This window comes from Streptomyces chattanoogensis, assembly GCF_001294335.1.
Lineage (GTDB): Bacteria > Actinomycetota > Actinomycetes > Streptomycetales > Streptomycetaceae > Streptomyces > Streptomyces chattanoogensis.
The window spans coordinates 1-57,671 of the sequence record NZ_LGKG01000147.1; the positions used below are offsets into that span (position 1 = coordinate 1).

Sequence of the window (57,671 nt, forward strand, 5' to 3'; positions counted from 1 at the left end):
GGCGGGTCGCCGAGGGGCTGTCGTACGAGGCGCCGCAGATCCCGCTGGTCTCGAACGTGACCGGGGAGGTCGCCGCCGAGGGGCTGGTGTGCTCGCCCGGCTACTGGGTCCGCCATGTGCGCGAGACCGTGCGCTTCGCCGACGGTGTCCGGGCCCTGGCCGCCGAAGGGGCGTCCGTCTTCCTGGAGTTGGGCCCGGACGGTGTGCTGACGGCGATGGCCCAGCACACCCTGGACGAGACGGCGGTGGCGGTCCCCGTATTGCGCAAGGACCGGCCCGAGGAGACCGCGCTGCTGACCGCCCTCGCCCACTCTTGCGGACTCCGGCGAGGTGGTGCTGACGGGCAGGCTGTCGCTGCAGGCATACCCGTGGCTGACCGACCACACCATGGGCGGCAGCGTCCTCTTCCCGGCCACCGGCTTTCTGGAGCTGGCGATGCGCGCCGCCGACCAGGTCGGCTGCGACCGGGTCGACGAGTTCGTCCTGATGACCCCGCTGGTGCTCGCGGAGGAGAGCGGTACGCAGGTCCAGGTGCTGGTCGGGCCCGCCGACGAGAAGGGGAGCCGCTCCGTCTCGGTGTACTCGCGCCCGGACGGTGACTTCGACCAGCCGTGGGTGCAGCACGCGGGCGGCACGCTGACCAGCGGTGAACGGCTCGTGGACTTCGGTTCCACGGTCTGGCCGCCGCAGGGCGCGGTGGCCGTCGACCTGGAGGGCTTCTACGACACGACTGGCTACGGCCCCGCGTTCCAGGGCCTGCGCTCGGTGTGGCAGGGCGAGGACGGTGCCTACGTGGAGGTGGCGCTGCCGGACCAGGTCGCCGACGATGCCGGGGCCTTCGGGCTCCACCCGGTGCTCCTGGACGCGGTGCTCCAGTCACGCCGGATGGCCGGGATCGGCGCTGCGGGGGACAAGCTCCTGCCCTTCGCCTGGCGGGGCGTTTCGCTGCACGCGGGCGGCGCCTCGGTCCTGCGGGCCCGGGTGATCAAGACCGGCGAGGACACGGTGTCCATCGTTGCCGTCGACGTCGAAGGTGCCCCCGTCCTGTCCGTTGAGGAACTCGTCCTGCGAGCCCAACTGACCGATGCAGAAACACCGTTGACGGCGCGGCGCGGCGCGGAGCGCGACGCACTGTTGTCGTTGGAGTGGGTGTCTGGTCCTGAGGTGCGGTCTGCCGAGGTGCGGTGTGTGTCCTTGGGCGTGGATGAGCTGGGCCTGGGCGCGTCGGTCGCCTCTTTGGCGGAGCTTTCCGGCGATGAGGATTTCGTGGTGGTTCCCGTGTCCGGTGTGGGTGGCGATGTGCCGTTTGCCGCCCATGAGTTGACGGCCCGGGTTCTCGGTCTGCTTCAGGAGTGGGCCGGCCGGGAGGGTTCCGGCGCTTCGCGTCTGGTGTTTGTCACCCGTAACGCAGTCTCCGCCGATGCGGGGGAGTCGGTGGCGGACCTGGCCGGTGCGGCGGTGTGGGGTCTGGTGCGTTCGGCGCAGTCGGAGAGCCCCGGGCGGTTCGCGCTGGTGGACCTGGAGGCCGGTTCCGGGGATCTGGTGGAGGTGCTTGCGGGTCTGCCGGGTCTGTTGGCTGCTGGGGATGCGCAGTTCGTGGTGCGCGAGGGTGTTGTGCGGGTGGGGCGGCTGGCGGAGCTGGGTGGTGAGGGTGCGGGGGTGTCGTCGCGGGCGTGGGATGCGGACGGCACGGTGCTGATCACTGGTGGTACCGGAGGCTTGGGGCGTGAGCTGGCCCGGCATCTGGTGGCGGAGCGCGGTGTGCGGCATCTGCTGCTGGTCAGCCGGAGCGGACCCGAGGCGCCGGGCGTCTCCGGACTGAGCGACGAACTGGCCGCCCACGGCGCGCAGATCACCGTGCGTGCCTGTGACGTGGCCGACCGGAAGGCGGTGGACGCTCTCGTCGCCGCCGTACCGGCCGAACACCCGTTGACCGCCGTGATCCACACGGCCGGTGTTCTCGATGACGGGCTGGTCACCTCGCTGACGCCGGAGCGGCTGTCGGTCGTACTGCGCCCGAAGGCGGATGCCGCCTGGCATCTGCACGAGGCCACCAAGAACCTCGACCTGGCCGCCTTCGTGCTGTACTCGTCCATCTCCGGGGTGCTTGGCTCTCTGGGACAGGGCAACTACGCCGCAGGCAACGTCTTCCTCGATGCGCTGGCCGGGCACCGGGTGGGCCTGGGGCTGCCCGCGCAGTCCCTGGCCTGGGGCGCCTGGACCCAGGACGGCGGCATGACCGCCAACCTCTCCGACACGGATATGCAGCGGATGGCCTCGTACGGGACCGCACCGCTGAGCCCCGAGCGCGGCCTGGCTCTCTTCGACGCCGCTACCGCCAGCAGCGCGGCCCACCTCGTCGCGGTCGGCCGCGTCTCCGGACCGGTGCGGGCCCAGGGCCCCGTCCCGTCGATGCTGCGCGGCCTGGTCAAGGGCGCCCGCCGTACAGCCGTGAACACGACAGGAGAGACGGCCGTACTGCTCGCCGACCGACTGCGAGCAGCGCGCCCCGAGGAGCGCACGCAGCTGATGACCGACGTCGTACGGACCGAGGCCGCCGCCGTCCTCGGACACGCCTCAGCCAAGAACGTCGACGCCCGCAGGGAGTTCTATGAGCTGGGCTTCGACTCCCTGACCTCCGTCGAACTGCGCAACCGGCTCTCCACCCTCACCGGACTGCACCTCTCGGCAACCGTGGTCTTCGACAGCAAGACCCCCACCGACCTCGCAGCCCGGCTCCACGCCGACCTGGCCGCCCAGTCGGCCCTGGACGGCTCCGCGTCGCAAGCGGGCTTCCTCCCGGCCGCCGCACCCGAGACCGACTCGCTCGAGCGGATGTTCCTCGATGCCTTGGAAAGCGGCAGGATCCCGGAGGCCCAGCGCATGCTCTCCGCCCTCGGCGCCCTCCGCCCGAGCTTCGAGAACACCGCCGAACTGGAGGATCTGCCGCTCCCGGCCACCCTGGCCGAGGGCCCCGGCACGCCGCGGCTGATCTGTGTCAGCACTCCCACCGCCAACGGCGGCGTACACGAATACGCCAGGCTCGCCGCATCCTTCCGGGGCGAGCGCCACGTCAGTGCGCTGCCGCTGGTCGGCTTTGCCGCGGGGGAGCGGCTACCGGCCACCCCCGAGACCGCGGTGCGGGTCGTCGCGGAGAGCACGCTTCGCGCGAGCGACGGCAACCCCTTCGTCCTGGTCGGGCACTCGTCCGCCGGCGCCTTCGCCTACCTGGCGGCGGCCCTGCTGGAGAACACCTGGGGCATCAGGCCCGAGGCCGTGGTGCTGCTGGACACCCTCAGCCTCCGGCACGAGCAGAACGAGACGATCGACTACGCGGGCCTGATGCGACGCCACTTCATGGTCGACGAGGTCTCGCCGGTACGGATGACGAACTCCAGGCTGTCGGCGATGGCGCGCTGGATGGGCATGCTGAACCAGCTCGAAGTGCGGCACACGACCGTTCCCGTGCTGATCATCCGTGCCACCAAGGAGACCTTCGGCATCGGGACCGACTCGGGAGTGTACGGCGAGGACCACGGCAGCCCGGTCGACGTCCGTAGCGTGGACGCGGACCACTTCTCGATGGTCCGCGACGATGCCCCGGAGACCGCGCGGATCGTCAAGGAATGGCTCGACTCCCTCAGCAACACATCACAACGGCAAACGAGGGACCAAGGAGCGGAGTAACCGAGTAACCGAGTAACAACGGCACAGCGGCAGAACGCCACGGCGGGCGGCCACCAGGCCGCCCGCCCGGACGTATCCGGGACGCGGTCGCACGCGAGACGGCCGGCTGCCTGAGCAGCCGGCCGTCTACCGGGTACTGGAGAATGTCACCACCCGTGCGGGTGTACCCGGGGGCTCTCAGGCCAGGGCCGGGAGCGCGAGAAGCAGGCTGGCGGCGGTCTCCCGCCCGCCCGCCGAGCGCATCAGGGCGGCCCGCCGCTCCGACTTCTCGTGGAAGGACGGGGTGCCCAGGACCCTCGTGAGCTTGTCGACGATGTCGTTGACGTTGAAGTTCTGCGGCTGGTCGAGGGTCAGGCTGATGCCGAAGTCCTGGCCGCGGACGGCCTGGTCGTAGCAGTCCACCCACAGCGGTCGCACCACGAGCGGCTTGCCGAAGTACATGCCCTCGTTGTAGCCGTTGCCGCCGCCGTGGGTGAAGAACACCTTGACATGCGGATGAGCCAGCACGTCCATCTGCGAAGGAACCCAGCTCTCGACACGCAGGTTGCCCGGCAGCGACGCCATGGGCGGCAGCAGATGCTGCTGTTCCGAGGGCAGCTTCCACAGCACCTGGTGTCGGCCCTCCAGCCGCCGGGCCACCTCCACCATGGAGCCGACCTGCTCCCGCGTCAGCCGGGTGATCGTCCCGAGCCCCACGTAGACCACGGAGGACTGGGCGTCCAGCCACCGCGAGAGGTCCTGGTCGTCCGGCGCCTCAGGCAGCGGCGGCACCATGGCACCCACCAGCCGCATCTTCTCCGGGATGTCGAAGGGGTAGTCCAGCTCGGCGATGGAGTTGCACAGCACCAGCTCGGCGTGCTCGATCCGGGCCATGAAACTGGCCTTCGGCAGCCCGAGTTCCTTGCGCCGCCGGTTGTCCTCCGCGAGGACCCTGCCCAGTCGGGGGTTGAGGAACATCGCGAAGGTCCGCAGCTTGAACAGCTCGTTGCGGACGCGCTGCGTGAGCGTCATCCGCCGCGACAACCCCGTGTGCGGGACGGGGAAGCCCCGCGGGGTGTAGCTCTTCGCGAAGTGCGTATGCGCCGTCAGCACATTGCTCGGCAGGAACGGCACGCTCAGCACGTACGGGATCTTCCGGGCGATGGCCACGTCGACCGCGAAGCTGCTGATGCAGTCGATGACCATCAGCGCCGGCCGGACCTCGTCGACGACAGCCTGGAGACGGCGGAACTTCTCCGCCTGGATGCCGGGCCTGTAGGTGTGCCTGACCACCGCGCGGTGAGCCTTGAAGCGCGAAGGCTGCGTTACCTCGCGGTAGATCTCATCGCTCCACGTCACGGCCGACATTTCGGAGTCGACTTCGCCCAGGGAGGCGAACTCCACAGGGGAGCCCTCTGCGATCCGCTTCACATCGTTGCGGCGCGGCTCGTCGGTGGCGAACCAGAGGTCCTCCACGCCCTGGCGAGAGAGTTCGCCCGCCAGCACGAGCAGCGGATTGAGCAGGCCGCTCTCCGGAAGGCTGACGAAGAGGATCGGCCGTCGGGCGGATTCCATGGATTCCCTTTCACCGGTGGCAGGCTGGGCTCGGCGAGCACGCCTGTGTGCGGGGTGATTGGTCGCACCTACCTTTGATGTCACGCCGGGCGTCGGGAAATCCTTAGACTTGGCCCCGGACCGGACGAGCCAACTGACGAGGCAGGGCATGGGCCCACCACGCTCATCGGCCGGAGTCGGGCCCGTCCCGTCCTGGGTCCCAGCCTGCGAGCGCCTCGTCGGCACCGTGGCCCAGCAGTTCGTGGAGCAGCGCGGTCGCGGGCAGTGCCGGGTGGAGGTACACGCGCTCGCGGCGTTGTTCGACGGCGGACAGCAGCATCCGGAAGGTGTTCCTCGCCTCCTCGATCCGCCCGCCGTGATGTTGCGCCTGACCCAACAGGCCCAGGTGGAGCGGGTGGCGTATGTACGTCCTGGACTGGCTCAATTCGGCCAGCGAGGTGTGCATGAGGGCGAGGCCATCGTCGTGATCTCCTGCATGCACCAGGCCCCACCCTTTGACGACGCCCAGCATTGCCCTCCAGTAGAGAAGTCCATGGTCGCCCGCAACGCGGACGCCCTGGTCGCTCGAGGCGAGTGCGGTGCGGGTGTCCCCCTCCCAAGCCGCCACGACCCCGTCCACGTACAGCGCGAAGGAGCGGTCGGACGGCCTGCTCTCGTACTCGGTGAGGGTCAACAGCTCACGTCGGCGCGCGTCGGCGGTCTGCCGGTGCCCAAGGAGCCAGTGGGTGAAGGTGTCGTAGGAGCGGCAGGAGACGCGCGGGTCGTGCTGGAAGGTACGCGCCAGCGCATGACCCTCGTTGGCGAAACGATCTGCCATGCCGACGCCGCGCTCCAGTTCGGCGAGCGCCTGCGGCAGCATTCCGCGCACATGCAGCACGATGCCTTCGCCGTACGCCGCACCGAGCGCCGCCACGGGCTCCCCGGTCTGCTGCGAGATGTCCCGCAGCAGTCCCGACAACTGCCGTGAGGTGTCGTAGCGGCCGGTGACCAGGTGTGCCGCGCACAGCGCCCAGAGCACCGACGGGTCCTCGGGGGCATGAGTGACCGTGCTGAGGGCGCGACCGCGCATCAATGCCGCCTCGGCCTCGGGGTGGCCGTAGCCGCGAGTGGTGGCGAGTACCTGGCCGAGTTGAATGTGCAGCCTCTGTTCCAGGCTCACCGTGGCGGAATCGTCCGGCGGCAGGAAGCCGACCAGGTGTACTGCGCGGCGTAGCCAGATCTCCACCTGCTCGTACGCCATGGACTGCTCGGCGTGTTCCACGGCGAGCAGCAGCCGAGGCAGCACCTCCACGGCGGGCAGTGCACTCTTGGCGTGCCAGCTGTGATGTGCCACCCGCTCGATCTCCTCGTCCCCCACGTACCCGCGCCTGCGTGCGCACAGTGCGTCGGCGACCCTGGCGTGCAGGCGGTGACGGTCCTCACGGGGGAGCTCGTCAACGAGCGCCTCCTGGACCAGGGCGTGAGCGAAGTGCAGCTGCCCCGGATGGTGCGGGTCCTCACCGAGCAGGCCGGCACGGATGGCCGACTCAAGACCCGCGATGACCGGTTCGTCGCCCGCGGCGATCCGGCGCAACAGATCGGTGTCCACCTCGGCGCCGATGATGGCGCACAGTCGAAGCACCCGCAGGACCGGCTCGGGCAGCGCGGCGAACCGCTGGTGCAGCGCCTCGCGCACGCCGGTGGGAATGTGAGCCAGCAGCGCGTCCACCGCATCCGGGCGATGGAGCTTCCGCGCATCGCCCACAAGGGAGAGAAGCTGCATCACAAAGTACGGATTGCCTGCGCTGCGGCGGTGCAGCACCTCGACAACCCTCGGGTCCACACCAGCTCCTGCATGTGCCTCGACGAGGGCGCCGACGGCTTGCAGGGAGAGCCCGCCGAGCCGCAGCGTCTCGGTCCTGGGGCCACGGAGTACGCAGGAGACCATCCGGCGCAGCTCTGCGTCCGACTCGGCCTCGAACTTCCGGACCGTGAGCACGATGCCGAGCGGATGGCCCTGGCAGCGGGTGCTCAGCAGCCTGAGCAGGTCGAGGGAGGCGGTGTCCGCCCATTGCAGATCCTCGAGGAGCAGCACGAGCGGGTGTTGCCCGGCGAGGGTGAGTAACACCTCGCAGACCGCGTCGTGGGCGAGGAAGCGGGCCTGGGACCAGTCGGAGGCCCATTGCGGGCCTCCGGTCCGGGCCGCCGACCGCTCGGGCATCAGTGGGGCGAGCAGGGCGCCGTACGGTTCCGTCGCCTTGCGGAAGGCGTCCGGCCGGGTGGCGGACAGCCGCCGCAGGATCTGGGTCCAGAGCCAGTAGGCGGGGACGCCTTCGCCGGGGAAGCAGTGGCTCCAGATCACCTCCAGCCTGGGGCCCTTCTCCTGCGCGTCCATGCTCTCCAGACGTGCCGCAAGTTCCAGCAGCAGGCGGGTCTTTCCGACGCCTGCCGGGCCGAGGACGCCGGCCACATGGCCGTGGCCCACGACCGCGCTCGCGGCGGCGGTCGTCAGGCGGTCGAGGTCCTGGCCGCGGCCGATGAACGGCGAAGGGACAGCCGTCCACCCCGACTCGAACTCCGGGGATGCGCCGGCCGCCGTGGCGGCTGCCGACTCGTGTTCCGGCCCGGGCACGGGCTGCCACCGGGCTGTCCCCGCTTGCGTGCCGGCGGCATCCGTCCGCGCGCCCGGCGGCACATCGGTTCGCGCCTCCGGGCGCGCCTCGGTCCCCGTGGTCCCCTCCCGTTCGACGGCCGCCCCGGAGTCATCCGTCCCGTTGGCGTCGTTGGTTGCCACCGCCCGGCCGTGCCCCTGGGGCGTGACGGCCGTCCTCCCCGCCCCGGAACCCCCGAAGCCCTCGGGGTTCTGTTCTCCGTCGTCTCCGGTCTCGTTCCTCACGACCGGGACATGTGACGCTCCGGTGGACTCCGGTGGTGTGGGAGGCAGCTTCTTCGAGGGGGCGCTCGCTTCCGGCTCCTGGCGCAGGATCGCGTTTCTGACCCGGCGTAGTTCCGCTGCGGTGTCCAGTCCGAACTGCTCGACCAGATGACTACGCGTCCGCTCGTACACCTCAAGCGCCTCGGCCTGCCGCCCGAGCCGGGACAGCGCCGTCATGAGGTGGCCGACCAGCCGCTCCCGCGTGGGATGACGGCGCGCCTCCCCGTCCAGATCGGCGGCGACCTCTTCGGCCGCGCCGAGAGCCAGCCGCGCCTCCGCGCAGGACTCCACGGCGGTGAGCCGGAGCTGTTCGAGTCGGGTGCACTCGCCACTGAGCGGCAGATTGCCGTCGAACTCCGCGTAGGGCGAGCCGCGCCACAGCCCCAAAGCCTCCGTGAGCAGGGCCTGCGCGGTACGCGGATCGTGCTGCTCCAGCAGCCGCCGTCCGTCGGTGACCAGACGCTCGAACCGGCAGGCATCGACCTGTTCGGGATCGAGATCGAGGACGTAACCGCGCGTCCGATGACGCAGCACCGAAAGTTGGCCCGTTCCCGCCACTGTATGCAGGGCCCGGCGCAGATGAGAAACATGGCTTTGGAGCGTGGCGACGGCGTGTTGGGGTGCCCCGTCACCCCACAGTTCCTCGATGAGCACTTCGGTGGGCACCACGCGGCCAAGGCGGATGAGCAGCAGGGCGAGCAGTGTTCGCCGGCGTGGCGGGCCGAGCGGCAGGTCATGACCGTTGCGTCGCGCCGACATGGGCCCCAGAACGTTCAGGAAGAGCTCAGCCCCGCCGGTCGTCGTGGGTGACACGTTTGCGGTCGGAGGTGCGTGCATGACGGTCCCCATGGCTCTCGCGGATATGGCTGACGGACGATTTCGAGCTGACTGTTCTCCTACCGTCCTCTGCGGATCTTGACATAGAGAAAGCACCTTCCAGGGTGGATGCCCATCGATTGGCAAGAAAGCGGCAGGTGTTCGGCAAGGATTTCGACAAGGGGTCCGGAAAACGATGGCAGGCGATGGCAAGGGGCCGCCAGTGGCACGACCAGGACCCCGCAAGGGCGATGACGCACAATGTTCAACATCTGGAGATACCGCTGGTCCCAGGGTCGATGACGCCCCTGATGACGGCCTTCACCGCCGCTCGCCAGCCTCCGAATAGATTTCGCCCTCAAGTTCTCTGACAGGGAGCCCTCTCTTGCTGAGTCCAGCACCTGCAGTTCCGGGCCTTTGCATGGCGAGCCTTGATAAAACGTTGACCATCCAGCAGGCGAACCAGGAGTTCTTCCGGCAGTTCAACGGCTCGTCCGAGGACCTATGCGGCCGCAATTTCCGTGACGTGGTGCACCCGAGCGTGCAGCAGCCGTTAGTGCGCCAATTCTCCAATTTACTGGAAGGGAAGCATCAGCGATTCGTCACGCCCGTCATTGCCGTGGGGCCCGGCGAGGGGTCCGCCTTCACCGTTCCCCTCACCGCGGTCGCGGTGCGCGGCGGCCTGCCCGACACGACCGCGATCCTGGTCATGATGCCCTCGGCCGGGGAAGCCGAGGGGGCGCAGGTCGTGACCAAACGCAAGAAGATCCTCTCCGCGATGGACGCGCGCATCCTCGAAGGCATCGCCGCCGGCGTTTCCACCGTCCCCCTGGCAGCCAGGCTCTACCTCAGCCGGCAGGGCGTCGAGTACCACGTGACCTGCCTGCTGCGGAAGCTGAAGGTGCCCAACCGCGCCGCGCTGGTCTCCCGCGCATACTCCATGGGCGTGCTCAAGGTCGGCACCTGGCCGCCGGAAGTCGTGGACGACTTCGTGAAGTGAGCGGCCTGGGGCCCGCGCGGTCCGTCGCGAGCGGGCATCCGCTCGCGACGGTGACTGGGGCGGCGTTCGCCCATCGGCGGTCGAAGCGCCGACTGGCCCAGGCGTGCACGCGTTGGCGCGGCACTTGGGGCTCGTCGATCCCTGGATGCCTGCTCTCGTCCGGGTGCCTGGGCGGGACGTGCGAAAGCCGGCCGCCTCGTAAGGGCGTTGGGGTGGTGTGGTTCGATCCCTTGGGTCACTTCCCGGAACGAAGGCGAGCAGCAATGACCGGCTATCTGCGCACCAAGGAGTTCCACGGCCGGCCCTTGCAGGCGTTCGATCCGGACGGTGGTGCAAGGGCCGTCCGGCAGGGACCGGCCTGGAGTCTGAGCGCGCCGGTCTCGGGACCGCCCGAGTTCCCCGAGGTCTTCGAGCGCTTTGTGCAGTCGGTGGACACCACCCAAGTCACCACTCTGGTAGTGGGTTTCACAGGCTTCGACGGCCCGGACGCCGCCACCTCCCTGCTTGCGGCCGCCGAGCGCTTCCCGCAGTTGCGGGCGTTGTATCTCGGCGACGAGGAGGACTTCCCCTGCATCTGGCAGACCGACCTCACACCCGTCCTTGAGCGCTTCCCGCTGTTGGAGAGACTGGACGTCCGGGGCAAGCAGGGATGGGAGCTGCAACCCTTCCGTCATGCCGCACTGAAAACCCTGCGGTTCGAGTCCTGCGGCCTGCCGTCCGGCGTCCTGCAGGCGGTCGCGGCCAGCGACCTTCCCGGGCTGGGACACCTGGACCTATGGCTCGGCGTCGATGACGACGGGCTCGAAGTGGCCGACGTCTTCGATCTGACGCCCCTCCTGAGCGGAGAGCGGCTGCCTTCGCTGCGATCCCTGGGCCTGGAGAACAGCTCGATCCAGGACGAGATGGCAGAGGCGGCATCGACCGCTCCTGTGGTGGCGCGCCTCCGGTCCCTGAGCCTGGCCCTGGGCGCGCTGAGCGACCGGGGCGCGGAAAGCCTGCTCTGCGGACAGCCGCTGACCCATCTGCAGCGTCTGGACCTCCACCACCACTATCTGTCCGACGGCATGATGGAGCGACTGCGGGCCGCATACCCGGATACCGACGTCGACCTCGGCGAGGCGCAGGGCGAATATCACGGTCCCTTCGACGATGAGGCCTATCTCTGGGTCGCCGACGGACGGGACTTCTGAGCGGGCGGGACGGCAAGCCGGCTCCTACCGGCGCGACAGCGAAGCGACGACCGTCGTGAGGAGGGTGACGCCCGCGAACGCCACACCCAGCGGGGTGCCCAGGGACGGGTGACGCCACGTCACGTACACGAGGATGCCCGCACCCATCAGCCCCAGCAGTGCCAGGACGAGCATCAGCAGCGACCAGACGGTACGCGCCGGCACGGTGTCTTGCGGCTGAGGGGTGCCCTCGTCCGGAATTCTCGTGGGCATGACCACTCCTGTCTTGGGGGTGCCGGAGGCACGGGGTGGATGACTGGACGGAGACCGTGGGGCCGGTGGGGAGTCGGCCACTCAGGGCCGCGGCGTCTCCTACCACTCCAAGTCCCGCCGTCCCCACGGGAATTTTCCTTTCCGGGCCGTGAAAAATCCGCGGTCCGTTCCGCGTCCATAGAGGGAGCCCGGGGCGTTGAAGGCAGCACCCGGACAGCGGAGAGGCACCACACATGAGGCACCTCGCAGACGGCGGCGACGACTCCCCGGAGTTGTCCCGCAAGCTGTCGAAGGAACGCGAGGCGGCGCTGAAGGAGGCGCTGAGCAGCGTTGTGCCGCGGCTGATCTCCTCGGTCACGCGGGTCACGCACGACTACCACCTGGCCGAGGACATCACCCAGGAGGTATGCATCGCCGTCTTCCAGGAGTTCCGTAAGGGAACGAAGTTCAACAAGCCGGTCATCGTGTTCGCCACCGCGGTGGCCCGCAACAAGCTCCGCGACTACTGGCGCAAGAGCTCCTCGGGCGAACGCCCCTACGACGAACCTCCCGAGCACGCCAGGCAGTTCAGCTCCAGTCCGGTCGCCGGCCTGGAGTACCTCGAGCTGCTCGAATCGGTGAAGGCGGCCATCGCCAACGAACGGCAGGCGGCCGTCTGGGAGCTCACACACATCTGGGGCCTCATGGGCCTCGAGATCGCCGAGCTGCTGGAGATCTCGTCGGCAACGGTCAGCCGTGAGCTGGCCGCGGCCGAGAAGAAGGCCAAGCTCTGCCAGGACGACGAGGAGGCGGAGCCGGCATAGGCGGAATCCGGGCTCCCGGCGGCCGCACACGGTGGCCGCCGTGCCCCGGCTCCGCCCCGGGGTGCCGGGTTGGATCCCGCCCGGTGGCCACGGCCGGTCCACTCACTGGCCGTGGCCGCAGGGTGGAATCCACCACACCAGTAGATCTGAAGGGGAATTACATGAGTGATCGACAGTCCTCTCCACACGAGAGGATGCTCGCCTACCTCCGGGCGGGGGACCGGCTCGTGCCTGGGGGGACGCGCACGGCCCAGGACTGGGACTCGCTGTACCGGGTGATCGCGGAAGCAGCCGACCCCCTCTGCGCAGAGCCCCCCGAAACGCCTGACCTCTCGTCGGAGGCCTGGTACCAGAATGCACTCGACACCGGGATGGAACGATCCGTGGTCAGGTGGGGCAAGTGACCCCAGAGGGAAGACCACACTCACGCGCCGGCCGGATCGGGATGGCCCGCCGCCCGGTCGCAGCCATCGCGGCCCTCGTGTGCGCCGTTGCTCACCGCAGGTGGGGACGGACGACGTATGTGACGGCGTTCCTGCGGACTCTCAATCCTGCCTGGTGCAGGTTCCTGGTAGCAGTGGGACGAGAGTCCGCCTAGAGGGCGAAGGACCGGTCGGTGTGGCCATACAGGGGGAGGGCCACACCGACCGGCCCCGCCATTGCCTGGACCGCTCCGGTGTCCCGTGACCGGGCGTATGGATGTCGGCCGATGTGAGCTACGGCGGCCGTCAAGCGTCCGTTTGGCGAGCGACATCCGCCTGGGCCAACCACGCGTACCCGTACGCGGCGTGCCACCACTTCGCGAGAAACGTGCCGGCCCAGCTGGACGGCAAAAAGGCAAAGGCAAGGAGATGCCTCTCCTCGCCACTCTTAACGTATAGCGCACTGGGGGGCTTGCGGCAAGACCCGGGTGGTGACGCAAAATCGTCGGCCGAGGCCACAAGCTGCAGAAATGGGGCACGACGTGCGTGTGTTGTCGACGTATGGGGGACGCGGTGGCGTCGAACCAGTGGGGGGACCGGCAGTGCGGTCGCGAGCGCTCGGGGCGGTGGTGCGGGGGTGCGCGCCACCCGACTCGTCAGACGGAGCGCTGACAAGAGGTTCGGCAGAGCTGGAGGCTCCGGTGATGCGATCGGCCAGTGCAGGGCGACGGGACACGACTGCCTCGGAGGTAGCGCGATGATCGAGCAGTACGTGTGGGATCTTCACGAGGTTGACGAGACGCAGGTCGCGGTCGTCGGCGGCAAGGGCGCGCACCTGGGCGGGCTGTCGCGGATCGAAGGCATCCGCGTGCCGGCCGGCTTCTGCGTGACGACGGACGCCTTCCGGCGGATCATGGCGGAAGCACCGTCGATCGACGATCGGCTCGCTCAGCTGTCGCGTCTGAACCCGGACGACCGGGAGGCGATCCGCACGCTCAGCGCGCAGATCCGCCGGGCCATCGAAGGGATCGCCATCCCGGGCGATCTCGCGGCGGCGATCACCCGCGCGCTCGCCCGGCTCGGTGAGCACACCGCCTATGCCGTCCGATCCAGCGCGACGGCAGAGGACCTGCCCACGGCCTCCTTCGCCGGCCAGCAGGACACCTACCTGAACGTCGTGGGGCCGACGGCGATCCTCCAGCACGTCAGCCGGTGCTGGGCCTCGCTGTTCACCGAGCGGGCCGTGACCTACCGCCAGCGGAACGGCATCGACCACCGTACGGTCCATATGGCCGTGGTCGTGCAGCAGATGGTCTTCCCCCATGCGGCCGGCATCCTGTTCACGGCCGACCCCGTCACAGGCAACCGGAAGGTCGCCACCGTGGACGCCGGCTTCGGCCTCGGCGAGGCCCTGGTCTCCGGCCTGGTGAACCCGGACGTCTTCACGGTGCGGGACGGCGAAGTCGTCAGCAAGGCGATCGCCGCCAAAGAGCGTGCCGTTCAGGCCCTGTCGGCCGGCGGCACGCAGGAAGTGGCGATCGACGCGCAGCGGCAGGAGCAGCCGGCGCTGACGGATGCGCAGGTCGTGCAGCTCGTGCAGCTCGGGCGGCGGATCGAAGCGTACTTCGGCCGCCCGCAGGACATCGAATGGTGCCTGGTCGACGATGGCTTCCGGATCGTGCAGAGCCGGCCGATCACGACGCTGTTCCCCATCCCCGACATCGGCGATCAGGAAAATCACGTCTACCTCTCCGTCGGGCATCAGCAGATGATGACCGACCCCATGAAGCCCCTGGGCATCTCCATGTGGCAGCTGACGGCGATGGCGCCGATGCACGAGGCCGGCGGGAGGCTGTTCGTCGACGCCACCCGGGCCCTGGCCTCGCCCGCGGGTCGCGCCGGCTTCCTGGACCTTGTGGGGAGAGGCGATCCGCTGGTCAGGGACGCACTGGAGACCGTCCTCGACCGCGACGGTTTCGTTCCGTCGCTCCCGGACGCGGGTCCCGGCAGGCGGTCGGCCGGTGCGCCCGCCCCGATCGAGACCGATCCGGCCGTCGTCACCAAGCTGATCGAGCGCAGCCAGGCGTCCATCGCCGCCCTGGAGCGCGACATCCGGGCGAAGACCGGACCGGCGCTGTTCGACTTCCTGCTGGAGGCCTTCGAGGAACACAAGCGGGTCCTCAGTGACCCCTTGAGCATGCAGGCGATCATGGCGGGGATGGAGGCCACGTGGTGGCTCAACGACAAGCTGCAGGAGTGGTTGGGCGAGAAGAACGCGGCTGACACGCTCACCCTGTCCGCCCCCGACAACATCACGTCGGAGATGGGACTGGCGCTGCTCGACGTCGCGGACGTGATCCGCCCGCATCCGGAGCTGGTGGCGTTCCTGCAGAACGTCGACGTCGGGGACGAGGGCTTCCTGGACGGCATGGCGAAACTCGCGGGCGGGGCCGAAGCGCGCGACGCCATCGAGGCCTACCTCGACCGGTACGGCATGCGCTGCGTCGGCGAGATCGACATCACGAGGCCGCGTTGGCGCGAGCGCCCCACCACGCTCGTGCCCGTGATCCTCGACAACGTCAGGAACTTCGAGCCGGGTGCCGCCGAGCGGCGCTTCGAGCAGGGGCAACAGAAGGCGCAGGAGAAGGAACAGGAGGTGCTGTCACGCCTGCGGGCCCAGCCGGACGGGGACCGGAAAGCCGACGAGGCCAAGCGGATGATCGACCGGGTCCGGACCTTCATCGGGTACCGGGAGTACCCGAAGTACGGCATCATCAGCCGCTACTTCGTCTACAAGCGGGCCCTGCTGGAGGAGGCCGAGCGCCTCGTGCGGGCCAACGTGCTTCCTGAGAAGGAGGACGTCTTCTACCTCACGTTCCAGGAATTCCACGACGCCGTGCGCTCGCACCAGGTGGACGACCAGCTCATCCGGCAACGCAGGGAAGCCTTCCGGTCGTACCACGCGCTCACACCGCCCCGGGTGCTCACATCGGACGGTGAGGCACTCACAGGGGCGTACCGGCGCGACGACGTACCGGCCGGCGCCCTGACCGGCCTGCCGGTTTCCGCCGGGACCATCGAGGGAAGAGCCCGCGTCATCCTCGACATGGCGGAAGCCGATCTCGAAGCGGGCGATATTCTGGTCACGCCCTTCACGGACCCCAGCTGGTCGCCGCTGTTCGTCGGAATCGCGGGCCTGGTGACGGAGGTGGGCGGCCTGATGACCCATGGCGCAGTGATCGCCCGGGAGTACGGCTTGCCGGCCGTCGTGGGCGTGGAGCAGGCCACCCGGCTGATCCGGGACGGGCAGCGGATCCGTGTGCACGGAACCGACGGGTACGTCGAGATCCTGCCCTGATCGACCGGCACGCCACTGGGAGGTGTTGAGCGGGCGGGCACGCGCCCGGGCCAAGCCCGGCGACGGTCCGGTGCAGATCGTCCGGATGTTCACACTCGCCAAGGGCTCGGCGGTCAAGGCCCGTACCCAGGCGATCAACCAGCTCCAGGCCGTACTCTTCCCGCCGACCCGGTCCTGCGGGAGGAACTGGCCAGGCTGAACAACCCGGCCCTGATTCGCACCCGCGTGCGGATCAGGGCCGACGCCGCGCTGCACCGGCTCGTGCGGACCGCGAGGCCGCTTACCGGCCCACCGGCCTGCACATCAACGATTGCTCGCTGCCCGGGCAGATCCACACCGGCGCATCCGCGGTCCCAACGGTGGGGCTTGAGGTGCCCAAGACGTTGCTGCCGGCGGTGGGCTCACCGTCACCACCGAACACGGGGCGGAGTCAAGGTATTGCATGCGTCGTCGGAGCCTGGCAAGAAGGAAACGCGCGACGCCATCGGATCCGGGGCGGCTGGTCCGACTCCATGCGGGCCTTCCTCCGCCGGTACGCAGCAGCCCGGCGAAGGCGGCCCTGCGATGCTCTTGCTCGTCTGCCGTACGGCGCACCGAGACCGTGAGGAGGGGCAGACCGGCGCCCGAGTTCGGGATGCGGTCCGCTGCGCTCCGGCGCAGGCTGGAGGTATGACGGATGCCGCCTGTGATCGTGTATCCGTCATACAGCGGCGGCCGAGGAAGGTCGTGATCCGCAGGCAGGACGCCGGACGCCGGTCGCGCACGCGGCCCATGGTGATCTGATCAAGCTCCTACGCCGCGCCGGCCGCGATGTCGATCAAGGCGGCTCTCGACGACCGCGAGTTCATCGAGTGCGCGGCGGACCGGATGTGTGCACGGCACGAGGGCTGTCCGGTCCGGCGTGGACTCGTTCGTCCGGTCGTCGTCTTCCTTTTCCGGAGGTGGCCATGACTGGCAAGGTTCCCATGACTGGCACCACAGCGGTGCAGCACGCGCGGACCGCAACGCTTCCCAAAGAAGCCGAACTCGGCGATGTCTTTCGTATCGAGCACAGGAGCGGTGGTCCTCTTACTTGGGAGCCCTTCTGCACCATTTGGCTGTGCACCGGTCACGACCGCCTCACGTCCTTCGCCCAGTGGCAGCAGGTGCAGCTGGGCGAAGAGCAGCTCGGCGAGTAGACCGCGGGCCGTCGCACCCCTGCGACCTCGTCGCGTTTCTGGCAGCCGCCCTTCGAGCGTGGTGAGCCATCGGGCGACGACGGCGTCGATGAACTCGTCGGTCACGTCGCTGCGGTCGAGGAAGAGCCGAACGAGGACCGGCCCGTTGGGCCGGGGGTACTCGGCGTCGTAGAGCTGGATGCCTGAGGGCCGGCAGCGGTGTGTTGCGGGTTGTGAGGCGGTCCTGGCTGATGCGCACAAGGGCCTGGGCCCGGCCCAGCTGCCAGTGCCGGGACGCCTCGCGGGTGCCGGGGCCGTGGCCCAGAGAACCCCCATCATCACAGGTCACAAGGCACGTCTTCGTCGTCGAGGCACCAATAGGCGATCACCGGTCCGTGGGTCCAGCCTCAAAGGTTGGGCACATTTTGCACACATCCTCTCTACAAACTGGTCGCGGTGGTCTAGATTGACCGTGCTTCAGCTGGTCGGTCATGAGACGACCAATAACGATCTATAGGTCCGGCACTACGGAACGGTCAGCAGTCGCATCCCCAGCGCCGTGTGGGGGTGATCAATTCTTGGAGCCTCAGAGGGCCTTGAGTGCGGGGAGCACCCGAGGTTTCGACGGGTTTCCGTGTACCTCGAAGGTCTGGCATGCAGGTAAGTCCGCTGCCGCCAGGGTGGGTTGTTCAACTAGCGCTGAAATAGCCGCGATGTCATGCGCGGGGGGCTGAGGCCTCCCGAGGCGAAGAACAGCGCGGCGCGGGGGGCGGGGGCCTCCCGAGGGGTGGAACAGCGGGGGGCGGGGGCCTCCCGGGGGGAGGAACCGTGTTGAGCGAACACGTCGAACCCGCTGGCGACCTGGGGGGTTCCGTGCAGCAGGGGGAATTAGTCAGCCCTTTTCCATCGGCGCGCGGGCGTCTGGAGATCGGGGCGATCAGCCGGCCCGCGATCGACTGGGAGCAGCGGTACCGCCGTATCGTGATCACCAGCGACACCGTGGCCACCGCCTTTGTGGTGGCGGCGATCGGCGGCTTCTTCGGGGTCCGGGACGCGGCCAACTGGCACGAGAAGTGGAGAATTCTCGCCTTCGGCACCGAGCTTCTGGTGCTGGGAGCGCTTGCGGTGAGCCGGGCGTGGGCTCCGGCCGTGCTCGGCCAGGGCGCCGAGGAATTCCGCCGGCTCGGACGCTCACTGTGCACCGCGGCCGTCGTACTGGCGCTCGGCGGGATCGCCCTCACCTCGCGCAATATCAAGCTCTGGATCTTCGTCGCGATACCGGCGATCGCGATCGTCACCATGACCGAGCGGTATCTGCTGCGCCTCTGGCTGCACAGACAGCGGAAAGAAGGGCGGTGCCTGCGCCCGGTGCTCGCTGCCGGGAGCCTGGCCACCGTGCGCGACCTGATCACCCGGACCCGTAAGTTCCCGCACCTCGGCTGGCGGGTGGAGGCGGTGTGTACGGCGGACGGTCTCGGGCTCGACGGTGACCATCTGGACGGAGTGCCGGTCGTCGGCCGGCTGACGGATGTCGCCAACCACGTGCGCCGGGACGGCTACCGGGTCGTCGCGGTCACACCGCACCCGCACTGGTCACCGGACCGGTTGCAACGGCTGGCCTGGAACCTCGAAGGCAGCGACGCCGAGATGGTGGTGGCCCCCGTGCTCATGGAGGTGGCCGGCCCGCGGCTGCATGTCGACGCGGTGCTCGGGATCCCGTTGCTGAGGGTCAGCATGCCGATCTTCACCGGGGGCCGCCGGGCGGTCAAAGGGGTGGTCGACCGGGTGGGCGCAGCGATCCTGCTGATGCTGTTCGCGCCGCTGATGGTGTGTGTCGGGCTGCTCGTCCTGCTGGACAGTCGGGGCGGGGCGTTCTACCGCCAGCGCAGGGTCGGCAAGGACGGCCGCGAGTTCACCATTCTCAAGTTCCGCACCATGGTCGCCGGGGCCGACGGGGCACGTGCCGAGCTGGCCGATCGCAACGAGGGCGCCGGCCTGCTGTTCAAGCTCCGCCGGGATCCGCGGGTGACCCGGGTGGGAGGGGTGCTGCGCCGGTACTCGATCGACGAGCTCCCGCAGCTTTTCAACGTGCTCACCGGCTCGATGTCGCTCGTCGGACCGCGGCCTCCCCTACCGGAGGAGTGCGCCGCGTACGGCCCGGACATCCGGCGGCGGCTGCTCGTCAAGCCCGGCCTCACCGGTCTGTGGCAGATCAGCGGGCGCAGCGACCTGCCATGGGAGGAGGCGGTCCGGTTGGACCTGCGGTACGTGGAGGACTGGTCGCTCGCCCTGGACACGGTGATTTTGTGGAAGACGCTGCGTGCGGTGCTCCAGGGGCAGGGGGCGTACTGATGCGCGGGGGGCGTCGTCCGGTCGGCGTACGGACCGCAGGCCACAAGGGCCTGCCTGGGGTGAGGAACGGGTCATGAGAGTCAGCGTTTTCGGGCTCGGCTACGTGGGCTGCGTATCGGCCGCGTGCCTGGCCAGCATGGGGCACGAGGTCATCGGGGTGGACGTGAACCAGGTGAAGGTCGACCTGGTCAACGACGGCAAGGCGCCGGTGGTCGAGGAGCGGATCGGCGAGCTCATCGCCGAGGTCGTGCGGACCGGAGCGTTGCGCGCCACCCGCGACGTCCACGAGGCGATCACGGGCAGCGAGGTGTCGCTGGTCTGCGTGGGCACGCCGTCGGAGCCCAACGGCAGCCTGTGCACTACCTACTTGGAACGGGTCACCGAGCAGATCGGCGCCGCGCTGGCCGAGGGGGCCGAGCAGGGGGGCCGGCACACCGTCGTGTTCCGCAGCACCATGCTCCCGGGCACCTGCCTGAACCTGCTGGTACCGATCCTGGAGAAGAACGTCGGCGGCACGGCCGGGGTGGACATCGGGGTCGCGGTCAACCCGGAGTTCCTGCGCGAGGGCACGAGCGTGCGGGACTTCTTCGACCCGCCCAAGACCGTCATCGGCGAGCTCGACCCGGCAAGCGGCGATGTGGTGAGGGCGCTGTACGACGGCTTGCCCGGCGAGGTGTTCCGGGTGCCGGTCCCGACGGCCGAGGCAATCAAGTACGCGGACAACGCGTTCCACGGCCTCAAGATCGGCTTCGCGAACGAGCTGGGCGCGGTGTGCCAGGCACTCGGAGTGGACTCGCACCAGGTGATGGACGTGTTCCTGGCCGACCGCAAGCTGAACATCAGCCCCGCCTACCTGCGGCCCGGCTTCGCCTTCGGTGGCTCCTGCCTGCCCAAGGACCTGCGCAGCCTGGTCCACGCGGCGCGGCGGGCCGACATCTCGGTGCCCATCCTCGCCCACGTGCTGCCCTCCAACGCCGACCATCTGCAGCGCGCGGTGGGCCTGGTCGAGCGCACCGGCAAGCGCCGGGTGGGCCTGTTCGGGCTGTCCTTCAAACCCGGCACCGACGACCTCCGCGAGAGCCCGCTCGTCGAGCTGGCGGAGCGGCTCTTCGGCAAGGGTTACGACCTGCGGATCCACGACGCCAATGTGAGCCTCTCCCGGCTGATGGGCGCGAACCGCGAGTACATCGAGACCCGGCTGCCGCACCTCGCGCAGCTGCTTGCGGACTCCGTCGGCGAGGTGCTCGAGCACGCCGAGGTGTGCCTGGTCGGGACCAGGGATCCGGCCGTGCTGTCGGCGCTGCCCCATGGCGACGGCCCGGTGATTGTCGACCTCATCCACCTTCCCGACGCCGACGCGCGCCGGACCGAACCGGGGTACATGGGCCTTGCTTGGTGACACATCGTTTGGTGACACGGCCAGCGGCGACCGGCCGGACCGGCGCGCGCTGATCCTGGTGGAAAACCTGTCGGTGCCGTTCGACCGGCGGGTGTGGCAGGAGTGCACGACGCTGCGCGACGCGGGCTGGAAGGTGCACGTCATCTGTCCCCGGGGAAACAAGCGGGACACGGAGCCGGAGGCGGTGATCGACGGGGTGCAGATCCACCGCTACCCGTTGCGCGCGGCCACCGGAGGGCCGGCCGGCTATCTGCGGGAGTACGGATCGGCGTTGTGGCATACGGCCCGGCTGGCCCGCAAGGTCGGCCCGGTCGACGTGGTCCACGCCTGCAACCCACCCGACCTGCTGTTCCTGCCGGCACAGTGGCTGAAGCGGCGCGGCGCGCGATTCGTCTTCGACCAGCACGACCTGGTACCCGAGCTGTACCTCTCCCGGTTCGACCGCGGCGAGGATCTGCTCTACCGCGCCGTGTGCGCGCTGGAACGTCGGACCTACCGGGCCGCGGACGTCGTGCTCGCCACGAACGAGAGCTACAAGGACGTTGCGGTGCGTCGTGGCGGTCGACGCCCTGAGGACGTTTTCGTGGTCCGCAGCGCGCCCCAGGTCGACCGGTTCCAACCGGTGCCGCCCGAGCCCGAGTTGAAGCGCGGCAAGCCTCATCTGCTGTGCTACCTCGGTGTCATGGGCCCGCAGGACGGCGTCGACTATGCCTTGCGGGCCCTTGCGAAGCTGCGCGACGAGCTCCGGCGGACCGACTGGCATGCGGTGTTCGTCGGCGCCGGCGACGCCTTCGACGCGATGGTGGAGCTGTCCCGGCAGCTCGGGCTCTCCGAACAGGTGCAGTTCACCGGGCGCATTCCGGACGCCGACCTGGTGCGCTACCTGTCCACCGCGGACGTATGCCTTTCCCCCGACCCGCGCAATCCACTCAACGACGTGTCGACCATGAACAAGGTCCTGGAGTACATGGCGATGGGCCGGCCGATCGTCTCGTTCGACCTGAAGGAGGCGCGCGTCTCCGCCGGTGACGCCGCCGTCTACGCGCCCGCCAACGACGAGGCCGAATTCGCCGGACTCATCGCGCTGTTGCTGGACGATCCGGAGAAGCGGGCGCGGATGGGCAAGATCGGCCAGGAGCGGATCGACGGGCAGCTTTCCTGGCGGAACTCGCAAGCGTCGCTGCTCGCCGCCTACGCCGCTGCCTGCCGTGACCGCACTCCGGCGTCGGCGGGCGACCCGCTCCGGGCAGGGAAGAGGCCGCGCCGTTGAGCGATGACACGGTACGCCTGGTCACGATCGGGCGGATTCTCTGTCGGCGCTGGCGGCTTCTCGCCGTCGTCGCCGTGGTGGGCGCGCTCGTCGGCTACGGCGCCTCCCTGCTGTTCCCGCCGAGTTACACGACCTCGGCATCGGTACTGCTGGCGGGGCAGTGGGAGGAGCGCGAGCTGCTGACTCAGGCGGAAATCGCGGCCAGTTCGGCGGTGGTCGACCGCGCGGCTGCCACGCTCGGCTGGACCGGCGTCAGCGGCAGCGAGCTGCGGGATCGAGTGAGCGCACAGGCCGCCGACGGAAACATCATCAAGATCTCGGGTACGGCCGACACCCCGGAGCGCGCGCAGCGGCTCTCCGACCAGGTCGCCCGGCAATTCGTCGCCTTCGCCGCGCGGATCGCAGGCGACAGCACCGACCCCGAAGCGGCTACGGGGCCCGAGGCCCTGCGGCAGAAGGTGGCGCAGACCAACCGCCGCATCACCGACCTCGCCAATGCGGCCGATCCGGGGCAGACCGTGGAGAGCGTGCAGGCCCGCACCGAGCTCGAGCAGCTGCGTACCGCGCTGCAGGAGGCCATGAAGAAGCTGGACGAGGCCGACCTGGCGACCAACAAGGCCAACATGGTCGTCATGGGGCCGGCGGCCCGGCCGACCGGCGAGGCACCCCCGACGAGGATGCAGCTCACCGCCGCCGGGGCGCTGCTGTTCCTCCTGCTCGCGGTCATCGGCCATCTCGCCGCCGCACGGGTGAATCGCCGACTGCGCACCGAACCGGCGATCGCCGCGGCGCTGGGCTCGGCGCTGCTGGGTACCGTCGACGTGCCCGGTGAACGGCCCGGGCACCGGCAAAAAGGCCATGGCCCGCGGGCCTGGATCCGCCGGCTGCTGGGCGTCGACACCCGGTGGGACATACCGACCCCGCAGACGTCCGGCGACGAGGCCAGCAGGAGTATCCGCTACCGGCGGGTGTGCGCTCGCCTCCGGGACCAGCTGCCGGCCCCGCGGCGGCTGCTGGTTGTCGTACCGGACGGCGACGAGATCGCCCGCCGGGCCGCCGGGCAGCTCGTCGCCGAGGCCAAGAGCGATCCGCTGCTGCGAGTGGTGGGGGTTTCGGTGTCCCAGCCGATGGTGCCGGACCGCGACACCGAGTCCGGTGCCCTGGTCGTGCTCAGCGCGGGCAGCTGGACCGCAGGGGAGCTCGCCGGCATCGCCGAGGCGTGTGCGGACGGCAAGCACGAGGTCGTCGGCATCGTCGTCGCCGGCACGGTCCGGGCCCGTCCGACGCGGTCTGCCGGCCGTCCTCCGGAAGACGCCACTCTGGCGCTCGCGGTTCCCGGCCACGCGACGGGAGGTTCAGTGTGACGACGAGCGCTACGCAGCAGACACAGCAGTCGTCGGCCGCCGCTCCGCTGCTGGACCTGCAGGCGCTGGTGGTGGCGGTGCGCAGGCGTCGCCGCCTCTGGTGCTCCCTGGCGCTCCTGGGGCTGCTGGTCGGCGCGGCGGTGGCGGTCCTGCTGCCGGCGCCGCCGAGCGCGGTGACCAAGGTGCTGGTCGCGCACAAGGAGGACCAGCCCAACGACCCCGGAACGCTGATCCGCACCGACGCCGAGCTGCTGGGGACCACGCGGGTCGCCGGCAAGGCCCTGCAGATCCTCAAGTCGTCGGAAAGCCCGGAAGACTTCATGCGGGACTACCGGGGTACCGGCCTGACCAACAACCTGCTGCAGATCGATGTGACAGGTGACAGCGACGCGGAAGCGGTGAGCCGAGCCAAGGCGCTGGCCGATGCGTTCGTCGCCGACCATGTGAAGCGGATACGGGAGGCCGCGAACGCCGAGGCCACGACCCTGCTCGACCAGCGCGACCGACTGCGGGACGAACTCGCCCAGGTCAACACGGCGATCGGAGACCGAACGCCGGAGAGCGACCCGAAAGCGTCGGCGAGCATGGAGTCGCTCTTCGCCCGCCGGGCCGAGCTCAAATCGAAGATAGCCGATTTCGGCCAGCGCGCCGCGGAGGCGCGCATCGGCACCCCCCAGCTCATCGTCGGCACGCAGATCGTGGACGCCCCGCGCGCGGTGCAGCACTCCCTGCCGAAAGCCGCTGTCACCAACGCCGCGATCGGGCTCGTCCTCGGGCTGGTCCTCGGGCTCGCGTTGGCCGCGGTCGGCGCGGTGGTGGCGGACCGCCCCGTGCTGCGCCGGGAGATCGCGGCGAACCTGGGCGCCTCGGTCATCGCGGAGCTGCGCCGCGTGCCCCGCCGGCCGGCCAGGCCGTGGCAGCGCCGACGGACCCGGGCGGCACGCGAACGGCTCACCGCGACCCTGGCCCGCACCGTGCGCGGCGCCGCGGAACCGGTGTCGCTGCTGGAACTGGGCTGTGCGCGCAGCACGAGCGTGATCGCCCTGGACCTCGCCGGGGCACTGGCGGCGGAGGAGCCAGTGGTCATCGTCGACGGTCTGCCCGGCCCGCAGCTCGCCAACCGCCGCCAGAAGCCAGGAGACCCAACCGTGGTCAGCGGCGAGCGTGCCGCGGCCCTGTCGCATCAGGAGCGCCGGCTCGGCGTCGGCTCGGTCGCGCCCGGCACGGCATGGACCGACCTCCAGTACCTCGGCACTCAGACCGTGCTCGTCGTGCGTGCCGGGCACGGCAGCGCCGCATGGCTGCACACCGTGGCGCGGCAGCTCGCGGACCAGCGCATTCCGGTGATCGGTGTGGTGCTGATCGACCCCGATCCGCGTGACCGGACCGACGGCACCCTGTGGGACGGGCTGCACATCGCGCTGCGCGGCCAGAACGAGCGGCTGGCCCGACAGAACGGGACGGGCCGGCGGCGGACGGAGCGGCTGCCGATGTGGGCGAGTGGGGCCTCCCCTGCTCGAACGGAGTTGAGAGCCGGGGGAAGGGTCCCGGACAACGACCAGGAGGCGCGGTAGGACATGTGTGGCATCGCAGGCACGTACCGATGGCCGGACGGAAAGGTCGTGACCGACCGGCTCACCGATACCCTCGCCCACCGAGGTCCGGACGGGGCGGGCCGGTACAGCCACCCCGCAGGTGACGGCGAAGTGCACCTCGGGCACCGCCGGCTGGCCATCATCGACCTGTCCGGGACCGGCGCCCAGCCGATGGTCTCGGACGGCCTCGCCCTGACGTACAACGGCGAGCTGTACAACGCTCCCGAGCTGCGTGCCGAGCTGGCAGCCGCCGGGGTGCGCTTTCGCGGTACCTCCGACACCGAGGTGCTTCTCGAGGCGTGGCGGCGCTGGGGCACCGACTGCCTGCCCCGGCTGCGCGGCATGTTCGCGTTCGGGATCTTCGACGAGCGCACCGGTGAACTGGTGCTCGTCCGCGACCAGTTGGGCATCAAGCCGCTGTTCCTGATGCGGCGCGGCGAGGGCCTGGTGTTCGCCTCCGAGCTCAAGGCGCTCGCCGCCGCGACCGGCGGACCGCTGGAAGTGGACCAAGCGGCGCTGGTGGCCTCACTGCTGTACTACTGGGTGCCGGACTCGCGGTGCGCGTTCCGCGAAGCGGAGAAGCTGCCGCCGGGGAGCTGGCTGCGGATCCGGCCCGACGGCCGGGTGGAGCGCGGCCGGTACTGGCACCTGAAGGACGTCGCCGCCGAGGGCCGGGAGCGGGCCCGGAGCGGCGAACAGCCCGATCTGGCCGCCATCGTCGAGGAGTCCACCCGGCAGCACCTGCTCTCCGACGTACCCGTGGCGACCTTCCTCTCCGGCGGGCTCGACTCCAGCTACCTGACCGCGCTGGCGGCCCGCCACCAACCCGGGATCTCCGCCTACACGATCGGGTTCCGCGCCGAGGACGCCAAGTTCGAGGCGATGCCGGACGACCTGCGCTACGCCCGGCGGGTGGCCGAGCGGTTCGGCGTCGACCTGCACGAGATCGAGATCGCCCCGAACGTACTCGACCTGCTGCCGGAGATGACGTACCACCTGGACGAGCCGATCGGCGACCCCGCCGCGATCAACACCTTCCTGATCTGCTCGGCCGCCCGGGAGGCCGGGGTCAAGGTGATGCTCTCGGGGATGGGTGCCGACGAGCTGTTCGCCGGCTACCGCAAGCACCTGGCCAACCTGCTGGCGCTGCGCTACCAGCGCATCCCGCGGCCCCTGCGGCGCGGCCTGTCCGGGGTCGTGGACCGGCTTCCGGTCGCCACGTCCCGCCGGGGGTACAGATCGGTGCGCTTCGCGAAGCGGTTCCTCTCCTTCGCCGATCTGCCGGAGGAGACCGCGTTCCGGCGCAGCTACACCATGTACGACCGGAACGAGCTGCTCGCCCTGGTCGATCCGGACCTGGCGGGAACGGTCGAGGACGTGCTGACCGAGCATGCGGACATCTACCAGGACAACGACCTCGACGACTTCGTCAACCGCATGTGCCTGGGCGACGCCCGGATGTTCCTGCCGGGCCTGAACCTCACGTACACGGACCGCTCCAGCATGGCCGCGTCGACCGAGGTGCGGGTGCCGTACGTGGACGTCGAGGTGGTCAAGGCGGCGTTCGCCGTGCCAGGCAACCGCAAGATCGCCGGACGACAGGGCAAGGCCGTCCTCAAGGAGGCGGCCACCTCGATCCTGCCCCGCGAGATCGTGTACCGGCCCAAGGGCCTGTTCAGCGCCCCGCTGCGTGCCTGGATGAGCCGGGATCTGGCGCCGCTGGTGCGCGAGGTGGTGCACGACGGCGTGCTCGTCAACTCCGGGCTCCTGCGCCGCGATGCGCTGGCCCGCATGGTCGCCGAGGACGCCGCCGGGCAGCGGGACTTCTCCAAGCATCTGTGGCATGTGCTGACCCTCGAGTACTGGTATCGCGGCGCGACCTCCGGGTCCCGCCAGAACGCTCACTTGACGGCCTGGAAGACGGCTTAGAAACAAGGGGACTTCGGGTGAAACAGGTTGTGCAGAACTACAAGAGCGGCGAGCTGGCGGTGCTCGACGTGCCGGTGCCTGGGTGCAAGCCGGGCGGTGTGCTGGTCCGCAGTGCCTACTCGCTGATCTCCACCGGGACCGAGCTCATGAAGGTGTCCGAGGCCGGCATGTCGATGCTGGGCAAGGCCCGCTCCCGGCCGGACCAGGTGGCCAAGGTCATCCAGAGCGTGGCCACCAACGGGGTGCCCGCCACCTACCGCAAGGTGATGGGCAAGCTGGACTCCTACACGCCGCTGGGCTACTCGCTGTGCGGGGTGGTCGAGCAGGTCGGCGCCGGGATCGACGAGGTGAAGGCCGGCGACCTCGTGGCCTGCGCCGGCAATGAGCACGCGCTGCACGCCGAGCTGAACTGGGTGCCGAAGAACCTCTACACCCCGGTCCCCGACGGCCTCGCGCCGCGCCACGCCGCCTTCGGCACCGTCGGGTCGATCGCGCTGCAGGGCGTCCGCCAAGGCGAGCCACAGCTCGGCGAGGTGGCTCTCGTCATCGGCCTCGGCCTGATCGGGCAGCTGGTGGTGCAGCTTCTCGCCGCCTCGGGGGTCCGCGTCGTCGGGGCCGACCCCGACCCGGTGCGCTGCGAGCTCGCCGAGCGCCTGGGCGCCGCGGCCTGCGGCGATCCCGCGTCCGCGGCCGTGGAGACCGCCGTCGCCGAGCTCACCGGCGGCCACGGCGTGGACCAGGTGTACCTGGCCGCCGGCGGCGGCACCAACCAGCCCGTCGAGCTGGCCGCCCGGTTGAGCCGGGACCGCGGCCGGGTCGTCGACATCGGCAAGTGCCGCCTGGACCTGCCGTGGAACGCGTACTACGAGAAGGAGCTCGACGTCCGGTTCTCCCGCAGTTACGGCCCCGGGCGCTACGACCCGGAGTACGAGCTCGAGGGGCGGGACTACCCGATCGGCTACGTGCGCTGGACCGAGCGCCGCAACCTGGCGTGCTTCCTCGACCTCCTCGCCCGCGGCCGCGTCGACGTGGAGCCCCTGGTCTCCCACATCGCCGACTTCGACGACGCCGTCGAGACGTACCAGCGCCTGAAGGACGGCGACCTGAAGGCCGTGGCCGTGCTGTTCCGGTACCCCGAACACGCGGTAGAGGCCGAGGCTCCGGCCGTGGCGGTTCCCCCGGTGAACGTGAAGCGGAGTCCGGTCCGTGCCGCCAAGACGCCGGTGCGCCTCGCGTTCGTCGGCGCGGGAAACTACGCGACCTCGATGCTGCTGCCGCACCTGGCACAGCGCGACGGCGTCGAGTTGTCGTCCGTCGTCACCACGACGGCGCTGTCCGCGGCCAACGCGCAGCGCAAGTTCGGCTTCACCGAGGCGACCACCGACCTCGACGCCGTGCTCGGCGACAAGTCCATCGACGCGGTGTTCGTCGTCACCCGGCACAGCTCGCACGCCGAACTGACCTGCAGGGCGCTCCTCGCCGGCAAGACCGTGTTCGTGGAGAAGCCCCTGGCCCTCACCGAGGACGAGCTGGCCGGCGTGCTCGCTGCGGTGGAGGAGTCCGGCAACGACCGGCTGCAGGTGGGCTTCAACCGCCGCTTCGCGCCGCTGCTGCAGGAAGCCAGGAAGCGGTTCGGCGCCCGGACCGGTCCGGCGAGCCTGCGCTACCTGGTCAACGCGGGCCGGCTGCAGCACGGCAGCTGGTACCTCCAACAGGGCACCGAGGGCTCGCGGTTCACCGGCGAGGGCGGACACTTCATCGACACGGCGAGCTGGCTGCTCGACGCCGACCCGGTCTCGGTGTACGCGGTCGCCCCGTCCGGCAACGAGGACCTCCAGGTCGTCCTGCGCTACCCGGACGGGTCCACCGCCACCATCAGCTACGTCACCACCGGCGCGCCCGGCTTCCCCAAGGAGACGCTGGACCTCGTCGCGGACGGCAAGGTGCTGCGGCTCGACGACTTCGTCCGTGCCTCGCTGTATTTCGAAAAGAGCACAGCCGGCCCCAAGAAGTGGGTCAGTTCGCGGCTGCCCAAGGCCCGGGACAAGGGCCAGCAGGCCGAACTGGCCGCGTTCATCAAGGCCGTGCGGACCGGCGGGCCGATGCCGGTGCCGCTGGAGTCGCTGGTCGCCACCACCTCGGCCACCCTCGCCGTGCAGACGGGCCTGGCCGGCGGCGCGCCGGTGACGTTGGAGTGGGCACGATGACTGTGAACTCGGGGAGTCCGGGCTGGTACCTGCGGCGGCTGTCCCGGATGGGGCCGCGGGAAATCGGCGGCCGGGTGGGCGACACGGTGCGCAGACGCCTGTGGCGGTCGGCGCGGCCGGACTGCCCGGGCGTGACCGGCGCCCGGTTCACCGCCGTGCTGCCCGCCGGGACGGTCGCCGCGGTGCCACCGGACGCCGCGAAGCGTCTCATCGCCGAGGCGGACCGGCTGATGGCCGGGCACGCCGAGTATTTCGGGGTGGACCGCCACGACCTGGCCGACCCGGACTGGTGGTACGACCCGAAGACCGGGCGCCGGGCTGCGTCGGGCTACGCCTTCGACGTGCCGTACCGCAACGAGGACGCGGTCGGCGACATCAAGCAGATCTGGGAGCTGTCCCGGCACCAGTACCTCACCCAGCTCGCCGCCGCCTACGCGATCACCGGGGACGAGCGGTACGCCGAGCGCGTGGCCGAGCACCTGAGGTCGTGGTGGACGGCCAACCCATCGCTGCGCGGCGTGCACTGGATCAGCGGCATCGAGCTGGGCATCCGGCTGCTGTCCTGGGTGTGGATCCGCCGGCTGCTCGATGGCTGGCCGGGCGCGGCCGGGCTCTTCGAGGGCAACCCGGTGGCGTTGAACCAGATCTGGCACCATCAGCGCTGGCTGGCCGCCTTCCCCAGCCGCGGGTCGTCGGCGAACAACCACGTGATCGCCGAGGCCGCAGGGCAGTTCGCCGCGGCCTGCGCGTTCGGCTGGTTCCCCTCCTCGGGGCGTTGGCGGGCCGACGCCCTGCGGTCGCTGGAGCGGCATCTGCGCGGCAACACCTTCGGCTCCGGCCTCAACCGCGAGCTGGCCACCGAGTATCACGGACTGGTGCTGGAGCTCGGCCTGGCCGCGGTGGCCGAGGCGGATGCCGCCGGTGTGCCGGTCCCCGCGTCGATCCGGCTGGTGCTGCTGCGGATGACCGATGCGCTCGCGGCCATCGTGGACGGCCGGCTGCGGCCGCCGCGCCAGGGGGACGCGGACGACGGGCACGGTCTGGTCGTGGACGGCGCGGGCACCGACCGCTGGGCCTCACTGCTGGCCACCGGGGACGCCGTGTTCGGCCGGCTCGCCTGGTGGCCGGAGGTGACCGGCACCGACGTGCGCACCCCGCTGCTGGCCGCGCTCATCCGGCCGTACGCGAAGCAGGGAACCGCACCGGCCGTGCCCCGCCCGGCAACCCGACCGGCCCACTTCGCCGACGCGGGCATGACCATCCTGCGCGGTCCGGCGGAGATCTGGTGCCGCTGTGACGGTGGCCCGCACGGATTCCTGGCCATCGCCGCGCACGCCCACGCGGACGCGCTGTCCGTGGAGGTCCGGCACGACGGGGTCGATGTGCTCGCCGACCCGGGGACGTACTGCTACCACGGGCAGCCCGAGTGGCGGCAGTACTTCCGGTCGACCCTCGGCCACAACACCCTGCAGCTGGACGACGGTGACCAGTCCGTCTCCGGGGGCCCGTTCCTGTGGACCCGGCAGGCCCGCAGCCGCGTCCTGGTCGCGGACACAACGGACGAGGGTGTGGCCCGCTGGTGCGCCGAGCACGACGGTTACCAGCGCTCCGTGCACCGCCGCCGGGTGGAGCTGACCGCCGCGAGCCAGGAACTGAGGGTGGTCGACGAGGTGCGCGGCCCGCGCCGGGCCGTGCGCCTGGCGTTCCACCTCGGCCCGGCGATCGCCGCGGACCTGGCGGGGGACCGGGCAGTGCTCACCTGGACCCGGGACGGCGAGGACCGCTCCGCGCTGCTCGACCTGCCCGGACAGCTGTGCTGGCGGGCGCATCGCGGCGAGACCCGCCCGCCGCTGGGCTGGTACTCCGCGGGCTTCGGGTGCAAGGAGCCCACCACCACGCTGGTCGGCACCGGCTTCGCCGACGGCGTGGAGGGCTTCACCACCGTACTCAGGTTCCGCGGCTAGGAGGGGCGCGTGGGGATCAAGAGGCGGCACTGGGCGTGGGCGGCGGCACCGCTGACGCTGGCCCTGGCGGCGACCGGCTGTGTGAGCACGTCGAGCGCCGGGGCGGAGCCGCAGGCCGCGCCCTCCACGTCCGCGGCCCGGTCCGTGGCCCGGGTGTGCGCCAAGCCCGCGGCCGGGCCGGCGAAGGCGCCGTCGGGCGCGGTGACGGTCGACCCCGCAGTGGTCGGTGACCTGGCCGCGAAGACCAAGAGCCACCCCCCGAACACCACGTTCTGGCTTCGACCGGGCAAGCACAGGCTCGAGCCGGACCGCTACTCCCAGGTCATCCCCAAGAAGGGGAACAGCTACGTCGGCGCGCCAGGCGCGGTGCTCGACGGCCGGAAGACCAACCAGTACGCGTTCGGCGGGACCGCCCGCCACGTCACCCTCCGCTACCTGACCGTGCAGGGTTTCGTCGCGCCGCAGAACGAGGGTGTCGTCAACCATGACTCGGCCGACGGGTGGGTGATCGAGCACACGACGATCCAGCACAACTCCGGCGCCGGGCTGATGGCCGGTGCTCGCCAGCGGGTCCGCGCCAACTGCCTGCGCGGCAACGGTCAGTACGGCATGAACGCGTACAAGGCCACCGGTCATGTCAGCGGCCTGGTGGTCGAGGGCAACGAGATCGTGGCCAACAACACCGACGACTGGGAGCGGCGGCGGCCGGGCTGCGGCTGCACTGCCGGCGTGAAGTTCTGGGCCGTCAACGGCGCCGACGTACGCGGCAACTGGGTGCACGACAACCGCGGAGCCGGGTTATGGGCGGACACCAACAACAACGACTTCCGCATCGAGGACAACGTGCTCGAGGCCAACGACGGTGCCGCGCTGATCTATGAGACCAGCTACAACGCGGTCATCCGGAAGAACACGATCCGGCGGAACAACTGGGTCGAGGGCCGCAGGTCCGCCGACGGCGGCGACAGCTTCCCGTTCGCGACCGTCTACCTGTCCGAGGCCGGCGGCGAACCACGGATCCGAGCCCGTACGGACAAGATCGAGATCTACCGGAACGTGCTGGAGAACAACTGGTCCGGCATCACCCTGTGGGAGAACGCCGACCGGTTCTGCAACAGCCCGGCCAACACCTCGTCCGGTGACTGCACGTTGCTGGCGCGGCACTCCGACCGCTGCGCGCGGCCGGCGATCGCCACCGCACCGCTCTACGCCGACTGCCGGTGGAAGACCCAGCGGGTGGACATCCACGACAACCGCTTCGTGCTGGACAAGTCCGTCGTCGACTGCACGGTGAAGTGCGACCGCATGGCGGTGCTGGCCAACTACGGCACCTATCCGGACTGGTCGCCTTACCAGGGCGAACGAGTGGCCGAGGCGATCACCCGCAAACAGCACAACCGCTGGCACGACAACGTCTACCTCGGACCGTGGAAGTTCGTCGCCCACGACCCGAGCCGGGTGCTCGACTTCGGGCAGTGGCAGGGCACGCCGTACCAGCAGGACGCGGGCAGCACCTTCCGCGCACGGGACGGTGGTTGAGATGCGCGCGGACCACACGTCGAAGATCGTCGGTACGGTCTGGGGGCTGCTGATCCTCAACACGCTCGGCTCCGCCGGGGCGAAGACCATCGTCCCGCTGCCCCGCTCCCTCATCCAGATGGTCACCATGGGCGCGCTGGTCGCCGCGTTCGCGCTGGCGCTCCTGGTCAATCTCCGGCTGCGCATCCGAGCCAGCGCCTACGTGTTCCTGCTCACCCTGCTGCTGGTGGCGAGCGTGATCTCCAGCGTGCACCTGGAGTCCGGGTTCGGCGCGCTGTTCCGCTGCGCCCGGCTGGCTCTCTTCGTCGGCACGCTGTGGCTGCTCAGCCGCTGGTGGGACGGCGGCCTGAGGTTCGTCCGGCACCACATCCGGCTGTACTTCGCGGTGCTCGGGTCGGTGGCCGCCGGCCTGGTCATCTCACCGGGCGCGGCCATGCCCGAGCTCTACGGCGGGCGCCTTGTCGGCGCGTTGTGGCCGCTCACCCCGCCGCAGATCGGACAGTACGCCGCGGTGATCATCGGGCTCACCGTGCTGCTCGTAGTGGGCCGCCGGACCGACCGGGCCGGCGCGGCGGTGGTCATCGTGCCGTCACTCGTCCTGCTCGCGCTGACCCATACCCGGACGGCCACGCTCGGCCTGTTCACCGGGCTGGCGTTGGCGATCGGCTCGCTCATCCTGACCAGTGCCGCCGCCCGCCGGTTCTTCGCCTGGGCGGTGCTGTGCGGCACGGTGGCCGCGGTGGCGTTCAGCTCCGCGCTGCAGGCATGGTTCCTGCGCGGGCAGAGCCAGGAGAACTTCTCCAACCTCACCGGCCGGGCCAAGGTCTGGGACGCCCTGCTGGCAGCCCCCCGGACGACCTCGGAGCAGCTCTTCGGCGCGGGCCTGGGCGACAAGTCGTTCGGCGGGCTGCCGATCGACAACAGCTGGCTGGCCGTCTACCACGAGCAGGGTCTGACCGGCGTCACCCTCGTCGCGGCGATCATCATCGTGCTGGGCGGCGTCGCGTTGCTGCGGCCACCGTCGCTGTCGAGGGCCTGCGCGATCTTCCTGATCAGCTACTGCGCGATCGCGTCGTACACCGAGGCCGGTCTCGGCGACGCCTCGCCGTATCTGCTGCATCTGGCCGTGGCCGCCTGCCTGCTGGCGACACCTGCCGCGGCCACGCCCCTAGCGACGCCCGAAGTCCCCGGACGACGCAATCCGCGATGGGCCCGGAAATCGGAGGTGACCTGAGCATGCACGTCCTCGTGGTGCACAACCGCTACGCCTCGGCGCAGCCGAGCGGGGAGAACAAGGTCGTCGACCAGGAGGTGGCGCTGCTGCGCGCGGCCGGCCACCGGGTCGAGGTGTTCGAGCGGCGCAGCGACGACATCGCCGCCCGGTCCCTGCCGGGCAAGGTCGCGGTGCCGCTGCTCGTGCCGTGGAACCCGGCGGTCCGTGCGGAGCTCGCCGACCGGCTGCGCACCGAGCGGCCGGACGTGGTGCACGTCCACAACGTCTTCCCGCTCCTGTCGCCCGCGGTGCTGGCCGCCTGCGCCGACGCAGGCGTGCCCGCCGTCGCCACGCTGCACAACTACACCCAGGTCTGCCCGCCCGGCACGCTGCAACGGGACGGCCGGCCGTGCACCGAGTGCGTCGGGTCGGCGCCGCTGCCCGCCGTCCGGCACGGCTGCTACCGCAGCTCCCGGCTGGCGACGGTGCCGCTCGCGGTCAGCCTGTCGGTCAACCGGCAGCGGTGGTGGTCCGGCGTGGAGCGGTTCTTCTGCATCTCCGCGGCGCAGCGCGACGTCCTGGTGCGGGCCGGCATGCCGGCCGAGCGGCTGGCGGTGAAGCACAACTTCGTGCCGGAGCCCGGCGTCCGCCGATCGGGCGCCGGCGAGCATCTGCTCTATCTCGGCCGGCTCGCGGAGGCCAAGGGCGTGCGGCTGCTCATGGCCGCGTGGGACGAGATCGCCGCGGACGGCGGTGCGGGCGTGCCGCTCGTGGTCGCCGGCGCGGGGCCGCTGGAGCGAGAGGTGACCGCCTGGGCGGCGGGCCGGGACGACGTGCGCTACGTCGGTCTGTATGACCAGGCGGAGTGCCGTCAGGCCGTCGCGCGGTCGGTCGCCGTGGTGGCTCCCTCGACGTGGCTGGAGGCGTTCGGCCTGGTCGTCGTGGAGGCGATGGCAGCGGGGGTCCCGGCCGTCGCCGCCGGTCACGGCGCCTTCGTGGAACTCGTCGAGGACGGCGTGACCGGGCTGCTGCACCGGCCGGGCAAGGCAGCCTCGCTCGCGTCCTGCATACGCCGGATCACGGCAGATCCGGACCGTAACCGGGAGATGGGCCAGGCGGCCCGGCGCCGTTACGAGCAGGGATTCAGCCCGGCCGTCGGGCTGGAGCGCCTGGTGGAGGGGTACCGCACCGCGATCGCGGGGCGGACGGAACTATTGGGGGGCAGTACATGACACGATGCCGACTCTGCGGCTCGGAAGCGCTGGCGAGCGTCGTCGATCTTGGGGCGACGCCACCGTGTGAGAGCTTTCTCGCCGCGGACCAACTGGATCAACCGGAACCGGCGTATCCGCTGCACCTGCGGGTCTGCACCGACTGCTGGCTCGCGCAGATCCCGCCGCTGATCACGCCGGAGGAGACGTTCAAGGAGTACGCGTACTTCTCCTCGTACTCGACGTCCTGGGTGGAGCACGCGCGCACGTTCGTCGCCGACGCCGTGGAGCGGGTGGGTCTCGGCACCGATGGCTCCGAGGCCTTCGTGGTCGAAGTCGCGAGCAACGACGGGTACTTGCTGAAGCACGTGGTGGACCGGGGGATCCGCTGCCTGGGCATCGAGCCGTCGGTGAACGTCGGCGCCGCGGCGCGCGACGCGGGTGTGCCCACGCTCACGGAGTTCCTGTCCCCGGACACCGGCTCGGCCGTCCGCGCCGAGCACGGCCCGGCGGACCTGGTCGTGGCCAACAACGTGTACGCGCACATCCCCGACGTCGTCGGGTTCACCCGGGGGCTGCGCGCCCTGGTCGCCGACGACGGCTGGGTCTCCATCGAGGTGCAGCATCTGCTGACCCTGATCGAGGAGAACCAGTACGACACGATCTACCACGAGCACTTCCAGTACTACACGGTCGCGTCCGCGATCCGAGCCCTGGCGAGCGGCGGACTCGCGCTCGTGGACGTCGAGTTGCTGCCCACGCACGGCGGCTCCATCCGGCTGTGGGCCCGGCCGGCCGAGGCGGCAGGGGAGCCCACCCGGCAGGTGGCCGACGTGCTGGCCCGGGAGAAGGCCGCCGGGCTGCAGGAGCTGTCCGGGTACACCGAGTTCTCCGCCCGGGTGGCCAAGGTACGCCGCGACCTCCTGCGGTTCCTCATCGAGGCGGCCGAGCGCGGCGAGACGGTCGTCGGCTACGGCGCCCCGGGCAAGGGCAACACCCTGCTCAACCACTGCGGCATCCGGCCCGACCTGCTCGCCTACACGGTCGACCGCAACCCCTACAAGCACGGCAGGTTCACCCCGGGCACCCGCATCCCGATCCTGCCGCCCGAGCAGATAGCCGCCGACAAGCCCGACTACGTCCTCGTCCTCCCGTGGAACCTGCGCGCCGAGCTGACCGAGCAGTTGTCCTTCGTCCACGACTGGGGCGGCCGCCTCGTCTTCCCCATCCCGGAACTGAGCATTGTCGAGGTCACGTCGTGAAAGAGGTCACAGCATGAAGGTCGTACTGTTCTGCGGCGGTTACGGGATGCGGATGCGCAGCGGCGCCGCAGACGACGTGCCCAAGCCGATGGCGATGGTCGGCCCGCGCCCGCTGATCTGGCACGTCATGCGCTACTACGCGCACTTCGGGCACACGGAGTTCATCCTGTGCCTCGGCTACGGGGCGCACCACATCAAGGACTTCTTCCTCAACTACGAGGAGACGACGTCCAACGACTTCGTGCTGCGGGGCGGGCAGACCGAGCTGCTGTCCACCGACATCGCCGACTGGACGATCACGTTCGCGGGGACCGGCATCGAGTCGCCGATCGGGGAGCGGCTGCGCCGGGTGCGGCACCACCTGGACGGCGACGAGATGTTCCTCGCCAACTACGCCGACGTGCTCACCGACGCCCCCCTGCCGGAGATGATCGAGAACTTCGCCCGGCGCGACGCCGGCGCGTCGATGATGGTGGTGCCGCCGCAGTCCTCGTTCCACTGCGTGGACCTGGGCGAGGACGGCCTGGTGGGGGGCATCACCGCGGTGAGCGAACTGCCGCTGTGGGAGAACGGCGGCTACTTCGTGCTCCGCCAGGAGGTCTTCGACCACATCCCGGAGAACGGGGACCTGGTCGCCGACGGATGCGCCCAACTGGCCAAGCAGGGACGGTTGGTGGCGCACCAGCACCGCGGCTTCTGGAAGCCGACCGACACCGTGAAGGAGCGGGCCGCGCTCGACGCCGCGTACGCCCGGGGCGACCGCCCGTGGGCCGTGTGGGAACGGGACCGTGCCGGAGTTCGGGCGTGATCCGGCTCGGGGCCGGGCCCCTGGACCGGATCGTCGCGGTGGGCGCGCACTGCGACGACATCGCCATCGGCGCCGGCGGCACGCTGCTGACGCTGTGCCTCGCGCGACCGGGCATCCGCATCGACGCGCTGGTGCTCTCCGGCGGCGGCACCGAACGCGAGCAGGAGGAGCGGGCCGCGCTCGCCGCCTTCTGCCCGGGTGCCGACCTGCGGCTGACCGTGCTCAAGCTGCCGGACGGCCGGATGCCCGTGCACTGGGAGGAGGCCAAGGCCGCGGTCGAGGAGCTGCGCGGGCAGACCGAGCCGGACCTGATCCTCGCCCCGCGGACCGATGACGCGCACCAGGATCACCGCGGTCTGGCGCAGCTGATACCCACCGCGTTCCGCAACCACCTGGTCCTGGGCTACGAGATCGTCAAGTGGGACGGCGATCTCGGCCGTCCGGCGGCGTACCAGCCACTGTCGCCGGAGATCGCCGAACAGAAGGTGCAACTGCTGCAGGAGCACTACCCGTCGCAGCGGCACCGGCCCTGGTACGACCGCGAGGCCTTCCTCGGCCTCGCCCGGATCCGCGGCATCGAATGCCACGCGCGCTACGCCGAGGCGTTCGCCGTCACCAAACTCACGCTCAGCCTGGGCACTTTCGACCTGGGCACGTCCAATCTGGGCACGTCCAATCTGGGGGGATGAACCTTGCGCGTACTGCTGACCGGACACCAGGGCTACCTGGGCACCGTGATGGCCCCGGTCCTCGCGGCCGCCGGGCACGAGGTCGTCGGGCTGGACGCCGGCCTGTTCGCCGACTGCGTCCTCGGCCCGCCGCCCGCGGACCCTGCGGGGCACCGGGTGGACCTGCGCGACGTCACGGCCGACCACGTGGCCGGGGTGGACGCCGTGATCCACCTGGCCGCGCTCTCCAACGACCCGCTGGGATCGCTGGCACCGGACCTCACCTACGACATCAACCACCACGCGTCCGTACGGCTGGCCCGGCTGGCCCGCCACGCCGGAGTACGGCGCTTCCTGTACGCGTCGACGTGTTCCGTCTACGGCGCCGCCGGAGGCGATGGCCTGGTGACCGAGGACGCCCCGCTGCGCCCGGTGACGCCGTACGCGGAGTCCAAGGTGCGGGTGGAGGACGACCTGCACGCGCTCGCCGACGACGACTTCACCCCGGTGTACATGCGCAACGCCACCGCCTTCGGCTACTCACCCCGCCTGCGCGCCGACATCGTGCTCAACAACCTGGTGGGCCACGCGCTGCTGTCCGGCGAGGTGCTGGTGCTCTCCGACGGCACCCCCTGGCGCCCGCTGGTGCACGCCGCCGACATCGCACGGGCCTTCACGGCCGCGCTGGCCGCGCCGCGCGAAGCGGTGCACGACCGGGCGTTCAACATCGGCAGCGAGACCAACAACGTCACGGTGGCCGAGATCGCCGAACAGGTCGCCGAGGCGGTGTCCGGTGCGAAGGTGAGGATCACCGGGGAGAACGGCGCCGACCCGCGCTCGTACCGCGTGGACTTCTCCCGGTTCCGCGCCGCGATCCCCGGCTTCGACTGCGAGTGGACGGTGAAGCAGGGCGCGCTCGAACTCGCCGACTCCTACCGGAAGTTCGGGCTGACCCCGGAGGACTTCGAGCGACGCTTCACCCGCCTCGCCGTGCTGCGCACGGCGTCCGACGCCGGCTCCGTCGACGACACCCTGCGGTGGCGCCGATGACCGAGACCGGCGAACAGCCGATGACCTCGGCCGGCGAAGAGATGCACGCGCTGGTGGAGCTGCTGTACCCGCTGTGCCGGAGCATCACCGGCGACGGTGTGCGCGCCACCCTGGAGATCGTCGGCGAGTACGTCCCGCTGCAGGTGCACGAGGTGCCGACCGGGACGCAGGTGCTCGACTGGACGGTGCCGCAGGAATGGAACATCCGGGACGCGTACATCGCCGACACCGCCGGCAACCGGGTCGTCGACTTCGCCGCGTCCAGCCTGCACGTGCTCGGCTACAGCGTGCCGGTGTCGGCGACCATGCCGCTGGCCGAGCTGCGCGCACACCTGCACACCCTGCCCGACCATCCGACCTGGGTGCCGTACCGCACCAGCTACTACACGCCGGAATGGGGATTCTGCCTGGCCCAGGAGACCCTGGACGCGCTACCGGACGGCGACTACGAGGTACGCATCGACTCCACACTCGCAGACGGCCACCTCACCTACGGCGAGCACGTGGTCCCCGGGCAGGTCCCCGACGAGGTGATCGTCTCCTGCCACGTCTGCCACCCCTCGCTGGCCAACGACAACCTGGCAGGCATCGCGGTGGCGACGTTCCTGGCCCGGACGCTGGCACAGGAGACGCCGTACTACACCTACCGGTTCCTCTACGCGCCCGGCACCATCGGCGCGATCACCTGGCTCGCCCGTAACACCGAGCGGGTGGACCGGGTCAAGCACGGCCTGGTGCTGGCCTGCGCCGGCGACCCGGGCCAACTGACGTACAAGCAGAGCAGACGCGGCGACGCGGAGATCGACCGGGTGATGCGGCACGTGCTGGCAGCCTCCGAACGACCGCACCACGTCAACGAGTTCACCCCGTACGGCTACGACGAGCGGCAGTACTGCTCGCCCGGGTTCAATCTCGGCGTGGGCTCGCTCAGCCGGACCCCGTACGCCGGCTACCCCGAGTACCACACCTCGGCGGACAACCCGGACTTCGTCTCCCCTCAGGCGATGGCGGACACCCTCGCCGTCTGCCGCGAGGCGTTCGCCGTCCTGGACCGCAACCGGCGGTACGTCAACCTCAGTCCCTACGGCGAACCACAGCTGGGCCGACGCGGGTTGTACGACGCGCTCGGCGGCCGCAGCGACACCAAGCAGGCCCAGATGGCCATGCTCTGGGTGCTCAACCTCTCCGACGGCGAGCACAGTCTGCTGGACGTCGCCGAGCGGTCCGGGCTGCCGTTCGACACCGTTGCCGTCGCGGCCGGGGCCCTGCACGGCGCCGGGCTGATCAAGGCATGACGCCGATGACCAACGAGGGGGAGAATCCGCAGACAACGGCGCCACCGGCCGGATCCGCCAGGCGGGCCATCGTCGGCCGCCTGTCCTGGGGACTGGCCGACCAGGCGGCCTCCAGCATCAGCAACTTCGTGGTGGGCATCTACGTGGCCCGCTCGCTGGGGGTGACCGCGTTCGGCGTGTTCAGCCTGGCCTGGGTGACCTACGGCGTGGTGCTCAACGTCTCCCGCGGCCTTGCCACCGACCCGCTCGTGGTGCGCTTCAGCGGCGTGCCGGACGCGTCCTGGCGCGGGGCGGTGGCCCGGTCGACGGGTACCGCACTCGGCGTCGGCGCGGCCCTCGGCGCGGCGTGCCTGGTGGCCGGGCTCGGCCTCGGCGGCCGCGTGGGGCCGGCGTTCGCCGCCCTCGGCGTCATGCTGCCGGGGCTGCTGCTGCAGGACGCCTGGCGCTTCTCCTTCTTCGCCGCCGGCACCGGCCGGAAGGCGTTCGTCAACGACGTCGTGTGGGGCGTCGCGCTCGTCCCCGCCATGGTGGTGGCGGCCCGCGTGGACACCGTGGCCGCCTTCGTGCTCGCCTGGGGCGCCTCCGCCACGGTGGCCGCGGGGTACGGCTACCTCCAGTCCGGCATCCGGCCCCGGATGACCGAGGCGCGCGGGTGGCTTCGCGACCAGCGCGATCTCGGCTACCGGTACCTGGTCGAGAACGTCAGCCTCAGTGGCGCGAGCCAGCTGCGGGCGTACGGGCTCGGCGCGATCGTCGGGGTCGGCGCGGTGGGTGCGGTCCGGGGCGCCGAGCTCCTGCTCGGCCCGTTCCTCGCCGTGCTGATGGGGCTGTCGCTGGTCACCGTCCCGGAGGCGGCACGGGTGCTGCGGCGGGCCCCGCACCGCCTCCGCACGTTCTGCCTTCTGCTGGGCGGCGGGCAGGCCGCCGGTGCGCTGCTCTGGGGCGCGGCGTTGCTGCTGGTGCCCGGCCGGCTCGGCGAGCTGGTGCTCGGCGGCGTCTGGCACTCCGCCGCGCAGCTCATCGTGCCCGTCACCCTCGGTGTCGCGGGCGCGGGGCTCGGCACCGGTGCGGCGGCCGGGCTGCGCGCACTCGGCGCGGCCCGGCGCAGCCTGCGCTGCCAGCTGTTCGCCTCCGCCTGCTATGTCAGCGGTGGGCTCGGCGGGGCGGCCGTGGCCGGCACGGTCGGCTCGGCCTGGGGCGTCGCCGCCGCAACCGTCAGCAGCTCGGCCGTGTGGTGGCTGCACCTGCGCTCCGCCCTGCGCGAGCACCACCACCACAACCCCATCCCCGAAGTGAGGACCTCATGACCGCGCAACCCAGGCTGAGCATCGGCCTGCCCGTGTACAACGGCGAGGAGTACCTCGCCGAGTCGCTCGACGCCCTGCTCGGCCAGACCTACGAGGACTTCGAGCTGGTCATCTCCGACAACGCCTCGACCGACGGGACCCAGGACATCTGCCGCAAGTACGCCGCGCAGGACTCACGCATCCGGTACCTCCGGCTGCCCCGGAACATCGGCGCCACGCCGAACCACAACCATGTGTTCGCCGAGTCCCGCGGCGAGCTGTTCAAGTGGGCCTCGCACGACGACCTTTACGGCCGGGACCTGCTGCGGCGCTGCGTGGAGGCGCTGGATGAGCGGCCGGACGTGATCCTCGCGCACACCGACCAGGCAGTCATCGACGGCGACGGCCAGCTGAAGGTCCCGTACGAGTACCGGCTCGCCACCGACTCGCCGCACCCGCCGGAGCGCTTCCGCAGTCTGCTGTTCGAGCCCGGCGGCGACGACTTCTACGGGGTGCTGCGGGCCGACGTGCTGCGCCGGGTGAAACCGCTCGACAGCTACCACCACGCGGACCGCACGTTCGTCGCCGAGATCACCCTGCACGGGCCCTTCCACCAGGTGCCCGAACTGCTGTACTTCCGCCGCGACCACCCCACCCGCGCCGAGCGGGCGAACCCTTCCAAGCGCTCCCGGTGCGTCAACCTCGACCCGCGCCGAGCGGGCCCGCTGCACCCGACGCCCCGGCTGCTCGCCGAGTACGTCTGGGGCTTCGTCGCAGCGATCCGGCGGGCGCCGCTGTCCCCGGCCGACCGGCGCGCGTGCTACCGCCACCTGGCCGCGTGGATGACCAGCCGGGTCCGGCCGGGCGCCGGCGAGCGGGTCGAGGACCGCGCCCCGGTCGACCCGGCCCTGCTCACGGTCTCCGTCGACGCCCTCGTCGCCGGCCGTGAAGGTCGTGCAGGGAGGCAGGCATGACGTCAGCGGACGAAACTCCGGTGCGCGTCGGGGTGTTCGGCCTGCTCGGCTCCGGCAACCTCGGCAACGACGGATCGCTCGAGGCCGTCCTCGGCTACCTCCGCGCCGAGCACCCGGACGCGGTCGTGGACGCGCTGTGCGGCGGACCCGAGGCCGTGACGGCCCGGTTCGGGATCCCCGCCACGCGGCTGCACTGGAACCGCGCGGAGTACCGGACCGCGTCCCGCGCGGGCGCGATCGCGGCGAAGGGCCTGGGCAAACTCGTCGACGCCGTCCGCACCGCCGCCTGGGTGCGCCGGCACGACGTGGTGATCGTGCCGGGCATGGGCGTCCTGGAGGCCACGCTGCCGCTGCGGCCGTGGGGCTTCCCGTACGCGCTGTTCCTGCTCTGCGCAAGCGGACGGCTGCTCGGCACCTGGGTCGCGCTGGTCAGCGTCGGCGCCGCCGAGATCCGCAACCGGCCCACCCGGGCCCTGGTGCGCTGGTCGGCGCGGCTCGCCGCGTACCGCTCGTACCGGGACGCCCAGTCCCGCGACGCGATGCGGGCGATGGGCGTGAACACCGCGCGCGACGAGGTCTATCCGGACCTCGCCTTCTCCCTGCCGACGCCGCAGGCGAGCACGCCCGCGGACTCTCCCGGCACGGTCTGCGTCGGCGTCATGGACTTCCACGGCGGCAACGACGACCGCGCCCGAGCCGGGGAGATCCACCGGCGCTACCTCGACGGGACGATCCGCTTCGTCCGCACACTGGTCGAGGAGGGCAGGCCGGTCCGGCTGCTCACCGGCGACCAGTGCGATGCGCCGGTGGTCGCCGCGATCCTCGACGCGGTGGACTCGCCGCTGGTCACCGCTGCCGAACCGACCTCACTGGCCGACCTGATGAACGAGATGGCGGCCGCCGACACCGTGGTGGCGATCCGGTACCACAACCTGATCTGCGCGCTGAAGACCGGTACGCCGGTGCTCGCCCTCTGCTACGCGGCCAAGAGCGACGCGCTCATGACGCAGATGGGCCTCGGCGCGTACCGCCACCCGGCGCGCGAGGTCGATGCCGACCGGCTGCTCGAGCAGTTCCGGGCGCTGGAGAAGCGATCGGCCGAGCTGCGGCAGACCCTCACCGAGCGGAACCTGGCCGCCGCCCGGCAACTAGCGCACCAGTTCGCTGCCTTGACCGCAGCCGTGTTCCCGGCGACCGACCGCACCCGCACCCGCACCCACACCCACACCCACACCCACACCCACACCCACACCCACGCTCGGCAGGAGTCTCCATGAAAGCAACCGAAGTCCCGGAGATCGCCGGCGCGTACCTGTTCGAGCCCACGCCGTACGCCGACGAGCGCGGCTTCTTCTGCCGCACCTTCGACGCCGACGTGGTCCGCTCGGTGGGCCTCGACCCGCACGCCTTCGTCCAGGACAGCGTCTCCCGCTCCGTCCGGGGCGTGCTGCGCGGCCTGCATCTGCGCTCCGGCGCCGGCGAGGCCAAGCTGGTGCGGTGCTCGTACGGGAGGATCTTCGACGTCGTCGTGGACCTGCGACCGGACTCGCCGACGTACCGCAACCGGGCCTTCTTCGAGCTGTCCGGCGAGACACAGACGACCCTGTACATCCCGGCGGGGTGCGCACACGGCTTCCAGGCATTGACCGAAACCGCCGACACCTCGTACCGGATCGACCGCCCGCACGATCCGGCCGAGGACGTGACGATCGCCTTCGACGACCCGGAGCTCGCCATTCCCTGGCCGCTGCCGGCCACATCGATGTCCCAGCGGGACCGGGAGGCGCCGAGCCTCGCCGACGTCCTGAAGCAAAAGGAGAGTTGAGGCGGCGTGGACACCGAACACACCGAAAGGGCCGGGCAGTTCGTCCAGTCCCGGTCGCGGACGGCGAACGAGCGGCTGCACGCCCTGGTCCCCGGGGGCGCGCACACCTACGCCAAGGGCGACGACCAGTACCCCGAGAACCTGGCCCCGGTCATCAGCCGCGGTCACGGTGCCCATGTCTGGGACGTCGACGGCAACCGCTACATCGAGTACGGCTCGGGTCTGCGGTCGGTCAGCCTCGGCCACGCCCACCCCCGCGTGCTCGAGGCGGTGCGGCGGGAACTCGACCGCGGCAGCAACTTCGTCCGCCCGTCCATCGTGGAGGTCGAGGCCGCGGAACGCTTCCTGGCCACGGTGCCCACCGCGGAGATGGTGAAGTTCGCGAAGAACGGCTCGGACGCCACCACCGCCGCGGTGCGCCTCGCCCGCGCCGCCACCGGGCGCCCACGGGTGGCCATCTGCGCCGACCATCCGTTCTTCTCCGTCGACGACTGGTTCATCGGCACCACGCCGATGTCCGCCGGTATTCCGGCGGCGACCACCGAGCTGACTGTGGCGTTCCCTTACGGAGACCTGGCCGCCACTCAGCAGCTGCTCACCCGGTACCAGGACGAGATCGCCTGCCTGATCCTCGAACCTGCCTCCCACACCGAGCCCCCGCCCGGATACCTCGAGGGCCTCCGCGAACTGGCCGACCGGCACGGCTGCGTACTGATCTTCGATGAGATGATCACCGGCTTCCGCTGGTCCGAGGCGGGCGCCCAGGGCCTGTACGACGTCGCCCCCGACCTCTCCACGTTCGGCAAGGCGCTGGGCAACGGGTTCGCCGTCTCCGCGCTGGCCGGGCGACGCGAGCTGATGGAGCGCGGCGGGCTGCGTCACTCCGGCGACCGGGTGTTCCTGCTGTCGACCACGCACGGCGCGGAAACGCACTCGCTGGCCGCCGCGATGGCCGTGCAAACCACCTACGTCGAGGAGGGCATCACGGCTCGGCTGCACGCCCTCGGCGAGAGGCTGGCCGCCGGTGTCCGCGAGGCCGCGGCCGGAATGGGCGTCGGCGACCACGTAGTCGTCCGGGGCCGGGCCAGCAACCTGGTCTTCGCCACCCTCGACGAGAACAGGCAGCCGTCGCAGGAATACCGCACCCTGTTCCTGCGCCAGCTCCTCGCGGGCGGGGTGCTGGCCCCGTCGTTCGTGGTGAGCAGTGCGCTCTGCGACGCCGACATCGACCGCACCGTCGACGTGGTGGCCCAGGCATGCGCGGTGTACCGGAAGGCACTGGAGGCCGCCGACCCCACTCCCTGGCTGGCCGGGCGACCGGTCAAGCCCGTATTCCGTCGCTTGGTGTGACTGCCGGTGACCTGACGTGACGTGACATGGCGTGACGTAACGTCAGCGACGCTCCCGCCGCCTGGCGTCGGCCATCCGATCTGCCATCCGATCGACCAGCCGGTCGGCCATCTGGTCGACCAGCCACGCGGTCGCCGGTATCACCGCCAGCGCGGTGCACCAGCCGCCGAGGACGTCGGTCGGATAGTGCGCGCCCAAAGCGACCTGCGCCCCTCCCATGGCGGCGCCGGCAACCAGCGCTGCGGCGAACACGAGCAACGTGCCGGCCGCCCTGCCGAGGCCGAGCCGGCCGCTCGCGAACAGCGCCACCATGAGGGCGAGCGCGGTGACGAAGGCGGTGTGCCCGCTCGGGTAGGACAGGTTGCCGTCGCCGTGGATGGTGCGTCCCACCAGCGACTTGAGCAGTGTCGCCGTCCCCACGCTCATGCCGACCCCGGCAACGACGAGCACCGCCGCACGAGGACGCCGAAGCAGCAGACAGCCGCCCACGACGGCCACGACCAACATCGCCGCTCCGACGGGCTCACCCAAGAAGTCCATGGCCAGAGCGACGTGCCGCCACGGCGGCCGCACACCGTCCACCGCCGGCTGGATCCACGCGTCCACCACGCCGGGCCGGCTGTGGCCGGCGTACCGGACCCCCAGTACGACGACGATCAGCGTGGCGAGGGCCGCGATCGGCCCGAGCCACGCGCGCAGCGACGGGGGTAACACCGCGGGCGCCGGCCGGCCGGTCACCGGCCCACCGCGTCCGGTCGCTGACCGCGTTGGCGAAGGCGGAGCCGGCGACCGCGCCCCACGACGGCGGGTACCCGCTGCACACCGTGCCCTACCAGCCGACGCTCACCCTGCCCCAAGGGCCTGCCCTTCCGGCGTTTCGCACCAAGGGCCAACTGTCCGCCCCCATGGTGGCCCGGGTCCGCGCCGCAACCCCCAACGCGGCGGCGGTCGAACCGAACTCCCCGCTGATGACCGAGACGGGGAAAACCCACACACCGTCGCAGACGACCGTCCGTTCCGGCCACGCGCTCCCACGCCACTGGACGCCGGTCGACGTGACCTTCGGCTTCTGCTGACACCAACCCCCCCAACAACGAGCCCCAAGTCGTGCCCGACCCACCCTGTCGTGCCCGACCCACCCTCCAGCGACCATAACCGCCGCTCTTGGCCTGCACGACCCCGCCGGGTAAGCAGGGACCTGACGCCGCTGCATACCCGGCACCGCTTGGCCCGCGCAGGAGCCGTCACGTCTACCGGGTGATGTCTGCCAGATGACGCGGCGCGGTTATGAGCGAGCTCGCCGAGGAACTGCCCCACGTAGGGGTGGCCGCCGTTGTAGCCGGAGAGGAAGACGCGGGCCCCCGGTTGCCGCCGCTCCGCCTCGATGTGTTCGTGACACTCCAGCATGCGGAAGAGCGTGGGTCCGCCGGTCGTCCTGGCCCGGTCTGCAGCTCAACCTGCCTGAGTACGTTGCCGTACCAACTGTGGCCGCGGTCCGCCTCTGGCTCCGCCAGTGACCCGTTGGAAAGATCAAGCTGAGACCGTCTGTTCAGTACGGCGGCGAGTGTTGCGGCGTGCCGGCCTGACTGGCGGGCCAGGAGCTGCCTGGTACGACGAGACCGCCGCCTTCTACGAAGCGGCGGTCCCACTTGCCTCGTTCCTGCTCTGGGCAAGATTGTTTGAAGGGGGACCCTAGACGAAGGTCAGCGTCGCGGGCCCGGACTGCTGGGGCACCCCTGCTCGGCAGGCGGTGGCGTTGAGGGTGGGCAGCGTGACCGTGCGCGTAGCCGTGTTGCCCTGGCCGTAGCCGTTGGTGACCTTACCCACGGCGGTGACCTGGGTAGTTCCGTTGGCGAGCCTGTCCACGCTCGTCACTTTGAAGAGCACTCCTGACGTGTCACCGGTGTTCCATGTGTAGGTGGGGCTGTCCTGCGCGCCCAGCGGGTTGTTGATCGAGGTGCAGGACGCGGTTTCGGTGAGCGAGAAGGATCCTGTTCCGGACCGGATGCCGTCCACATTCACGCAGGAGGTGTACACCTCGGTGATGGTCACCTTGGTCGACTTGGGCGTGTCGGTCAGCGGCGGTTTGTACGTGACGGTCTGGGTACCCGTGCACGACAGGAGCTTGGGGGCCGCATGTGCAGGGACGGGGAGAAGGAGAGCCCCGCACGCGAGCGCGAGTGCGGCTCCGGCGCCGAGGAAACGGGAACGTGTGATCGTCAACAGAGGTCCTCTCGGTGGCGTCTTCGACGGATGATCCGACGCGCCACCATTAGCCCACCGCTTTCCGCCAGTTGACCAGATGCTGACGCACCCGCGAAAGCGCATCGGAGCACGGCATGGAGCGGCCTGCCCGCCGGGCGCCGCGCGCCTGTCACCGCACGCGCCGACTCGCCGGCAGCGATCCCCATTTCTGCTGGTCAGTGCAGCATTTGCATGCGGTTGTCGGTTGATTCGGGGGTGGTGTCGCGGGCGAGGAGGAGTGAGGAGGAGTTCGGTGCGTCTGGTGGCGGCTGGGGCGTTTGGCGGCTCAGGCGGAGATCAGGCAGCGATCGCGATGTGGGTCTCGGCATGTGTTTCACGACGCCGGTGAAGCGCCGAAGCAGGAGCCCACTGCCGTAGTGCGGCGTTGGTGTGCTCAACGAAGATCCGGGCCGAGGACTGTCGGCGCCGCGCCTCGTGCCAGGCATAGTTGTCGCCGTCGCAGGCGCCGTCGCCGTCGCCGTCGCAGGCGTCGTCCTTCGGCTTCTTCGGCGGGGTGGTCGCCTGGCGGGGAAACTCCTTGACCGGCGGCCCTTGATACCCGGAGTCGAGCTCGACTTTCCACGCGGGCGATAGCGGAGCTGTTCGGCGATGCCCTCGACCATAGACGCCGCCGACAGCGCCTTGCCGAGCTGTCGGCCCTGCCCAGCGGCTACTTGGGGGTGAGGGCGAAGCGGAGTGAGGTGTGGTCGATGGTGTGGGGGAGTGGCAGCGGCGGGGCCAAGGGGCGACGGGGGAGCAACAGGAGGGCTTTGTGGTCGCGGAGGAGCGCGGCGAGGAGGGTTGCGGCGGTGTAGAGGACGAGGTCCTGACCGGGGAGCATTGCCGGACCGTGGCTGAGGGGAGCCAGCGCCCAGTTGTCATCGTTGCGGCCGTCCAGCCAGGCGTCGGGCTCGAAATGGTCGGCATGCGCGAGGTGTTGGGGATCTCGGTGGAAGAAGGAGCGGTAGAAGACGACAGTGGTGTCGGCCGGGGTGGTGGTGCCGTTGTGCCAGGTGGTCTCCGCGGTGGTGTCGCGGTGGATGGCCGGTGGGATGGGCCAGAGGCGCAGCGACTCCAGGATGCAGGCTCGCAGGAGGGACAGCGCGTCGGCCGTGGCCGGCTGAGCGGGGTCGGCGTCGTCGAGTGCGGTGCGTACGCGGGCGGCGTGTTCGGGGTGGCTGGCCAAGAGGGCGAGTGCGCTGTAGGCCGCGATGGAGACGGCGTCGTAGGCGAAGAGCCAGTGCGGGATCTGCCCTAGAGGTTCGGCGGACTCCGGGCAGGGGGCGGTGGCGACCAGGGCGGCCAGGCTGTCGGGCTCGGCGCTGTCCGCATAGGCGCGTACGCGGGCGAGGAACGCGTCGCGGACCCTTTCCTTCGGCTTGCGCAGGGTGAGCCAGTCGGCGTCGGCACGCAGCCTGTCCAGGAGTTGGGTGACGCGGTGGTCGTCGCGGGCGGCGTCCCCGAGGACGATACGGCGGGTGATGCGCCGGAAGGCAGCGGAGAAGTCCTCCCAGTGCAGCGGTCGGCCCGAGCTGCCGACGAGGGTGAGGAGGGCCTGGGCCTCCTCGGGGATGCGCGGGGTGAGGGCCGGGAAGAGCCGGTGGGCGGAGGCGTCCCGGTCGAGCACCGCCTCGTTGAAGGCGCGCTGCTCGGGACGGGATTCGGTGGGGCCGATCAGGGCTCCGTCGGGTGGGAAGTGGTGTAGTCCGCCGGCCTTTTCCCTGGTGGCAGGGGTGGCGGTGAACATGTGCCGGGCGTCCTGCGGAGAGAGCAGCAGGAGCACCCGCCGCCCGGGGACGAGGACCGAGACCGGGCCTTCGCCGTGCCGTCGGCGCAGGTGCGCGAGGGTGCGATGGGCCCGGCGGTTGGCGTCGCATCCGGCGGCGAGGCGGACCATGCGGGGACGGCGGAGGATCGCGCCCTGAGCCGCGGTGGGGAGGAAGACGGTGGCGGCCAACAGCACCGTCTCCGGGAGCGAGGCTCGGGCGGGTGGCCGCTGTGGCATGGGGGCCGTCCTTCATGAGCGGGTTTGCGGGGCGGTGTGCGCTTCGGGCCGAGGTTCCGGAGCGGTTAGCGCTGGGCCTCCAGCGCCGAAACAAACGCGGTGGTGACTGACTTCTGGGTGGGAAGTTGGCCGGCCGCAGGCGCGGGCTCGGCGGCGGCCGACGTCTGGTCGTTGTTCAGGCCGAGGCGCAGATGCAGCAGGGTGGTGAGGCCGTCGATGGTGCCGCCGCTGCGCAGGAGTTCCATCGGGGGGATGTCGAGATCGAATTGGTGGCGCAGCGCCATCAGGAGTTCGGCGGCCATCAGGGAGTCCATCCCGTATTCGTCCAGCCTGCGGTGCGGATCCAGGGCGTCCGGGGCCAGCTGCATGACCTTGGCCAGCACCTGGGTGATGGCGTCCTGTACCGCGGCGCGGGCCTCTTCGGGGGGCAGGGCGGCCAGTGCCGCGAGGATCTCTTCGCGGGACCGGCCGCCCGTCTCGGTATACGTGGGCACGAGCAGGCTGTGGCGCGGGGCGTCGAGGGTGGGGACGAGACCGCGGCACCGTCCCCAGTTGTAGCGGCCGGCTCCGGCCACCGGGGTGTCACGGGTGAGCAGGTCGTCGGCGGCGGCGAAGGCGTCGCGGAGGCTGAGGGGTTCGAGGCCGAGGGCGGAGAGCTGGGCGGCCAGGTTGTTGCGGACGACGTATCCGGTTTCGCCGAGCGCTCCCCAAGCGATGGCCTGGGCCGGGAGCCCGGCTGCGCGCCGCTGCCGTACCAGGGCTTCGAGGAAGAGGTTGCCCGCAGCGTACGGGGCCTGTTGCACGTTGCCGACGTACGCGGTGTCCGAGGAGATCAGGAGGAACAGGTCGAGCCGCCGGTCGCGGGTGAGCCGGTCCAGCACCAGTGCGCCGCCCGCTTTGGGGGCCAGCACGGCGGCGAAGCGCTCTTCGGACAGCTCGCTCAGGGGTGCGTCGTCGAGGTGCATCGCGCAGTGCACCACGCCGCGCAGCGGATGGCCTCCGGCGTCGATGCCGTCGAGCAGGGCACGCATGCTCTCGATGTCCGTGCAGTCGGTGGCATGCGCGGTCGCGTGGACGCCGCGCCGGGTCAGCGCCTCGAGGAGGGCGGGCGCTTCGGGGGCGGCGGCGCCGCGCCGGCCGGCCAGGGCGAGGTGGCGGGCTCCGCGTTCGGCGAGCCAGTGTGCGGTGGCGGCCCCGAATCCGCTGAGCCCGCCGGTGATGAGGTAGGTACCGTCCGGGTCCAGGACCGGACGGGCGGGGTGCGTTTCGACGGTGACGGGTTCGTCGAGCGGGTCGAAGGCGACCACGACCTTGCCGATATGGCGGGAGTGCTGCATGAGCTCGAACGCCTCGCGCACCCGTGCCGCCGGGAACACGGTGTGCGGCAGCGGCCGGTAAGCGCCGCTTCGCACCCGCTCACCGACCTCGTCGACCAGGGCCAGAGCCGTGTCGGGCCGGTGCATCAGGGCGAGCAGATCGACGCCGAAGAAGGCGAGGTCGTTCCGGAACGGGGCGAGGGAGAGGGGCTTGTTCTCGTACATGTCGCGCTTGCCCAGCTCGATGAACCGGCCGCCGGGGCGCAGCAGTTCCAGGCTGCGGCCGATGGCCTCGCCGGCGAGGGAGTTGATGACGACGTCGACGCCGTTTCCCCCGGTGAGGTGCTTGATCTCGGCTGCGAAGTCGAGGCTGCGGGAATCCAGCACGTGCTCTGCGCCGAGGAAACGCAGCAGTTCGCGTTTCGTCTCGTTGCCCGCGGTGGCGATGAGGTGCGCACCCCGCATCTGGGCGAGCTGGAGTGCGGCCAGTCCGACGCCGCCGGCGCCGCCGTGGACCAGGACCGTCTCCCCCGCCTGGAGCCGGGCCAGGTGCTCCAAGCTGTAGTGAACGGTGCAGAAGGCCACCGGAAGGGCTGCCGCGGCCTCGAAGCTCATGCCGTCGGGGAGGTGCCACAGCCCTTGGGCCAGGGTGGTCACGTGGGAGGCGAGTGCCGAGGGCGCGAAGCCGAGGACGCGGTCGCCGACGGCTACGGCGCTGACCTCGGGCCCGACGGCGGTGACGGTCCCGGCGCACTCCATTCCGGGCGCTGAGTGCAGGGTCCCTTCGCTGGCCTCGGCCGGCAGCAGTCCGGTCACGGACATGATGTCGCGGTAGTTCAGCGCGGCGGCCCGTACGGCCACGGCCACCTCCCCGGCGCCCACCGTCGGGGGTTCGGCCTCCTTCCAGCCCAGGTCGTAGAAGAGACCCGGGCTGCGGGCATCCAGGGCGTAGTGGTCCGGAGCACGGGCGGGCGTCGCAGGGAGCGGCGTCTCTCGGGGGACGAATCGTCCCCCGAGGGTGAGGACGATCTCGTCCTCGTCGGAGGGTGCGAGCAGTTCGCGGGCCAGCCGGCAGGCGTCGTCGGCCGAGGTGCCGGACCGGTCGAGGCTGATGCGTCGGACGGCCAGGTCCGGGTACTCGTTGCCCAGTGTGCGGCCGACGCCCCAGGCTGCGGCGTCGGCCGGGACCTGGGGCCGCTCGGGGGAGGGGAGGGCCCCGCTGGGACGGGTCACCAGCCACAGCCAGGTGCGGCCGTGCGGGGCGCGGCTTTCCTGTACCCGCGCCAAGGCGCACAGCAGTGCCGCCCGTTGTGCACTGTGCTCGGTGAATTCGCCGACGCCGGAAGGGACGCCGTCAGCCAGGATTGCCACCAGGTGGAGCTCCTCGGCCGACTCACCGATGCCGCGTGACCGTTCCCGTACGTCCTCGTCGGCCTGGACGCGGCACACCGCATGCCGTCCGCCGGCGGCGAGAAGCTCCGCCAGGGAGTTGGCGAGCGGCTCCTCGGCGGGCGCCTCCGTGACGATCGCGTAGGCCGCGCTCTCGGACCCGGCGGGAGGCGCGGGCGGCAGTACGCGGGCCCTCCCGGGAGCGGTGGCCAGCACCACGGAAGCGGAGCCGAGGACCGACTCGTGGTCGTCCCCGGTCTGGACGATGTCGGTGAATCCGCACCGCTCCAGCAGTGGCGGCCACGCCTCCCTCGGCAGCAGGACGGAGCTGGGTCGCAGCTCACGGTCGGTGTGCTGGTGCCAGAAGCCGTCCACCGCCCAGAACCAGGGGAGCAGGGCCTCGGGGCTGTGACTCTCGATGCTCAGGAGACGGCCATGGGGGGCCAGGAGGGTGGTGATCCGTTCCAGGGCGGCGGTGAGGTCCTTGCTGGTGTGGAGCGCGTTGGCGGCCACCACGAGATCGAAGCAACCCTCGGTCAGGCCCTGTTCTCCCGGTTCCTCGTCGAGATCGAAGGTGCGGTACTGCACGAAGTCGTACCGTGCGAAGCGCTGTTCGGCTCGGGGGAGGAAGATCGCGGAAAGGTCGGTGTACAGGTAGGTGGTCCGGTCGGCCGGCAGGACGGGGAGCAGGGCGCTGGTGAGGCCGCCGGTCCCGGCCCCGACTTCGAGGATGCGCAGTGGTCGGTCGGCCGGCCAACGTCGGGCCATCTCGCCGACGAGCGCCTGCGCGATGCGGTTGTGGAAACGGCAGAAGGGCGCGGTGTCGTAGAACAGCTCCAGGAGGTATCCCGCCCCCTCCCCGGTCAGCATCTCCAACGGGTCGCATTCGCCGCGGAGCAGCAGCAGGATCTGCGAGGCGTTGCGCACCGCCAGGGCTGCCTCGTTTCCCCAGGCGGTGAACTCTGATGTGAAGAGCATGGGAGGTGACTGAAGCGCGGCGGGTGTCAGCGCCCAGTGCCCGGGTGCCACCGCGGTGACGAGACCGTGCCGCTCCAGAACCGGCAGCGTCAGCTCGCACACGGGAAGGTGCTTCTCCAGCATCCCCGCCGCGGTCAGGTCTGCCGGCGTGAAGGGCGCGGCGGGATCGGGCAGGAGCTCCGCCAAGGCGGCTGCGAGGCAGGCCACGAAGTACTGTTGGGTCCTTTCCGTCGCCTCGGCGGGCTTCAACGGCCGGAATGCCCGGCGCAGTTCCGCGATCCGTTCCCCGCAGGCGGTGGCGATCAGCCGGGAGGCGGGAAGGGGGCTCGGCGCGGCCGGGGCGTCGTGGTGCGGGGCGGCGCGGAGCACGGTGTGATGCCGGGTCACGGGCGCGTACACGGGGCTGGCAAAGCGGCGCATACGGCAGCCTTCCAGCTCGACGGTGACGGTGCCGTCCTCGTCGGTGATGACGATGTCCCAGCACACTTCGGACGGCGTACGGGACCGCTCGCGTACGTACGCAAAGCCCTGGGCGGAGGGAGCACGCCAGACCTGAACGGCTCCGATCGCCGTCGGCAGGTAGACGTCACCGTCGGCGGCGACGCCCTCCATCAACGGCGCACCTGCCTGCAGTGCACCGTCGACCACCGCGGGGTGCGCCGTGAACTTCCGCTGCGGCTCCTGTTGTTGATAGGCGGCCAGCACCTCACCCGGCCCGGCGTGCAGTTCGGTCAGGACGCGGAACGTGGGGCCGTACGCCAGCCCGCGCTCGGCCAGCATCGCGTACTGGTCGGCGGCGGCGGTGCGCCGGGTGCAGCGGGCCCGGATTCCGGCCAGGTCCAGGGGGCCGGGGGCGCTGCCGATGCGTTGACGGACCCGGGCGCGCACATGCGGCCGCGGGTCGCCGGCGCCCTCGTCGGTGCTGGTGATGGCCGCCACTCCGTCGTCCGGGTTCAGCGCGAGCTGAGTGTGGACGCTGGAGGCTTCGGCCCAGGGGATGGTCAGCGGACTGATGATCTCCATCCGGTCCACCGACACCGCCGTTCCCAGCGCCCGTTCGCCCGCGGCCAGGAGCATCTCCAGGTACGCGGCGGCCGGCATGACCACGGACCCGGCGAGCTTGTGGTCGGCCATCCAGGGCACCAGCACCGGTTCGACGGCGCCGTGCCACAGCGGATGCGGGCCGGGCATCCGCTCCCCCAGCAGGGGGTGTTCCACCTGGCCGTTGCCGCTGGTGCGTACCCAGTCGTGCGGGGTGGCGTTCCAGTGGCGTTCGCGCTGCCAGGGGTAGGCGGGGAGGTCCACCACCTGGCCCGGGCGGGGGAAGTACCTGGTCCAGTCGATGTCGGCGCCGGCGGCCATGGTGGCTTCAACCGCCCTGTGCAGTGCCCGGCCGCCGTCCGTCGCGCGCCGCAGCGTGGGTACGACGGCCGCGGTCCCGGGGCGGGCCCGGCCGGTGATCCGGCGCAGATAGGACCGCAGGACGGGGTGCGGCCCGACCTCGACGAAGACGTCCGCGCCCTCCTCCACGGCGGCCTCGACGGCGGGGCCGAACCGCACGGGCTCGCGCACGTTCCGCCACCAGTAGGCGGCATCGAGCTCGCTGCCGTCGAGCCGCTGCCCCGTCACCGTGGAGTACATCGGGATGCGGGTCGGTGACGGGGCCAGGCCGTCCAAGCCCCGCAGCAGCGGTTCGCGGAGGGGGTCCATGGCGGTGCTGTGGAAGGCGTAGTCCAGCTCCAGCACCGTGCAGGCGGTGTCCTGGGCGCTCATGTCTGCGGCCAGGCGCAGGAGCTCGGCCTCGGGGCCCGAGACGGTCACGTCCCGGTCCGAGTTGACCGCCGCGACCTCCAACCCCGGGTATTGCACGAGGACTTCGTTGGCATTTTCCGGTGGCAGGGCGAGCGCCGCCATCCGGCCGCTCCCGGCGGTCTCCGCCTGGACTCGGGAGCGCTCGGCGACGACCCGCGCCGCCTGCTCCAGGTCGAGTGCCCCGGACACGTGGGCGGCGGCCACTTCGCCCACGCTGTGGCCGAGCACGACGATGGGGGTGATGCCGCGCTCACGCAGCGCGGCCGTTACGGCGACCTGCACGGCGAACAGCAGCGGCTGGGCCACCTCGGTCGCGGCCAGCTCGGCGTCCGTGACCGTGCCCAGCCTCTCCGCCACCGACCAGCCCAGATGGGGCAGCAGTGCCGCGTCCACGGCCGCCAGGGCGGTGCGGAAGGCGCCGTCGCCGTCGAGGAGGCCGGTGCCCATGCCCGCCCACTGCGACCCGTTGCCGGAGAAGACGAACGCGACCCGGCCGTGCTCCGTCGCCTCACCGACCGCCCCGCCGCGCTCCTCTTGCGCCGCCTCGGCCTCATCGCCCGGGAACGTCGCCACCAGCCGCTCTGCCGCCTCGCGCGGTCCGTCCGCGAGTACCACCGCCCGGTGCCGGTGCGTACCGCGCCGCAGGGTCGCGGTATAGGCGAGGTCGTAGAACTCATCGGGCTCGGCCCCCGACAGCCGCTCCGCCATACGGGCCACGGCCTGACGGAGCGCCTGTGGGGTACGCGCCGATACGAGTACCGGGCGGGCGGCATCCGCCGCCTGCGCCGCCGCCCCCGCGACATCCGGCACCGCCGGCGCGGTGCCGACGATGACATGGGCGTTGGCACCTCCGAAGCCGAAGGAGTTGACGCCCACCACCGGCCGCGAGGCCGGCGGCAGGGGCAGGGCGCGGTCCACCGGTGCCAGGTTCAGCCCGGCGAAATCGATGTCCGGGTTCGCCGGCCGGGTGTGCAGCGAGGCAGGAGCGGTACCGTGACGCAGCACCAGCAGCGCCTTGAGCAGCCCGGCGATGCCGGAGGCGGGTTCCAGGTGGCCCAGGTTCGATTTCACCGAACCGATCGGCAGCGCCCCCGTCCGCCGCCGGACCCCCAGCGCACGGCCGATGGAGCGGCACTCGGCCGGGTCTCCCACCAGGGTGCCGGTGCCGTGCGCTTCCAGATACACCAACTCGTCCGGGGCGACGCCCGCTTGCTCGTACACCTCTCTCAACAGGTCTTCCTGCGCTTCGGGGTTGGGCAGGGAGACACCCGGCGTGCGGCCGTCGCTGTTGGATCCGCTGCCGAGGATCACCCCGTGCACCCGGTCGCCGTCGGCCCGCGCGTCCGCCAGTTTCTTGAGGACGACCAGCCCGCCGCCCTCGGCCCGTACAAAACCGTCCGCCTCGGCGGAGAAGGCGGCGCACTTGCCCCGCATCGAGAGCATGGACGCCTGGGAGAACCCCACGTAGTGGTACGGACTGAGCAGCATGTTCACCCCGGCGCACAGCGCCGTGCTGCTGGTGCCGTCCCACAGCGTGCGGCAGGCCAGGTCCAGCGCCACCAGCGAGGACGAACAGGCCGTGTCGATAGCCATACTGGGGCCGCGCAGGTCCAGGCAGTGCGAGACGCGGTTGGCGGCGAGCGAGGACGCGCCCCCCGACATGGTGTAGCCGCTCACCGTACGCACCCTCATCAGCTGCAGGGCACCGTAAGAGGCATCGGAGATCCCGACGTACACCGCGGTGTCCGACCCGGCCAATGCGCGCGGGGAGATCGCGGCGTTGTCCAGGGCCTCAGCCGCCAGCTCGAGCACCAGCCGATGTTGAGGGTCCATCTGCACGGCCTCTCTCGGCGTGATGCCGAAGTACTCGGCGTCGAAGGAGGCGACATCGGAGAGGAAGCCGCCCGCGGCGGTATAGCTCTTGCCGGTGCGCGGCATGCTCGTATCGATGAACCGGGTGGCGTCGAACCGTTCGGCGGGCGCTTCACCGACCAGGTCCCGGCCCTCTTCCAGCGCTTGCCACAACCCGTCCACATCGCTGATGTCACCGGGCAAACGGCAGGCGGCTCCCACAATGGCGATCGGCTGGTACCGGTCAGGGGCGTTGCTGGCGCTCATACGCGTTCCTCACATGGTGCCGGGGGTCGAATGAGGGGGAGAGTCAGCGGTTCTGAGGCACCGTCATTCATCCGGCGCGAAGGGCGCGCACTCGG

General features: G+C 70.8%; 36 protein-coding genes and 2 pseudogenes. 31 read left to right on the plus strand and 7 right to left on the minus strand.

All coding sequences use genetic code 11. The features are described 5' to 3' along the window. Both ADL29_RS45450 and ADL29_RS46660 read left to right on the plus strand, forming a co-directional pair. Positions 1–2,778: pseudogene (locus ADL29_RS45450) on the plus strand (type I polyketide synthase); the annotation flags it as partial. A 228-nt stretch (positions 2,779–3,006) separates the two neighbouring features. Next, positions 3,007–3,687 (plus strand): annotated as a pseudogene (locus ADL29_RS46660) (thioesterase domain-containing protein); the annotation flags it as partial. 177 nt (positions 3,688–3,864) lie between these two features. Here the strand turns inward: ADL29_RS46660 and ADL29_RS23665 are convergent. Both ADL29_RS23665 and ADL29_RS23670 read right to left on the minus strand, forming a co-directional pair. Continuing rightward, positions 3,865–5,241: a glycosyltransferase gene (locus ADL29_RS23665; protein WP_053925616.1), complete on the minus strand. Its 1,377-nt coding sequence runs from the start codon at positions 5,239–5,241 to the stop codon at positions 3,865–3,867. A 163-nt stretch (positions 5,242–5,404) separates the two neighbouring features. Next, the gene (locus ADL29_RS23670; protein WP_245689602.1) at positions 5,405–8,914 is read right to left on the minus strand and encodes an ATP-binding protein; all 3,510 of its coding nucleotides are present in this window, start codon (positions 8,912–8,914) and stop codon (positions 5,405–5,407) included. Between the two features lie 478 nt (positions 8,915–9,392). Between ADL29_RS23670 and ADL29_RS23675 the strand changes: the two genes are divergently transcribed. Further along, positions 9,393–9,971 (plus strand): LuxR C-terminal-related transcriptional regulator, encoded by a 579-nt coding sequence (locus tag ADL29_RS23675; RefSeq protein ID WP_078971227.1) that lies wholly within the window; start codon positions 9,393–9,395, stop codon positions 9,969–9,971. Positions 9,972–10,234: 263 nt separating this feature from the next. Next, a complete protein-coding gene (locus ADL29_RS23680; RefSeq protein ID WP_053925619.1) occupies positions 10,235–11,161 on the plus strand; it encodes an STM4015 family protein in 927 nt (308 codons plus the stop codon). 24 nt (positions 11,162–11,185) lie between these two features. Here ADL29_RS23680 and ADL29_RS23685 read toward each other — a convergent pair whose 3' ends face one another. After that, positions 11,186–11,413: a hypothetical protein gene (locus ADL29_RS23685; RefSeq protein WP_053925620.1), complete on the minus strand. Its 228-nt coding sequence runs from the start codon at positions 11,411–11,413 to the stop codon at positions 11,186–11,188. A 233-nt stretch (positions 11,414–11,646) separates the two neighbouring features. Between ADL29_RS23685 and ADL29_RS23690 the strand changes: the two genes are divergently transcribed. The 26 genes from ADL29_RS23690 (at position 11,647) to ADL29_RS23810 (ending at position 45,714) form a co-directional block, all read left to right on the plus strand. Next, entirely contained in the window at positions 11,647–12,216 is a 570-nt protein-coding gene (locus ADL29_RS23690; RefSeq protein WP_053925621.1) for an RNA polymerase sigma factor, read from the plus strand. A gap of 161 nt (positions 12,217–12,377) precedes the next feature. Next, a complete protein-coding gene (locus ADL29_RS23695; RefSeq protein WP_053925622.1) occupies positions 12,378–12,620 on the plus strand; it encodes a hypothetical protein in 243 nt (80 codons plus the stop codon). A gap of 775 nt (positions 12,621–13,395) precedes the next feature. Continuing rightward, entirely contained in the window at positions 13,396–15,996 is a 2,601-nt protein-coding gene (gene rph, locus ADL29_RS23700; RefSeq protein ID WP_053925623.1) for a rifamycin-inactivating phosphotransferase, read from the plus strand. 25 nt (positions 15,997–16,021) lie between these two features. Then, the gene (locus ADL29_RS41430) at positions 16,022–16,195 is read left to right on the plus strand and encodes a hypothetical protein (RefSeq protein ID WP_342671178.1); all 174 of its coding nucleotides are present in this window, start codon (positions 16,022–16,024) and stop codon (positions 16,193–16,195) included. Between the two features lie 766 nt (positions 16,196–16,961). Continuing rightward, positions 16,962–17,174 carry a hypothetical protein gene (locus ADL29_RS23705; RefSeq protein WP_157878555.1) on the plus strand — a complete coding sequence of 71 codons (213 nt, stop codon included), beginning with the start codon at positions 16,962–16,964 and terminating at the stop codon, positions 17,172–17,174. A gap of 852 nt (positions 17,175–18,026) precedes the next feature. Next, on the plus strand, positions 18,027–19,505 hold the full coding sequence (locus tag ADL29_RS23710) for a sugar transferase (protein ID WP_053925665.1): 1,479 nt from the start codon (positions 18,027–18,029) through the stop codon (positions 19,503–19,505). A gap of 73 nt (positions 19,506–19,578) precedes the next feature. Further along, complete coding sequence (locus ADL29_RS23715; RefSeq protein WP_053925625.1) at positions 19,579–20,904, plus strand: nucleotide sugar dehydrogenase; 1,326 nt, start codon at positions 19,579–19,581, stop codon at positions 20,902–20,904. Continuing rightward, positions 20,894–22,174 (plus strand): glycosyltransferase family 4 protein, encoded by a 1,281-nt coding sequence (locus tag ADL29_RS23720; protein WP_053925626.1) that lies wholly within the window; start codon positions 20,894–20,896, stop codon positions 22,172–22,174. The genes ADL29_RS23715 and ADL29_RS23720 overlap by 11 nt, the downstream gene beginning before the upstream one ends. Continuing rightward, positions 22,171–23,538 carry a Wzz/FepE/Etk N-terminal domain-containing protein gene (locus tag ADL29_RS23725; protein WP_053925627.1) on the plus strand — a complete coding sequence of 456 codons (1,368 nt, stop codon included), beginning with the start codon at positions 22,171–22,173 and terminating at the stop codon, positions 23,536–23,538. The genes ADL29_RS23720 and ADL29_RS23725 overlap by 4 nt, the downstream gene beginning before the upstream one ends. Continuing rightward, complete coding sequence (locus ADL29_RS23730; RefSeq protein WP_053925628.1) at positions 23,535–25,112, plus strand: Wzz/FepE/Etk N-terminal domain-containing protein; 1,578 nt, start codon at positions 23,535–23,537, stop codon at positions 25,110–25,112. Before ADL29_RS23725 ends, ADL29_RS23730 begins: the two co-directional genes overlap by 4 nt. A gap of 3 nt (positions 25,113–25,115) precedes the next feature. Next, positions 25,116–27,062: an asparagine synthase (glutamine-hydrolyzing) gene (gene asnB, locus ADL29_RS23735; protein ID WP_053925629.1), complete on the plus strand. Its 1,947-nt coding sequence runs from the start codon at positions 25,116–25,118 to the stop codon at positions 27,060–27,062. A 17-nt stretch (positions 27,063–27,079) separates the two neighbouring features. After that, complete coding sequence (locus tag ADL29_RS23740) at positions 27,080–29,269, plus strand: bi-domain-containing oxidoreductase (RefSeq protein ID WP_053925630.1); 2,190 nt, start codon at positions 27,080–27,082, stop codon at positions 29,267–29,269. After that, the gene (locus ADL29_RS23745) at positions 29,266–31,233 is read left to right on the plus strand and encodes a heparinase II/III family protein (RefSeq protein ID WP_053925666.1); all 1,968 of its coding nucleotides are present in this window, start codon (positions 29,266–29,268) and stop codon (positions 31,231–31,233) included. The genes ADL29_RS23740 and ADL29_RS23745 overlap by 4 nt, the downstream gene beginning before the upstream one ends. Positions 31,234–31,242: 9 nt before the next feature. Continuing rightward, positions 31,243–32,772, plus strand: a complete 1,530-nt coding sequence (locus ADL29_RS23750; protein WP_053925631.1) for a right-handed parallel beta-helix repeat-containing protein — start codon at positions 31,243–31,245, stop codon at positions 32,770–32,772. A 1-nt stretch (position 32,773) separates the two neighbouring features. Continuing rightward, positions 32,774–34,006, plus strand: coding sequence for a hypothetical protein (locus ADL29_RS23755; protein WP_053925632.1), 1,233 nt, complete (start codon positions 32,774–32,776; stop codon positions 34,004–34,006). A 2-nt stretch (positions 34,007–34,008) separates the two neighbouring features. After that, complete coding sequence (locus ADL29_RS23760) at positions 34,009–35,217, plus strand: glycosyltransferase (protein WP_053925633.1); 1,209 nt, start codon at positions 34,009–34,011, stop codon at positions 35,215–35,217. Beyond that, entirely contained in the window at positions 35,214–36,458 is a 1,245-nt protein-coding gene (locus ADL29_RS23765) for a class I SAM-dependent methyltransferase (protein WP_053925634.1), read from the plus strand. The genes ADL29_RS23760 and ADL29_RS23765 overlap by 4 nt, the downstream gene beginning before the upstream one ends. Before the next feature lie 13 nt (positions 36,459–36,471). Beyond that, entirely contained in the window at positions 36,472–37,266 is a 795-nt protein-coding gene (locus ADL29_RS23770) for a glycosyltransferase family protein (RefSeq protein ID WP_053925635.1), read from the plus strand. Then, complete coding sequence (locus tag ADL29_RS23775; protein ID WP_053925636.1) at positions 37,263–37,955, plus strand: PIG-L deacetylase family protein; 693 nt, start codon at positions 37,263–37,265, stop codon at positions 37,953–37,955. The genes ADL29_RS23770 and ADL29_RS23775 overlap by 4 nt, the downstream gene beginning before the upstream one ends. A 3-nt stretch (positions 37,956–37,958) precedes the next feature. Then, positions 37,959–38,984, plus strand: coding sequence for an NAD-dependent epimerase/dehydratase family protein (locus tag ADL29_RS23780; protein WP_053925637.1), 1,026 nt, complete (start codon positions 37,959–37,961; stop codon positions 38,982–38,984). A gap of 20 nt (positions 38,985–39,004) precedes the next feature. Continuing rightward, positions 39,005–40,279: a DUF4910 domain-containing protein gene (locus ADL29_RS23785; protein WP_053925667.1), complete on the plus strand. Its 1,275-nt coding sequence runs from the start codon at positions 39,005–39,007 to the stop codon at positions 40,277–40,279. Continuing rightward, entirely contained in the window at positions 40,276–41,586 is a 1,311-nt protein-coding gene (locus ADL29_RS23790; protein ID WP_107095061.1) for an MATE family efflux transporter, read from the plus strand. Before ADL29_RS23785 ends, ADL29_RS23790 begins: the two co-directional genes overlap by 4 nt. Then, positions 41,583–42,539 (plus strand): glycosyltransferase family 2 protein, encoded by a 957-nt coding sequence (locus ADL29_RS23795; protein WP_053925639.1) that lies wholly within the window; start codon positions 41,583–41,585, stop codon positions 42,537–42,539. The genes ADL29_RS23790 and ADL29_RS23795 overlap by 4 nt, the downstream gene beginning before the upstream one ends. Next, positions 42,536–43,816: a polysaccharide pyruvyl transferase family protein gene (locus ADL29_RS23800; protein ID WP_053925640.1), complete on the plus strand. Its 1,281-nt coding sequence runs from the start codon at positions 42,536–42,538 to the stop codon at positions 43,814–43,816. The genes ADL29_RS23795 and ADL29_RS23800 overlap by 4 nt, the downstream gene beginning before the upstream one ends. After that, a complete protein-coding gene (gene rfbC, locus ADL29_RS23805; RefSeq protein WP_053925641.1) occupies positions 43,813–44,364 on the plus strand; it encodes a dTDP-4-dehydrorhamnose 3,5-epimerase in 552 nt (183 codons plus the stop codon). Before ADL29_RS23800 ends, rfbC begins: the two co-directional genes overlap by 4 nt. A gap of 6 nt (positions 44,365–44,370) precedes the next feature. Beyond that, positions 44,371–45,714: a glutamate-1-semialdehyde 2,1-aminomutase gene (locus tag ADL29_RS23810; RefSeq protein WP_053925642.1), complete on the plus strand. Its 1,344-nt coding sequence runs from the start codon at positions 44,371–44,373 to the stop codon at positions 45,712–45,714. A 42-nt stretch (positions 45,715–45,756) separates the two neighbouring features. Here ADL29_RS23810 and ADL29_RS23815 read toward each other — a convergent pair whose 3' ends face one another. Then, complete coding sequence (locus ADL29_RS23815) at positions 45,757–46,452, minus strand: phosphatase PAP2 family protein (protein ID WP_053925643.1); 696 nt, start codon at positions 46,450–46,452, stop codon at positions 45,757–45,759. A 29-nt stretch (positions 46,453–46,481) separates the two neighbouring features. Here ADL29_RS23815 and ADL29_RS23820 point away from each other — a divergent pair, with 29 nt between their 5' ends. After that, entirely contained in the window at positions 46,482–46,790 is a 309-nt protein-coding gene (locus ADL29_RS23820; protein WP_053925644.1) for a hypothetical protein, read from the plus strand. A gap of 616 nt (positions 46,791–47,406) precedes the next feature. On the opposite strand, the gene ADL29_RS23825 is transcribed toward ADL29_RS23820, so the two are convergent. The 3 genes from ADL29_RS23825 to ADL29_RS23835 all read right to left on the minus strand — a co-directional run bounded on the left by ADL29_RS23825 (position 47,407) and on the right by ADL29_RS23835 (position 57,576). Next, complete coding sequence (locus ADL29_RS23825; RefSeq protein ID WP_053925645.1) at positions 47,407–47,937, minus strand: hypothetical protein; 531 nt, start codon at positions 47,935–47,937, stop codon at positions 47,407–47,409. Between the two features lie 691 nt (positions 47,938–48,628). Then, positions 48,629–49,963, minus strand: coding sequence for a cytochrome P450 (locus ADL29_RS23830; protein WP_053925646.1), 1,335 nt, complete (start codon positions 49,961–49,963; stop codon positions 48,629–48,631). A gap of 65 nt (positions 49,964–50,028) precedes the next feature. After that, positions 50,029–57,576, minus strand: a complete 7,548-nt coding sequence (locus tag ADL29_RS23835) for a type I polyketide synthase (RefSeq protein ID WP_063788522.1) — start codon at positions 57,574–57,576, stop codon at positions 50,029–50,031. Positions 57,577–57,671: the final 95 nt, after the last annotated feature.

Bases quoted from the DNA above. Each gene is read 5' to 3' on its own strand.
- ADL29_RS23665 (WP_053925616.1), bottom strand. From the start codon at position 5,241: ATGGAATCCGCCCGACGGCCGATCCTCTTCGTCAGCCTTCCGGAGAGC.
- ADL29_RS23670 (WP_245689602.1), bottom strand. From the start codon at position 8,914: ATGTCGGCGCGACGCAACGGTCATGACCTGCCGCTCGGCCCGCCACGC.
- ADL29_RS23675 (WP_078971227.1), top strand. From the start codon at position 9,393: ATGGCGAGCCTTGATAAAACGTTGACCATCCAGCAGGCGAACCAGGAG.
- ADL29_RS23680 (WP_053925619.1), top strand. From the start codon at position 10,235: ATGACCGGCTATCTGCGCACCAAGGAGTTCCACGGCCGGCCCTTGCAG.
- ADL29_RS23685 (WP_053925620.1), bottom strand. From the start codon at position 11,413: ATGCCCACGAGAATTCCGGACGAGGGCACCCCTCAGCCGCAAGACACC.
- ADL29_RS23690 (WP_053925621.1), top strand. From the start codon at position 11,647: ATGAGGCACCTCGCAGACGGCGGCGACGACTCCCCGGAGTTGTCCCGC.
- ADL29_RS23695 (WP_053925622.1), top strand. From the start codon at position 12,378: ATGAGTGATCGACAGTCCTCTCCACACGAGAGGATGCTCGCCTACCTC.
- rph (WP_053925623.1), top strand. From the start codon at position 13,396: ATGATCGAGCAGTACGTGTGGGATCTTCACGAGGTTGACGAGACGCAG.
- ADL29_RS23705 (WP_157878555.1), top strand. From the start codon at position 16,962: ATGACTGGCACCACAGCGGTGCAGCACGCGCGGACCGCAACGCTTCCC.
- ADL29_RS23715 (WP_053925625.1), top strand. From the start codon at position 19,579: ATGAGAGTCAGCGTTTTCGGGCTCGGCTACGTGGGCTGCGTATCGGCC.
- asnB (WP_053925629.1), top strand. From the start codon at position 25,116: ATGTGTGGCATCGCAGGCACGTACCGATGGCCGGACGGAAAGGTCGTG.
- ADL29_RS23745 (WP_053925666.1), top strand. From the start codon at position 29,266: ATGACTGTGAACTCGGGGAGTCCGGGCTGGTACCTGCGGCGGCTGTCC.
- ADL29_RS23755 (WP_053925632.1), top strand. From the start codon at position 32,774: ATGCGCGCGGACCACACGTCGAAGATCGTCGGTACGGTCTGGGGGCTG.
- ADL29_RS23760 (WP_053925633.1), top strand. From the start codon at position 34,009: ATGCACGTCCTCGTGGTGCACAACCGCTACGCCTCGGCGCAGCCGAGC.
- ADL29_RS23765 (WP_053925634.1), top strand. From the start codon at position 35,214: ATGACACGATGCCGACTCTGCGGCTCGGAAGCGCTGGCGAGCGTCGTC.
- ADL29_RS23770 (WP_053925635.1), top strand. From the start codon at position 36,472: ATGAAGGTCGTACTGTTCTGCGGCGGTTACGGGATGCGGATGCGCAGC.
- ADL29_RS23785 (WP_053925667.1), top strand. From the start codon at position 39,005: ATGACCTCGGCCGGCGAAGAGATGCACGCGCTGGTGGAGCTGCTGTAC.
- ADL29_RS23790 (WP_107095061.1), top strand. From the start codon at position 40,276: ATGACGCCGATGACCAACGAGGGGGAGAATCCGCAGACAACGGCGCCA.
- ADL29_RS23795 (WP_053925639.1), top strand. From the start codon at position 41,583: ATGACCGCGCAACCCAGGCTGAGCATCGGCCTGCCCGTGTACAACGGC.
- ADL29_RS23800 (WP_053925640.1), top strand. From the start codon at position 42,536: ATGACGTCAGCGGACGAAACTCCGGTGCGCGTCGGGGTGTTCGGCCTG.
- rfbC (WP_053925641.1), top strand. From the start codon at position 43,813: ATGAAAGCAACCGAAGTCCCGGAGATCGCCGGCGCGTACCTGTTCGAG.
- ADL29_RS23830 (WP_053925646.1), bottom strand. From the start codon at position 49,963: ATGCCACAGCGGCCACCCGCCCGAGCCTCGCTCCCGGAGACGGTGCTG.
- ADL29_RS23835 (WP_063788522.1), bottom strand. From the start codon at position 57,576: ATGAGCGCCAGCAACGCCCCTGACCGGTACCAGCCGATCGCCATTGTG.